The 57,671-nt window shown below is 54.9% G+C and carries 49 protein-coding genes (2 of these 49 running past the window's edge); 28 read left to right on the plus strand and 21 right to left on the minus strand.

Features of this window, described 5'->3' with window-relative positions:
• Positions 1–275 carry the 3' portion of a tetratricopeptide repeat protein gene (locus K239x_RS14470; protein WP_145418852.1) on the plus strand. The gene continues 3,175 nt to the left of window position 1, outside the view, so 275 of the gene's 3,450 nt are visible here — the last part of the coding sequence; its start codon lies beyond the left edge, outside the window; its stop codon occupies positions 273–275.
• Between the two features lie 49 nt (positions 276–324).
• Here the strand turns inward: K239x_RS14470 and K239x_RS14475 are convergent, their stop codons facing one another.
• The 3 genes from K239x_RS14475 to mch are packed head-to-tail and all read right to left on the minus strand — an operon-like array spanning position 325 to position 3,873.
• The gene (locus K239x_RS14475; protein ID WP_145418854.1) at positions 325–1,986 is read right to left on the minus strand and encodes a fatty acid CoA ligase family protein; all 1,662 of its coding nucleotides are present in this window, start codon (positions 1,984–1,986) and stop codon (positions 325–327) included.
• A 25-nt stretch (positions 1,987–2,011) separates the two neighbouring features.
• Complete coding sequence (locus K239x_RS14480; protein WP_145418856.1) at positions 2,012–2,929, minus strand: ATP-grasp domain-containing protein; 918 nt, start codon at positions 2,927–2,929, stop codon at positions 2,012–2,014.
• A complete protein-coding gene (gene mch, locus K239x_RS14485; protein WP_145418858.1) occupies positions 2,926–3,873 on the minus strand; it encodes a methenyltetrahydromethanopterin cyclohydrolase in 948 nt (315 codons plus the stop codon). Before mch ends, K239x_RS14480 begins: the two co-directional genes overlap by 4 nt.
• A 156-nt stretch (positions 3,874–4,029) precedes the next feature.
• On the opposite strand from mch, the gene def reads away from it, so the two are divergent.
• From def to queG, 3 genes are all read left to right on the plus strand, one after another.
• Positions 4,030–4,614 (plus strand): peptide deformylase, encoded by a 585-nt coding sequence (def, locus tag K239x_RS14490; RefSeq protein WP_145418860.1) that lies wholly within the window; start codon positions 4,030–4,032, stop codon positions 4,612–4,614.
• 28 nt (positions 4,615–4,642) lie between these two features.
• Positions 4,643–5,656 carry a methionyl-tRNA formyltransferase gene (fmt, locus tag K239x_RS14495; protein WP_145418862.1) on the plus strand — a complete coding sequence of 338 codons (1,014 nt, stop codon included), beginning with the start codon at positions 4,643–4,645 and terminating at the stop codon, positions 5,654–5,656.
• A gap of 134 nt (positions 5,657–5,790) precedes the next feature.
• Positions 5,791–6,825 (plus strand): tRNA epoxyqueuosine(34) reductase QueG, encoded by a 1,035-nt coding sequence (queG, locus tag K239x_RS14500; RefSeq protein ID WP_145418864.1) that lies wholly within the window; start codon positions 5,791–5,793, stop codon positions 6,823–6,825.
• A 119-nt stretch (positions 6,826–6,944) separates the two neighbouring features.
• Here queG and K239x_RS28670 read toward each other — a convergent pair whose 3' ends face one another.
• Positions 6,945–8,714 carry a di-heme oxidoredictase family protein gene (locus K239x_RS28670; protein ID WP_419188961.1) on the minus strand — a complete coding sequence of 590 codons (1,770 nt, stop codon included), beginning with the start codon at positions 8,712–8,714 and terminating at the stop codon, positions 6,945–6,947.
• A gap of 312 nt (positions 8,715–9,026) precedes the next feature.
• On the opposite strand from K239x_RS28670, the gene K239x_RS14510 reads away from it, so the two are divergent.
• The 7 genes from K239x_RS14510 (at position 9,027) to K239x_RS14540 (ending at position 15,880) form a co-directional block, all read left to right on the plus strand.
• The gene (locus K239x_RS14510; protein WP_145418866.1) at positions 9,027–9,620 is read left to right on the plus strand and encodes a hypothetical protein; all 594 of its coding nucleotides are present in this window, start codon (positions 9,027–9,029) and stop codon (positions 9,618–9,620) included.
• 70 nt (positions 9,621–9,690) lie between these two features.
• A complete protein-coding gene (locus K239x_RS14515; protein ID WP_145418868.1) occupies positions 9,691–10,134 on the plus strand; it encodes a response regulator in 444 nt (147 codons plus the stop codon).
• Between the two features lie 55 nt (positions 10,135–10,189).
• On the plus strand, positions 10,190–11,206 hold the full coding sequence (locus K239x_RS14520; RefSeq protein WP_145418870.1) for a hypothetical protein: 1,017 nt from the start codon (positions 10,190–10,192) through the stop codon (positions 11,204–11,206).
• A gap of 52 nt (positions 11,207–11,258) precedes the next feature.
• Positions 11,259–12,296 (plus strand): hypothetical protein, encoded by a 1,038-nt coding sequence (locus tag K239x_RS14525; protein ID WP_145418872.1) that lies wholly within the window; start codon positions 11,259–11,261, stop codon positions 12,294–12,296.
• A gap of 246 nt (positions 12,297–12,542) precedes the next feature.
• On the plus strand, positions 12,543–14,780 hold the full coding sequence (locus K239x_RS14530) for an NfeD family protein (RefSeq protein WP_145418874.1): 2,238 nt from the start codon (positions 12,543–12,545) through the stop codon (positions 14,778–14,780).
• The gene (locus K239x_RS14535; RefSeq protein ID WP_145418876.1) at positions 14,780–15,361 is read left to right on the plus strand and encodes an NfeD family protein; all 582 of its coding nucleotides are present in this window, start codon (positions 14,780–14,782) and stop codon (positions 15,359–15,361) included. Before K239x_RS14530 ends, K239x_RS14535 begins: the two co-directional genes overlap by 1 nt.
• Before the next feature lie 72 nt (positions 15,362–15,433).
• Positions 15,434–15,880: a nuclear transport factor 2 family protein gene (locus tag K239x_RS14540; protein WP_145418878.1), complete on the plus strand. Its 447-nt coding sequence runs from the start codon at positions 15,434–15,436 to the stop codon at positions 15,878–15,880.
• A gap of 36 nt (positions 15,881–15,916) precedes the next feature.
• On the opposite strand, the gene K239x_RS14545 is transcribed toward K239x_RS14540, so the two are convergent.
• Both K239x_RS14545 and K239x_RS14550 read right to left on the minus strand, forming a co-directional pair.
• The gene (locus K239x_RS14545) at positions 15,917–16,378 is read right to left on the minus strand and encodes a hypothetical protein (RefSeq protein ID WP_145418880.1); all 462 of its coding nucleotides are present in this window, start codon (positions 16,376–16,378) and stop codon (positions 15,917–15,919) included.
• Between the two features lie 176 nt (positions 16,379–16,554).
• Positions 16,555–17,577, minus strand: a complete 1,023-nt coding sequence (locus tag K239x_RS14550) for a Gfo/Idh/MocA family protein (RefSeq protein ID WP_145418882.1) — start codon at positions 17,575–17,577, stop codon at positions 16,555–16,557.
• A gap of 253 nt (positions 17,578–17,830) precedes the next feature.
• On the opposite strand from K239x_RS14550, the gene K239x_RS14555 reads away from it, so the two are divergent.
• The 3 genes from K239x_RS14555 to K239x_RS14565 all read left to right on the plus strand — a co-directional run bounded on the left by K239x_RS14555 (position 17,831) and on the right by K239x_RS14565 (position 23,663).
• The gene (locus tag K239x_RS14555) at positions 17,831–18,961 is read left to right on the plus strand and encodes a type IV pilus twitching motility protein PilT (protein ID WP_145418884.1); all 1,131 of its coding nucleotides are present in this window, start codon (positions 17,831–17,833) and stop codon (positions 18,959–18,961) included.
• A gap of 194 nt (positions 18,962–19,155) precedes the next feature.
• On the plus strand, positions 19,156–22,149 hold the full coding sequence (locus K239x_RS14560; RefSeq protein WP_145418886.1) for an exo-alpha-sialidase: 2,994 nt from the start codon (positions 19,156–19,158) through the stop codon (positions 22,147–22,149).
• A complete protein-coding gene (locus K239x_RS14565; protein ID WP_145418888.1) occupies positions 22,149–23,663 on the plus strand; it encodes a sulfatase in 1,515 nt (504 codons plus the stop codon). The genes K239x_RS14560 and K239x_RS14565 overlap by 1 nt, the downstream gene beginning before the upstream one ends.
• 116 nt (positions 23,664–23,779) lie before the next feature.
• Here K239x_RS14565 and K239x_RS14570 read toward each other — a convergent pair whose 3' ends face one another.
• The 3 genes from K239x_RS14570 to K239x_RS14580 all read right to left on the minus strand — a co-directional run bounded on the left by K239x_RS14570 (position 23,780) and on the right by K239x_RS14580 (position 30,594).
• Positions 23,780–24,781, minus strand: a complete 1,002-nt coding sequence (locus K239x_RS14570) for a protein-tyrosine phosphatase family protein (protein ID WP_145418890.1) — start codon at positions 24,779–24,781, stop codon at positions 23,780–23,782.
• Positions 24,782–25,042: 261 nt separating this feature from the next.
• Entirely contained in the window at positions 25,043–29,404 is a 4,362-nt protein-coding gene (locus tag K239x_RS14575; protein ID WP_419188962.1) for a PVC-type heme-binding CxxCH protein, read from the minus strand.
• Positions 29,405–29,472: 68 nt separating this feature from the next.
• Positions 29,473–30,594, minus strand: coding sequence for a Gfo/Idh/MocA family protein (locus K239x_RS14580; protein WP_145418894.1), 1,122 nt, complete (start codon positions 30,592–30,594; stop codon positions 29,473–29,475).
• Positions 30,595–30,752: 158 nt separating this feature from the next.
• On the opposite strand from K239x_RS14580, the gene K239x_RS14585 reads away from it, so the two are divergent.
• Positions 30,753–31,916, plus strand: a complete 1,164-nt coding sequence (locus K239x_RS14585) for an AraC family transcriptional regulator (protein ID WP_145418896.1) — start codon at positions 30,753–30,755, stop codon at positions 31,914–31,916.
• A gap of 87 nt (positions 31,917–32,003) precedes the next feature.
• Here the strand turns inward: K239x_RS14585 and K239x_RS14590 are convergent, their stop codons facing one another.
• From K239x_RS14590 to K239x_RS14600, 3 genes are all read right to left on the minus strand, one after another.
• Positions 32,004–32,537: a c-type heme family protein gene (locus tag K239x_RS14590; protein ID WP_419188963.1), complete on the minus strand. Its 534-nt coding sequence runs from the start codon at positions 32,535–32,537 to the stop codon at positions 32,004–32,006.
• Between the two features lie 2 nt (positions 32,538–32,539).
• Positions 32,540–33,550: an NAD(P)H-dependent flavin oxidoreductase gene (locus tag K239x_RS14595; RefSeq protein WP_145418898.1), complete on the minus strand. Its 1,011-nt coding sequence runs from the start codon at positions 33,548–33,550 to the stop codon at positions 32,540–32,542.
• Between the two features lie 122 nt (positions 33,551–33,672).
• On the minus strand, positions 33,673–34,578 hold the full coding sequence (locus tag K239x_RS14600) for a DUF6528 family protein (protein ID WP_145418900.1): 906 nt from the start codon (positions 34,576–34,578) through the stop codon (positions 33,673–33,675).
• Positions 34,579–34,880: 302 nt separating this feature from the next.
• On the opposite strand from K239x_RS14600, the gene K239x_RS28675 reads away from it, so the two are divergent.
• From K239x_RS28675 to K239x_RS14620, 3 genes are read left to right on the plus strand one after another with little or no spacing between them, the layout of a single operon-like run.
• Positions 34,881–36,446: a glycerophosphodiester phosphodiesterase gene (locus K239x_RS28675; protein ID WP_419188964.1), complete on the plus strand. Its 1,566-nt coding sequence runs from the start codon at positions 34,881–34,883 to the stop codon at positions 36,444–36,446.
• Positions 36,447–36,503: 57 nt separating this feature from the next.
• Positions 36,504–37,736, plus strand: coding sequence for a dienelactone hydrolase family protein (locus tag K239x_RS14615; protein WP_145418902.1), 1,233 nt, complete (start codon positions 36,504–36,506; stop codon positions 37,734–37,736).
• Positions 37,733–39,178, plus strand: coding sequence for a sulfatase-like hydrolase/transferase (locus tag K239x_RS14620; RefSeq protein ID WP_145418904.1), 1,446 nt, complete (start codon positions 37,733–37,735; stop codon positions 39,176–39,178). The genes K239x_RS14615 and K239x_RS14620 overlap by 4 nt, the downstream gene beginning before the upstream one ends.
• Positions 39,179–39,243: 65 nt before the next feature.
• Here K239x_RS14620 and K239x_RS14625 read toward each other — a convergent pair whose 3' ends face one another.
• The 4 genes from K239x_RS14625 to K239x_RS14640 all read right to left on the minus strand — a co-directional run bounded on the left by K239x_RS14625 (position 39,244) and on the right by K239x_RS14640 (position 44,055).
• The gene (locus K239x_RS14625; protein ID WP_419188965.1) at positions 39,244–39,981 is read right to left on the minus strand and encodes a 3-keto-disaccharide hydrolase; all 738 of its coding nucleotides are present in this window, start codon (positions 39,979–39,981) and stop codon (positions 39,244–39,246) included.
• Between the two features lie 223 nt (positions 39,982–40,204).
• On the minus strand, positions 40,205–41,554 hold the full coding sequence (locus K239x_RS14630; RefSeq protein WP_145418906.1) for a Gfo/Idh/MocA family protein: 1,350 nt from the start codon (positions 41,552–41,554) through the stop codon (positions 40,205–40,207).
• 91 nt (positions 41,555–41,645) lie between these two features.
• Positions 41,646–42,539 (minus strand): sugar phosphate isomerase/epimerase family protein, encoded by an 894-nt coding sequence (locus K239x_RS14635; RefSeq protein WP_419188966.1) that lies wholly within the window; start codon positions 42,537–42,539, stop codon positions 41,646–41,648.
• A 4-nt stretch (positions 42,540–42,543) separates the two neighbouring features.
• A complete protein-coding gene (locus K239x_RS14640; RefSeq protein WP_145418909.1) occupies positions 42,544–44,055 on the minus strand; it encodes a sulfatase family protein in 1,512 nt (503 codons plus the stop codon).
• Positions 44,056–44,723: 668 nt separating this feature from the next.
• Between K239x_RS14640 and K239x_RS14645 the strand changes: the two genes are divergently transcribed.
• On the plus strand, positions 44,724–45,197 hold the full coding sequence (locus tag K239x_RS14645; RefSeq protein WP_145418910.1) for a hypothetical protein: 474 nt from the start codon (positions 44,724–44,726) through the stop codon (positions 45,195–45,197).
• Positions 45,194–46,060, plus strand: a complete 867-nt coding sequence (locus tag K239x_RS14650; protein WP_145418911.1) for a hypothetical protein — start codon at positions 45,194–45,196, stop codon at positions 46,058–46,060. Before K239x_RS14645 ends, K239x_RS14650 begins: the two co-directional genes overlap by 4 nt.
• Before the next feature lie 7 nt (positions 46,061–46,067).
• Here the strand turns inward: K239x_RS14650 and K239x_RS14655 are convergent, their stop codons facing one another.
• From K239x_RS14655 to K239x_RS14670, 4 genes are all read right to left on the minus strand, one after another.
• Positions 46,068–47,447, minus strand: coding sequence for a sigma-54-dependent transcriptional regulator (locus tag K239x_RS14655; protein WP_145418913.1), 1,380 nt, complete (start codon positions 47,445–47,447; stop codon positions 46,068–46,070).
• A gap of 38 nt (positions 47,448–47,485) precedes the next feature.
• Positions 47,486–49,777, minus strand: coding sequence for a SulP family inorganic anion transporter (locus tag K239x_RS14660; RefSeq protein ID WP_145418915.1), 2,292 nt, complete (start codon positions 49,775–49,777; stop codon positions 47,486–47,488).
• A 152-nt stretch (positions 49,778–49,929) separates the two neighbouring features.
• Positions 49,930–50,265, minus strand: coding sequence for a hypothetical protein (locus tag K239x_RS14665; RefSeq protein ID WP_145418917.1), 336 nt, complete (start codon positions 50,263–50,265; stop codon positions 49,930–49,932).
• A gap of 133 nt (positions 50,266–50,398) precedes the next feature.
• Positions 50,399–51,601, minus strand: a complete 1,203-nt coding sequence (locus K239x_RS14670; RefSeq protein ID WP_145418919.1) for a two-component system sensor histidine kinase NtrB — start codon at positions 51,599–51,601, stop codon at positions 50,399–50,401.
• Positions 51,602–51,920: 319 nt separating this feature from the next.
• Between K239x_RS14670 and K239x_RS14675 the strand changes: the two genes are divergently transcribed.
• The 3 genes from K239x_RS14675 to K239x_RS14685 all read left to right on the plus strand — a co-directional run bounded on the left by K239x_RS14675 (position 51,921) and on the right by K239x_RS14685 (position 53,928).
• Positions 51,921–52,160, plus strand: coding sequence for a hypothetical protein (locus K239x_RS14675; protein ID WP_145418921.1), 240 nt, complete (start codon positions 51,921–51,923; stop codon positions 52,158–52,160).
• 29 nt (positions 52,161–52,189) lie between these two features.
• The gene (gene rnk / locus K239x_RS14680) at positions 52,190–52,603 is read left to right on the plus strand and encodes a nucleoside diphosphate kinase regulator (protein ID WP_145418923.1); all 414 of its coding nucleotides are present in this window, start codon (positions 52,190–52,192) and stop codon (positions 52,601–52,603) included.
• A 353-nt stretch (positions 52,604–52,956) separates the two neighbouring features.
• Entirely contained in the window at positions 52,957–53,928 is a 972-nt protein-coding gene (locus K239x_RS14685; protein ID WP_145418925.1) for a calcium/sodium antiporter, read from the plus strand.
• A 42-nt stretch (positions 53,929–53,970) separates the two neighbouring features.
• Here the strand turns inward: K239x_RS14685 and sugE are convergent, their stop codons facing one another.
• Positions 53,971–54,294 carry a quaternary ammonium compound efflux SMR transporter SugE gene (sugE, locus tag K239x_RS14690; protein ID WP_145418927.1) on the minus strand — a complete coding sequence of 108 codons (324 nt, stop codon included), beginning with the start codon at positions 54,292–54,294 and terminating at the stop codon, positions 53,971–53,973.
• Positions 54,295–54,624: 330 nt separating this feature from the next.
• Here sugE and K239x_RS14695 point away from each other — a divergent pair, with 330 nt between their 5' ends.
• The 5 genes from K239x_RS14695 to K239x_RS14715 all read left to right on the plus strand — a co-directional run.
• A complete protein-coding gene (locus tag K239x_RS14695) occupies positions 54,625–54,933 on the plus strand; it encodes an ArsR/SmtB family transcription factor (protein ID WP_145418929.1) in 309 nt (102 codons plus the stop codon).
• Between the two features lie 164 nt (positions 54,934–55,097).
• The gene (locus tag K239x_RS14700; RefSeq protein WP_419188967.1) at positions 55,098–55,916 is read left to right on the plus strand and encodes a phosphate ABC transporter substrate-binding protein; all 819 of its coding nucleotides are present in this window, start codon (positions 55,098–55,100) and stop codon (positions 55,914–55,916) included.
• Positions 55,873–56,745 carry a phosphate ABC transporter permease subunit PstC gene (gene pstC, locus K239x_RS14705; RefSeq protein ID WP_145418930.1) on the plus strand — a complete coding sequence of 291 codons (873 nt, stop codon included), beginning with the start codon at positions 55,873–55,875 and terminating at the stop codon, positions 56,743–56,745. Before K239x_RS14700 ends, pstC begins: the two co-directional genes overlap by 44 nt.
• The gene (pstA, locus tag K239x_RS14710; RefSeq protein WP_145418932.1) at positions 56,738–57,610 is read left to right on the plus strand and encodes a phosphate ABC transporter permease PstA; all 873 of its coding nucleotides are present in this window, start codon (positions 56,738–56,740) and stop codon (positions 57,608–57,610) included. The genes pstC and pstA overlap by 8 nt, the downstream gene beginning before the upstream one ends.
• Positions 57,607–57,671: the 5' portion of a phosphate ABC transporter ATP-binding protein gene (locus tag K239x_RS14715; protein WP_145418934.1), read on the plus strand. It continues 694 nt past the right edge of the window; 65 of the gene's 759 nt are visible here — the first part of the coding sequence; it begins with the start codon at positions 57,607–57,609; its stop codon lies off the right edge, out of view. Before pstA ends, K239x_RS14715 begins: the two co-directional genes overlap by 4 nt.

Genomic DNA, 57,671 nt, shown 5'->3' on the forward strand with positions numbered 1-57,671 from the left:
AGAATGAAGAGAACCAGGAAGAAGAACGTCAGTCTTGGAACATTCAAAAGTGGCATGCCTATCTTCAAGACAATCCCAACCCACCGATCGTGCAGGTCCGGCAGCACGTGGGGCCAGTCAGCGAATTGATCCCAGTTAAGTTGATTTCGGCGGACGTCGATCAACACCGACTAGAGTGCACGGCGCAGTCGGACTCGTTAGTTTCGTCGACGATCCGAACCGGAATGAAGCTCAAATGCGCCTCGTCACAGTTACTGCCTCCGGCCGGCGAATAGACGAAATGCGATTGATGCCACTGGCGCGGGGAGCACGAAATATCAGTTCCTAGGTTCCGGCTATTTCTCGTGCCAGCTGTTCGCGAAAAATCTTACTGTTATGTCGGATGTCGGTCGGCAGCGGCGTATCGCGAATGATAATCTCGCTGATCCGCCGCGTCAGAGGATTGCGTGCGGCGAGATCGATCAATTCAGATTCCAAACCGTCAAGCTCCGCATCGGGGTAGGGTTCAATCAGGATGACGGGCGTCTGCTGCGGAGCCTGTCCGCGTGGCACCAGAGCTGAACGGTAGACCGATGGATGCGCGTTGAAGATCGCTTCGCAGGGGACGGTGAACAAAGTGCGATCGCCCACGGTGACGCGGTGTGCTTTGCGTCCGCAAAACCAAAAACGGTCTCGATCGTCCAAGTAGCCGACGTCGCCCATCCGATGCCACACTTGATCACCATCGACGACTTTGTGCATCGCATTCTGGTCTTCTCGAACGACATACTGCCGCGTCACCATCGGGCCCGTGACCATCAGTTCGCCGATCTTGCCCTGTGGCAGCTCGGTCGTTTCGCCGATATTGGGCAACGCTCCGTCATTGATCTCGATCACACGCCACTGCACATCATCGAACCGGGTACCGACGCAAGTACCTTTGCCCTTGGCCGAAGCCGGTCCGGTTTGCGAAATCACTTCGCGAGATTCGATCGAAGCGATCGGCAACGCTTCGGTCGCACCATAAGGCGTCACGATATCGGCGTCTTCGTGAATTAGCCCACGCAATTGTTTCAGCGTCGCCGCCGGCACAGGAGCTCCCGCCGAAAGGACTCGCTTGAGCGTTGGGAATGGGCGTTGCACGTCGTTTTCCTCGCACCATCGAACCACCGTGTGCCACAGCGCGGGTGAACCAAACGCTTGGTCGACTTCCCATTGCTCGGCCGCTTCGATCAAACGCTGCGGATTGACGTCGGCTGGGCGAGTGGGATCCATATCGGGAATCACCGTCGTCACTCCCATCACGGCATCGAACAACCCAAACAGCGGAAAGCAGGCCAAGTCGCGTGAGCCACGATGAATGTCGTACCGCTCGCGAATTCGATCAATCTGCGCGTGGAAGGTCCCGTGCGTGTATAGCACTCCTTTGGGCGGCCCCGTGCTTCCGGTCGTAAAGATCACCGCAGCCGGATCGACTCGTTCGATGCGAGGCAGTGGCGTATCTGGGCTGCTTTGTCCTAAATCGTGAATCTGCTGCAGAGTCTTTCCGCCCCAAAAATAACGGCGTCCGACGGTAATGTTCCACTTCGCGCTAGGAAACTTGTTTCGCAGAACACTCCGAATCGCTTGCGCCTTCGGGATGCCCATGAAACCATCGGGGTTTGCGCCGCTAAGACATTTGACCAGATGCTGCCGGCCCATTCCGGGATCGACCAATACGACGACCACGCCGGCCTTCAGCAAAGCAAACACCAATTCGATAAACGATGCGCCAAAGGGCACCAACATCGCGATTCGCATGCCGGGTTTGACTCCCCACGCAATCAGACCTCGCGCGATGGATTCGGAGCGGTCGTTCAGCTTTTCAAACGTCGTCAGCGCGTAGCTGCGTTGCCCGCTCTCTTGCGGCGGTCCGTCAGGCTGGGCAATCGCGATCGCACCGGGCGCGAGGGCGGTGACGATTCGCAGACGGGCTGCAACGTTGCCGTCGATTTCTTGCTGGCTCATAAGGCAACCGTACTGGTCCAAAAAGTTAGCGACTCGGGTTCTTCAGAAGCCCGATGATTAGCGAGGCAATGTTTTGGCTGGTCGCTCGTTGTGCGCCTCTCCAGCCCGGCACCGCGTTGACTTCCAACACCCGCGGGCGACCGTCATCCGAATCAATGATGTCGACGGACGCAAACTGTAACTCCATCGATGACGTGATTCGACGCGCCAGCTTGTCCTGCTGTTCATCGTTTTCGATCACTCGGCACTGCGCACCGCCGGAGACATTGGTGCGAAAATCATTTTCGCTTTCACGTCGCAACGTAATCGTGTGTTCGCCGATGACCAGCAATCGCGTGTCGCGCCCGCCGGGCGAAATAAAACGCTGCACGTAGAAAACTGCGCCCAGTTGCTCCAGAGTCGTAAACGTGTACCAAGCCAGTTCCGCATCACGGATCCGCATCACTCCGCGACCTTCCCCACCGAATAGCGGTTTAACAATGCAATCGCCACCCAGTTGGCCGAATGCCTCCATTGCTTCAGCACGGCTTTGCACCACGATTGTTTCGGGGACATCGTATCCCAATCGTGCGATGTGTTCCAAAGCGGCAAATTTGTCGATCGCGATCTCCAAACCGCGCGGACGGTTCACAACGCGATCGCCCCGTGCGACTGCCGCGTGCAAGCAGGCCAAGCGAAACGTGATCTGTTCCAGCGATCCCGGCGGCATGGTCCGCGTCAGCACGGCATCGAAATCCTTCAGATCGACTTTCGCGGCATCGCCTTGATTGTCAGCTGCAGCATCCGCCGTCAGCCGCGACGGCCCGTCGGCGGATTGATTCGACGCAAGTGTTTCGTAGGGAGCAAACGCAATGTGGCAACCGGAGGCGTGTGCGGCAGCGATCAATTGGTTGCTGTGCCAGCCGACGCCGCCACCAAGCACCAGGATACGACTGTCACTCATGACAAAAACGATTCTCGCAACACGTCGGTCAAGATGCTGCCACGCGACCAAGTCCGGCCTGAGCGGAGATTGTGAAACGTCACCACCGCGGGGCTGAACAGCATGGGATCGACTTTGTAAAAATCGTAGTCGTACGATTTGAAAATCTTGGCAAATGGACGTCCGTGATCATCCGATGACGCACTGGGAACTTTGTCCGCGACCGATTCGATTTGCTCGTCATCCACATCGACCCACAAAGTCACATGCGCGCCGTAAAGCATCGCATCATTTGTACGGCCAATGCCACCCACCATGTCACCCGGTTTGGCTGGCGGGGACAGCGGCGCGACGCCTACGGCTGAGACGATGGCCCCAACGTCAAATTTCAGTTCGTGCAATTTGTGCAAAGCCGTTTCGATGCTTCTGGCGACGACTTGCACGCTGCCGGCAATCGATGTGCTGGGAGCAACGGCCAGATGCACGCCGGAGTTTGGCACGCCGCATTCATCCGCAATCAGCTGGATCACCGATTCCGGCGGCAGCTTGTCGGTTTCCAAAATGCCGACGACGTTGTCACCGGAATCGGAAAGCGACAGTTCTTTGAGCACCGGTTCCTTGCCGCGAAACAAACGCATGGGACCGCTTCCCATGGCGAAAAAGTCATCCGTTTTGACCGGCCATCCCGCATACTGGGCTCCCAAGCAAGCGGCCACTGGCGCGTCGGTCTGGACCACCACCGCTTGATCGACGGCGTATCGATTGGCGTCACAGGGCTGCAACGTAATCGAAGCCGAATCGGCCAGGCACAGCTCCGCCAGCAAAATTCCCGCTCGCAGCGATCCCGATGTTTGGATACCGGCATCCAACACGACTGCATTGCCGATTGATGACACAATGGTCCGGTCGGCCGCGCAAGTTGTCAGGGCGGTTTGAAATCTTTGATAGGTTTGTTCGTTTAACATCCCAAAATCGTTGTCAAATGCGGCGTCCGTGTCCACGGGGGCCAGCAACTACAATCGAAACCCCTGCCCAAAAAGCCCCAAATCGTTCATTCTGTAACGATCTTGCTTCGCGAAAAACGCGGGGCGCCCGACAACCGCGCTGCTAATAGATTTGCCATGGACCTGAGTGTTGTTTCTTTTCCCCACCCGACTCTTCGCTACAAAAGTAAGCCGATCATGCGGGTCGACGCGGAACTGCACGCGATTGCCGATCGCATGCTGGAATTGATGTACGAACACAACGGCGTCGGGCTAGCTGCCAATCAAGTCGACTTGCCGATTCGGATGTTCGTGATGAATCCGGCTGGCAAGAAGGACGAGGGCGAAGAATGGGTTGTCATCAATCCCGAAATCAGCAAACCCAAAGGCACCGAATCAGCCGAAGAAGGTTGCCTGAGTCTGCCTGGATTGTACGGCGACGTGAAACGGCCCAAATCGGTCTATCTGAGCGCCTATGACATCAGCGGCAAACCGATCGAAATGGAAGTGGACGGGTTTGCTTCGCGGGTGATCCAGCACGAAAAGGATCACTTGGATGGCGTGATGTTCTTTGACCGCATGCCGGATGAATCGCGTCGGGAACTGGACTATCAGCTCGAAGAAATGGATACGGATTTTCGCTCCAAACAGTCGACCGGTGCAATTCCGCCCGACGACGAATTGGTGGCTCGATTGAAAACCTGGACCGACAAATACGCGTGATCCATTTGCCGCGAAAAGGACTGTCGTGATGACAAACCAAACCATGCGATTGATATTGATGGGCACCGGTCCCTTTGCCGTTCCGTCATTCGAAGCGCTGCGAACAGCTGGACACGACATCGCACTGGTGGTGACGAAACCGTTGCCGGCCGTCAAAAGTCGCAAAGGCCCGCCGCCTTCGCCGGTGCGACAGTGGGCCTTGGATCACGATCTGCCGGTGTACGATCCGCTCAGTATCAATGAAGAAGCTGCGATCGATCGGACGACGAAGATCGAAGCGGATTTGCTGGTCGTCTGCGACTACGGGCAAATCCTGAAACCTGCTGCGCTGGGGGCTGCTCGTCTTGGCGGCATCAATCTGCACGGTTCGCTGCTGCCGCAGTACCGCGGTGCTGCCCCTGTGCAACGATCGTTGCTCAGTGGAGACGCGGTCACGGGCGTCAGTGTGATTCACATGACGCCGCGGTTGGACGGAGGGCCGATTCTTTGCACTCGCAGCACACCGATTTCCGACGACGAAACTGCGGGTGAATTAGAAGATCGGCTGTCAGCGATCGGCGTCGATGCGACGCTAGAAGCGATCGACGCGCTGACCACGTGGGACGGCGCGTCACCGATCGGCGAAAAACAAAACGCGGAATTGATCACCAAAGCACCGCGTCTTTCCAAAGCCGAAGCCGAAATCGATTGGAGTCGTACCAGCCGTCAAGTCGATTGCCATGTTCGCGGCATGCAACCGTGGCCCGTCGCCTTCACGCACATCGCCGTCCACGCTGACAAACCACCGATTCGATTGGCGATCACAAAGATTGCGACCAAGGTCGAACTGGACGCGGTCAGCGAACTGTCGGACGACGTGCTTTCGCCGGATAAGGCAGAGCCGGGCATGATCGTCAGCGCCAAGAAGGGACTGTTTGTGGCGACTGGCGATGGCACCATCGAGATCAAACGCCTGAAACCGGCCGGCAAAAAAGAAATGGACGCCATGGAGTTTGTCCGCGGTCATCACCTCAAAACCGAAATGCGTTTTATCTGTCGCTAGCTTATTCCACGGGCTTACTTCAAGTGCTTTCTTGACTGCGAAAGAACTCCCGCCCGAGCGGAAAACCAAGTCAATGCGTACAGATTAAATGCGTGATCCGGCGAAGCTGACAAAAACAGTGACTGAGAACTTGGATGGCCACGACGAACCTGCTGGACGACATTTCTGCGATGGCCGCCGCCGAAGGATTCATCCTGAGCGGTGTTGCTCCCGCCGTCGATAGCGCGGGATTCACCGAACTGGTTCGCTGGATCGACGACGGGTACTGCGCGGACATGGATTACTTTGCCAACCGCCTGGATGCCTACCAAAATCCGTCAGGAGTACTCCCCGGAGCCAAGTCAGTCGTGGCGCTCGCGTATCCCTATCCTGCGACCAGTCCATCAGCAATCCCGGTCAACTATGGACGCGTGGCGCGTTACACATGGATTGGGCAGGATTATCACGATGTCATTCATCCCAAACTAAAGCGGATTTGCCGACTGGTTCGCCGGCATCAACCGGAATCTAACGCACGGGGGATCGTCGACACGGCGCCCTTGATGGAACGCGAATTTGCGCAGTTGGCAGGGCTTGGTTGGCGAGGAAAGAACACGCTGCTTTTAAACAAACAATTTGGCAGCTATTTCTTTTTGGCGTGCGTCTTAGTGGACATCGAATTGCCAACTAGCGATCCGCAGCAAAATTCGCACTGCGGAACTTGCACGGCGTGTTTGGACGCGTGCCCGACCGATGCGTTTCCAAGTGCCGGCGTGCTGGATGCTTCCCGCTGCATCAGCTACCTGACGATCGAGAACAAGGATTCGATCCCGGCATTGCTACGACCAGGGATCGGCGACTGGGCGTTTGGCTGCGACATCTGTCAAGAAGTCTGCCCCTGGAACACTCGCCCCGCACGCAGTGCAACGCAAACCGATGCACCTGATTCGATCGATTTACTCGATTTGTTCTGGATGGACGAAGCAATCTTTCGAGAGCGGTTTCGTAAATCACCGATGTGGCGGACGCGGCGTCGCGGAATGCTGCGCAACGCCGCAATCGTTCTTGGAAACACCGGCGACGCATTAGCGCTCGACGCACTGCGACAAGGTAGCCGAGACCAAGAACCGATTGTGCAAGAAGCCTGCCGATGGGCGATTGAAAACATTCAATCGCGTTCAAAAGCGTAATTCCGCGACGACAGCAAGCTGTCATTTCAACCGCGTCAGGAACTGCGCGTCACGGGTTGCGCGTCATGGATTGCCTGGTTCGCCAGCACGCCATCAATACGCTTGGCGAAACCAACACGTCAATACGCTTGACGAAACACGTCCAGCAAATCGTCCGAAGCAGGCGTGTCCGATTCGTCGCTGACAAAGCGGTTGGCCAGTTCTTTTTCTTCTGGCTCCTGTGGAAAGATCGAATCGGGAAGCCGCGGGGTGGCGGGAGCACGCAGTGATTTCAAAAACTGAATCACCAACTCGCCGTCTGATTTGCTAAGCGAGCGAAATTTTTCGATCGACTCACTTGCTTCACCACCGTGCCACAAGATCGCTGACCGAAGCGTCGTGGCGCGTCCGTCGTGCAAGTACGGCGCCGAATCGGCAACACCCCACAACGGCGGCGTGCGCCATTCCCGTTGCATGGAGTCCCACATCACATTGCCCCCGTTTCTCACATCGATCGCCTGAACCGGTAACCGGCCGTAAGGAAACTTTGGCTCAACGGGCCTGGCAAACGCAAAGGCACCGATCGAACTTCCGCCGCCATAATAACTTGCCACCGAACGTCCACTGCCAAAGGGACGATTGTCACGTGGGAATCGAGGCACCGCGATCGACGAAACGGTTTGCAAACGGCCACGCGACGATGGTGAGGGCGCTTGCAATAAGTCCCCCATGTCGTGCAACAGCAAGTCGCTGAAAATGCCGCGTGCTGGCGAAACGCTTTCGACATGACAAACGGCACAGCCGGCTTGGGCAAACAATCTCTTTCCTTGGCGAACTCCCGCCCAATGATCCGCTTGGGTGCGTTCTTGAATCGGTGCGGGAAGCGAACCAACATACGCCACCAGCTGCCTGACCCCGTTTTGATCCAGGTCTTGTCCCAAACTGACGTACGATATATCCGCCGTGTCGGGCGGCTGTGGTGTTCCCGGCACTTGCAGTCCCAGTTCCCCCGCGCAGGCTCCCATCACAAAACTACTCAGTGACGTTGTCTGCGCACGCCATCCAAACTTTCCGTCGCCAACACGCCCCGTCACTTTTCCTTTGCTGCGTGCCGCCTGGACTCGCGCGATATTCATCAGACGCGACATGGCAATCCGGTCGATCAAGCCCAACCCGAAAAGCGGCGGAGAGTTGCGTTGGCTCAAGTAAAAATCCAATTCGCCTCGTCGGCCCGCGATCACAGGTCGATCCGCAATCGCTTGGGAAGTTCGCTTGGCGCAATCAAACCACTCCGCGTCGATACCGTCAGTCACTCCCTCAGCTAATTGATCCCGGATGGGTTTGTAAAACGGACGCGACGATGATTCGTGAACCACCACGTCCATCGACAAAACACCATTGGGTGAGATGAAACCGGGAAACAGATCATCAACCACTTTTTCGACTTCTTCCCGTTTTTCGGTTGCCGCACGTCCAAACGCTCGATTCGCAACGCGAACGATCGCCGGTGATCGCGGATCCAACGTGATCAGCGTGACATTGCGATCGACGTCAGCACCCGCCCCGCCAGCATGACAGTCTTCGCAGGACTTGGCGTTAAACATGGGGCCCAAACCGTCGCCCGAAAGCGAAGTCAGTTTGGCTCGATACTGATTGTCGGTCAGTGTTCCTTGCTCAGGAATATCCGGCGGCGTGTGAACCCATTCTTTCTGAAAGAGCGTTCTGCCTGCGTCGACCACTTCTCTGTGAGACTGTGGCAACCGTTCGGGTTTATTTTGCTGAGCCGAACCGACCGTTGCTACGCCGCCAATGAGAGCGGCCAAACTCAGGCGGCAAAAGAAGTGCAATCGACGAACAGTTGCCGAACGACTTTGCGCTTGGGTGAATCGCGGGGGGAGACCAACGTTCATATCAATCACACCTGCATCTAGAGGGACGAGACAGACCGAGAAGAGAAGCGTTTGATAGTGTGGCGTTTTGGATGCACGAATGCAAATTTTGGGTCCCCCGATAGTCGACAACCTCAGCGCCATTGAAGTGTGTTTAGGCAAACTGCGACAGACAGAGCGTTCACGCGTTGCAGTGTTTTGGGCAGTGCCTCCCTTGGGGCGTGGCGAAACGCGTCATGCGAGCGGACTTGCAAAGACAGACGACTGGCAAGAAAATTTGACTCGCATGCCGACAAAACGGTACATTCACGAAAGTGATCGAGCGGTTGTGACTTGGATTTTAAAAGCAACGGCAAGGATCACGTCGCTGCAAGCTCATTCAGTGAGTTGGGGCAGCGAACCATTCCCATTTGCTACTCGCCGATTCAGGAGGCACAGGGTGCGATGAGTATTGTCGAAACGATGAACGAAACCTTGGTGATCAATCCGGCATTTTTGCAGGAGATCAAGGACAGCAATCCCGAGTGTTGGGACACCCAGCATCGACTCCGGCAACTTTGCCACTGCGATTCAGACCCTGCCGATCGCCTGAATCGGTTGGTCAAATTGCTAGGAGCCTTTCGCGATCACCTAGCACTTCAGTTCGCTTTGGAAGAATCGTATGGCTACCAGAAAGTACGTGGCATCAACACGACGGCCAAAGTGCTGTTGAATCCCGGACTGATTGACAAAGCCCACGATCAACATTGCACGTTGTATCTGGAGATCACTGCGTTGTCCGAAGCAGCCAATGAGTTGCAGTACCGCGGTTTGGAAACCGGACAACTAGAAAAACTGATTCAACAGGTTTGCGATTTTGATGCAAAATTGATTCAGCACGAGACTTTGGAGTCTGACCTGATCGAACAGTCGTTTGAACTCTCTTGAATCGCGACTAGAGTTTTAGAGGGGCGTTTCACTTAACCTCATCACTGTCTCGCTGACAAAGTAGGCCACTATGTTTTCTGACATCAAAACAAGACCCATGGAGGTGTTGTTGCTGGAAGATGGCTTGATGGATGCGCGGGTGACCATCCACGCTCTGCGGCGGAGCGGCATTCATCATCGCTTGACGCTGGTACGCCGCGTCGACGAAGCGATTTTGTTTTTGCAGCGAAAAGGTATTTTCGCGCGTGCCCCGCGTCCTGATTTGTTGTTGCTGGATATGAATTTGCCCGACGGCACTGGCTTTGACATCCTGGAATGGCTGGAGGAAAACGAAACGCGAATCACCACTGTTGTTTTGACGGCCACGCACGACGAAGCCACGCGGGCGCGATGCGAGGACATGAAGGTTCACGATTTCATCACCAAACCGGTCAACCAAGACAAGTTCTTACGCGTCGTCCGCGATCACAAACGGTTGATGATCCATAGTACGCCCGTGCTATCACCCGTTTGATTCATCCCGCATGACTTTCAGCTGAGTCAATTCGCCATCGGAAGGTCGCCCCGACATGACTCAGCGCGGTTTCGATGATGTTTCGGTTGACGTTAGCGCTGACGCGACGCGAAATGCTGATCCGGGCCCCGTTCAAACAAAAGCGACACACTCTTACTTAGCCAGACGCGCGGTCCATGAAAGCGGACTCTTTCGCTGGTTGGAGCCGATCGAAACCGATCTCATTCCGGTCTGGAGCGTGGTCAGTGGCTTGATGGGAATCGGCGTCGCCCTGTTCTTTCTGGGTGGCTTGGCGGGTGCCGGCAAGTATTGGCTTGATGAACAAATTCGCGCCATGCCGTTGCCGATGAACCTGCAAATCGTTTATCTGCAAACGATTTACTTGCCGATCGCCGCGATCAGCGCCGTGGCGCTGGTCGTCATCATGTTTTGGTTTCCGTCGATCATCCTGCGATTTGTGACGGCGCTATTCATTTTGGCCCCCGGCACGACCGCATTCTTTTGGGTGTACGAAGTGATCCAAGGTGACGCGATCTCGAGTTTCTTTTACGGCGTCCCTGCCCTGTTGATGTCGTTTTTTGTCGGATCGGCGACGATCGGCCTGGCAATGCAAATGATGACGCCTTGGGAACTCACTCACTGCCAGTGGCAAACGCGAAAACGCCGCTTGACTGGAATCACCTCGTTGATGGAGCTGACCGTCGTTGTTGCGTTGGCCTATGCACTTTTCAAACGACTCGAAGGCGGCGAAATTTCTGTTCAGAATGCCCAACTACTTTCGCTCGGCTTCTTGTTTTCGTTGCCAACACTAGTTGCGTGTATCCTGTTCCTGCGGCTTGAGCAATCGTCTCGCAGTCGAATCCAGTTGGCGTTGGCATTTGTCGCTCTGGCTTGGGCCGGCAGCTTCGCTTTTGTGTGCTTTGAAGTGATACCGTATTTTGGAACATCGATTTTGCCACAAAAGTTTTCGTGGCTTGCGACTCTGTCTCTTTTGGGCACCTTGCTGACGGTGCTTACCACAGCGATCAGTATGGCGTGGCTGCGATTCTGCGGATGGAGCTGTCAAAAGTGACACGACTGGCGTACTCAATCCGCAGCGGCACAGCATCCGCGGAAAAAACAACATGACTTCATCACCGAGCACTTCTGACTGCAACGGATTTCCAAACAGCGCACCTGCGCCAAGCGTCGTGCTGTCAGAAAGACACCGATCGTTTGATGACGTCTCTCCAGCGAGAGTGAATGATCCGCAAGCAGCAGGCGCCGCGTACGACGACCAAGCTTTTCGACAGATTGATTTGGACCTTGGCGACGACATCTATTTCGATGACGTCGATTGGTGGAGCGCGAGCATGGGCCTGCTTCCGCCCGCCTTGCTGCTCGGGCTTGCCGCTGGGTTGACCTTGCCATTGATGGAACTGACTTACTGGTTACTGCTGCCCTTGCCCGGAGCCGCTTGGACCACTGCCGGTATGCAGATGCTGCTGTTTCCGTTCGTCGCGCTGTGGGCCGTAATTGTTACCGTGCCGATGTTTTGGCACGTGTCGATACTGACTCGCTTTGCCGTCGCGGTCGCTCTTTGCATTCCCACGGCGATGGGACTTCGACTGACGTTGGATGCACCGTCCGGCGCGGTGGCCAGCCAGTATTTTGGCATGGTGCTGACGGCTGGTTTTCTACCACCTGCCGTTATCGGAACGACGTTTCAACTCTGGAGCCCCTGGTCGCTGGTGCATCGGCGGCAAATTGAATCTGCACCGCGACCGACCAGCTTAAGAACACTGATCGAGCTGACCACCGTCACCGCCGTGTTTCTTTGGTTCGGAACTTCGTTTGACTACCTGGAGCACGCCACGTCCGCGCTGGTCGTTGCATCGGTCACCGCAATCACATCGTTGATGCTCATTGGTTTCTGCATTGGACGAATGCAATCCCGGGCAAACGTCCGAGCCATCTTCCTGGCCGTGTCCGCAGGTGTCCTTTTGTCGACAATCGTAACTTGGCTATTCCTATCGGCCCAAACGCAATCTGCCAGCTTCCCCAACGACGGTATGCCAGCCTTAATTGTGCTGATCTTTGGTGCCGGCGTGATGTCCGCATGGATCTACGCCGCAACAAAATGGCTGGAACGCTGCGGGTGGCGTTGTGTTGCAAGTAGGTGAAGCTTGCAATTGGACCGGAAATTACTGGCCAAACGGTTACTTTAGAGCGGAAGATCTTTGTCCCAGGCGATAAACGGTCCAATTACCAAATTGACGCGCCGCTTCTTTTGCCGCGAATGAGCCCTATAATTCTCGGCAGCGATATATTCATTCAGCAACTCTCTTGGCGAACCTCTCGTTCTCCCACCGAAGATCGCTTCGTCAGCAGCCAGATTGCCTCGCCAACCCAACTTACTCTTGATAAACGTGACCAATTACTTGATGCATCGCCCCGCTACGCCATCGTTTCGCCGCGGCTCCTTTTGCGCGTTTGCGATGCTCACACTGTTGCTTGGCTGTATCGTGACCAGCTCGGCGCAAGACGGCGGAACCGACCGGGGCACGCCAACCGATGCTACCGATCTTCCAGCCGCAGGCAACGATGTCAAAAACGGCTACTTAATCGATGTGCCAATTCCCTTGGATGCCGATTCGACCGCCCGTCTGCTGACACAGTTAACCCGATTGGCAGAAACCGCGCCGGCTGGCAAACGCGTCACGGTCGTGCTTCGTTACGAAACCGAACAAGACGCGGGAACGGGCACTCAGTTCGAAGACGCGCTGAAGGTGGCCCGCGCGATTACTTCGCCAGAACTTCGCAGTATTCGCGCGGTCTCGCTCGTCAACGGTCCCGTCGTCGGACATTCGACGCTGCCGATTCTCGCATCCGACGCAATCGTGATGGGGCCGCGTGGAGTCATCGGTGACGCATCAGCTGGCGAATCATCCGCCGACGAAACCATCACGATCAGTTACAACGCTGTGGCAGCCAAACGCGGTTTGTTTCCGCTGCCGATCGTCACCGCGATTGTCGATCCCGGCGTCGAACTGGCACAGGTCGCGAAAGTAGGCGGCGGCGAGACGTTTGCCGTGGGAGACGATCTAAAAAAATTTCGCGAGGACGGCAAGGTGCTCAGCGAAGAAGTCTGGGCGGCCGCTGGTGTACCGTTACGATTGGACGCCAAGCAGTTGCGCAAAGCCAGGATCTCAGCTGGCATCGTGGATTCGATGGAGCAGACCGCCGAACTGCTGGACTTGGCAGCGATCAATCCGGTCGAAAAAAATCGATTAGACGGCGAAGCAAACGGTGCACTACTTGAAATCGCCGGATCGATATCTTCGGGCCGTGTCCGTCGATGGCAAAGTAATCTCAGTGCGACGTTGGATAGCGGCTATGTCAACACTTGGGTGATTACGATCGATTCGGGCGGCGGCGACTTGGATCAGAGCGCCACACTAGCCGGTTTGTTTTCTCAGCCGGAACCTCCGCTTCGCGATGCCGCTGGTTTGATCCAAGGCGAAGCTCGAGGCGATGCCGCGCTGATCGCACTGGCTTGTCAGCCGCTGTACATGACGCCCGATTCAACGTTGGGTGGCCCCGGTAGCGACGTGGTCACGCAAGACGACTTAGATCGATACGAAGAATTGATCGAACAGATTGCACGCAACACCAAACGTTCCCCCGCATTGATTCGCGGTTTGCTGCATCGAGATCTGGTCGTCTACCGATACACGAACAAGAAAACCGGGCGAGTTCGTTTTGCGACCGAGGAAGATCTGGTCCGCGACGCGGAAGATCAGGACGCGGAACGTGAACGATGGCAACGAGGCGATCAAGTTGAATTGGCCGCAGGCCTGGACGCTCGCAAAGCACTCGAGCTTGGACTGATCGACGGCGAATCACCATCGCTGGAAGACACGTCCCGACGACTTGGGTTAAAGGAACCGCCCAAACCCGTTTCGGACCGCGGATTTGTTCGGTTTGTGGAACAGTTGGGGAGATCGCAGGCCCTGGCATTCTTGTTGCTTTTCGTCGGCTTTGTCACGTTGTCGGCCGAAGCCAACGCACCGGGGCTGAGCGTGCCCGGTTTCATTTCGATGGTCTGCTTTGCCCTGTACTTTTGGATCAAATTCTTGGCTGGCACCGCCGAGTGGCTGGAATTGGTGCTGTTTGCGATCGGATTGATTTGCATCGGCATCGAGATTTTTGTGCTGCCAGGGTTTGGGGTGTTCGGCGTCGGTGGCTTGGCAATGACGATCTTGGGATTGGTTTTGATGAGCCAGACGTTCGTGATTCCCAAGAATACGTATCAGATCGAAGTGCTCACCCGAGGTCTATGGATTGCACTCGGCGGGGCGTTTGGATTGATCGGCGGATTCATTCTGATGCGGATGTTGTTTCCGCACGTACCGCTTTTCAAAGGCTTGGTGATGGACACCGGAGACGTCGCGATGGTTGAACAAGCCGAACGATTGGCGGATTTTTCGCACCTACAGGGTCAAACGGGCACGGCCACGACGCCACTATTGCCGTCAGGTAAGGCTCGTTTTGGCGACGAAATCGTTGCCGTTGTTAGCGACGGATCGGCGATTAGCAAAGGTGATTCGATTCGAGTCACTCAGATACACGGCAATCGCGTCGTCGTGGAAGCGGTTGGCAGCTGATGGCTCTTTATTACAGCATCGGCTTCTTAGCCCTGTTTTTTGTCTGTCTGGTCGCCGAATTTTTCGTGCCCAGCGCCGGCTTGATCGGCGCCGCAGCATTTGTCGCTGCGATCGTCGCAATCTTGAGCGCGTTCGGGCACAGCTTGATGGCCGGAGTCGTTGTGTCAGGAGTCGTTGTCGTATCAACGCCGCTGATTCTGTATTTCATGATCCGCATGTGGCCGCATACGCCAATCGGTCGGCGCATTTTGAATCGCAAACCCGGCCAACGCTTCAGTCGTCAGTTCCCCACGCTTGATGATGGTACGCCGCTCAGCGAACTGGTGGGCCGCGTCGGAGTTGCCATGTCCGATTTACTCCCTAGTGGTCGAGTATTGATTGACGGACAAAAACTGGATGCCGTCAGTATCGGAATGCCAATTGATTCCGGGGCAAACGTGATCGTGACCAACATTGTGTCACGAAAAATTCAAGTACGAATCGCCAATCCTTCGGAGCAGCAGCAACCACCAGAAGCGGTGGGTGGCGAAACAGGTTCGCCCGAAGTGCTCGAATCTTTCGACCTTGAGTCCCTCGATTGATCTGTCACACTGCACTATTCTTGAAGTCTAGCGTTTAGCCTTCAATGCCAAACTTTGTTTCGCAGCTTTCCCATGCCGTTTGACGATCCGCCTCTGTCGGCCACCGAGCAGATTCACTACGCGATCCTGAAGCGTTGGGTGAAAGACGCGTGGGAATCCAACGCCAGTTTCGACGTCGATGACCATTTTCATCCTGAGTGCCTCGTGACTGGCATGACGCCCGGTGTACTGGAAGGCGTCGCTCAAGTCCGCGTTGCACACAGCACCATTTGCGCACGCATGCAACACGTCAGTGCGAAAGTCGCGTCGCTCATCGTGCGCGGTGACCGGTTTGCTGGGTTCATCGACATCGAAGCTCATCACTTGGACAGCGATGTTGACGTCGCGTTTGAAGTTAGCAGTTTTGGTCGCATGAGAGACGGATTGATTTATCGTTGCCACAACGTCATCGACTACACCGGTTTGTACGCAAAGCTAGGCGTCTTGGATGTCGAATTGCTCCGGGAACGTTTCGGGTAGACAGGTTCACGCCCCCCTTGGCAAACCAACACACGGCTAGCGGTCGCCGGACAATCGCTTGAAATATTCGGTGTAACTGCTTAGTTCGGTATCCACATAGTAGACATCGGGGCCCTCGAAGTAGATCTTGGTGAACGACGACATATTCAGCATCTCCATCTCAGGGATGGGAGGACTGTGGTCCTGGATCACCAACGAATAGTCGTCAGATCCGATGACGGAATAGGGCACGGAACTGGATTCGCCATCCATTTCGTAAACATATTCGTGCGCGTTATACGTGATCTTTAGTTTTCCAAAGACGTCATTCAGCACTTCTCGCTGCTCGTCTGTCACCTGCGGGCCCAGACCCTCCATCGTACGCTCTTTGTCCGACACCCAAGTTCCGATCAGACGCGCGTCGGTTGCACGGGGGACAGCATAAATCCGCGCTGCCAGCACCAAAGTACTCACGGCGAACAGAACAGTCAGGACTTTCCAAATCACACGTGCACCCACATATATTGCGTAACAGAAACCGACTCGGTGAAGCGGCGGCCCAGCAGAGCAGAGCGTCGTTCAGCTATCTGACCTTCTGATCGACTAGCCATTTGTGATCCACTCGGACATCTGCGTCAACGTCTTGCCCCGAGCGCGGCGTTAGGAACGAACCAGGTAAAACGCCAACGAATCGTTTACTTGGCAATTGCGGACAACAATCCGTCAGCTTCTTGCTCAGCGGCTTTCATCACGTCCGCGATTTGGACGACCTCGCCTCCGTTCTGTGCGCTCAATTCCGCCGCGGCCATGAACGCGTACAAGTTCAACGTCTCCTTCGGATCGATTGGCGCTTTGCCCGTACGAAAGAACTTTGCGATTTCAACCACGAGCGGTTTGTATCCATCGTACTTGCCCAAATCAGCAATGCCCTTGGATCCATACGCGATCCCACCGTAGCTGGCTTTGCCAATTCGGATCCCACGAAAGGTACCGATACGCCCACCGCTCCAGTGACCGACTGCTAAATCCGTCCCTTCCGACGTTGTCATCGAAACCGATTCGCACCCCGATCCCAAACTCGTAAACAACAGTTCGACGCCATGGATCCCATACCAGTACAGCCGACTGTGCGACGGTTCCAGTGAACAAGGACTGTGCGTGCTCGCTCCTAGGACGTCGCCAATTTGGCCGTTGCGAATCGACCCAACTGCGGTTCCGTATCGCAGCGACGACGAGCTAAACATCGGGACTTTGTAATTGTCTGCTGCCCGAAAAATCGCGACCACTTCGCTTAGTTTGGCTCCCGCTGGCTTATCAATAAACACAGGCTTACCGGCCTTGAAAACCAGCATCGCCTGGTCCAAGTGCATTTTTCCGTCGTTGGTTTCCAACAACACACAATCGACTTTGCCGAGCAACGCATCGATGGAATCGCATATCTCGACTCCCAGCGTTTTCATTGCTTCGGTGTACCTGGGGATCCGACTCGAGCTGGATTCAATATCCCGGCTGCCGTACGGATACGCTGCCACAACGCGGCAGTTCTGCATTTCGGGTGCAGTCGGTTTTGTGTTAAACGCCTTGGTGAACGCCGTTACATGCGATGTATCCAAACCGATCACCCCGATTCGCAGTGTATCGGAATCCCCCGGATTCACATCATCGGCCGCCCAACAAGGCGACGTGCAAAGGACGATAAGCAAAAGTGTGAATCGCATCGAAGGGTCTCCGCTAACTAATGTCATTTGGTTACGGTTTGGCCTATCAATCTAACAGAAGGGCCGGCGTGTTGTTCATTTACAATACGCTGACGTCAGCAAGCAGCACTTCGGCATACCGAAAGAGAAAAGTTCTTCGTATACCCGAACTCCGCGTCCGACACAGAAATCGGCCTGCCCACCTCGCGATAAAATTGAACCGTCATTCAGATCCATCCATCAGTTGCACCTCCAAGTCATTGCGAATCAAACCATGAACAAAATGTCAGCCGACAAGCGAATCGTTGACTGGCTATTGCGGGCAACCGATTTGGGCGCGTCCGATCTACACGTCGTCGCTGGTTTTCCTCCGACGGTGCGTGTTCACGGCAAACTTCAGCCTCTTTCGGACGAAATGCTTGATGGCCCCACCGCTCAGACGCTGCTCGAATCACTGTGTGACGAGGAGCAAACCCAACAGTTCCGAACCGCCAAAAACTTGGATTTCGCACCGGTGATCGATCGCACGACCGCGGAGGTCCAAAGCTCGATTGATCGCTGCATTGACAGCGATGGTTCTTGCAAAGCGCAGCGTTTTCGTGCCAACTATTTTTTAGCCGGCAGTCAGATCGGCGGATGTTTTCGCGTCATTCCCAATGAAATTCCCGATGTCTACTGGGCAGGTTTTCCGCCTGAACTAGCGGATACTTTGACCAGATTCCGTAACGGACTGATTCTTTTTACGGGGATCACCGGATCCGGCAAATCAACTTCGCTCGCAATGATGATCCGCCGATTGGTCGAAGCAGGAGGTCGACGAATCATCACGATCGAAGAACCGATCGAATACGTGTTTGATCACACGCATGGATCCTTGGTGACGCAGCGTGAAGTCGGTCATGATGTCGATTCGTTTGCCGATGGACTGAAATTCGGATTGCGGCAAGACCCTGACATCATTTTGGTGGGTGAAATTCGCGATCGCGAAACAGCACAAATTGCTCTCAGTGCCTCGGAAACCGGGCATCTTATTTTTGCAACGCTGCATACACGAGACGCGAAAGGAGCGATCAGTCGGTTTTCGGATTTGTTCTCACAAAGCAGTCAGTCCGAAGTTCGGTCCCAGCTCGCGCTCAGTTTGCGAGCGGTGATCAGCCAGCACTTATTGCCTAGTAGTCTGCCAGACCAAAAACGCGAATTGGCCCTGGAAGTCCTGTTCAATACGACCGCGATCGCCGCTGCCATTCGACAAGGTAAGGTCGAATCAATTGACAATTGTATTCAGACCAGCAAAGCGGATGGCATGTATTTGTTGGACGATTCGATCCGATCGCTGCTGCAGGAGAACCGCATCAGTCGCGAAACCGCGGAACAGTTCGTATCGGACCGGCGAAGTCTAAATTAGGGATTCAGTTGCATGCCGCTGCGACCAAATGTTCAGGCAACACTTCGGTCGCGCGGGCAAGCTATAATCTCAGGCTCGATTCGCCGCTGCAGGTTCGCACTTGCCCAGCACCAACTTGCTACGCCCCACTTGCCGCGAATCGGGCAGCCATCCCTCCCCCCCCCACCTTCCCACCTCGTTCCTTTCTGGTCGCCATGCCTTCCAAGATCCTTATTGGTCTGATTCTGATCAACCTTTCTGCGCTCCCTTTGTCAGCCGACGACTGGAAACTGCAACCTCTCCAATACAATTCGCCTGACTTAACCGTCGACCTCGGCGTGGGGCTCTGGGCTTGGCCGATGCCGATGGACTACGACAACGACGGTGACGTCGATTTATTAGTCGCTTGCCCTGACAAACCGTCCAATGGCGTTTACTTCTTTGAAAATCCGTCACAAGATCCCAGCTTGAAACAACCTGTGTTTAAACCGGGCGTTCGGCTAGGCAAAACGACGCACAATTTCCAAGTCAGCTACGTCGACGGCCAGCCTCGTATTTTGAAACCCGGCTACGAATTCCCTCGTGACGGATCGGGCGTGTTCAATTTTGATAAACCCAAAAAGATCTATCCCAAGACCAACGTTCACCAGAATGCGACGCGTGGAAACATGTGGCGTTACGTCGATTTTGATGGTGACGGTGACCAAGACCTGATCGTCGGTGCTGGCGACTGGACGGACTACGGGTGGGACCACGCCTATGACAACCATGGCAATTGGCGAAACGGTCCGCTGCACGGCTATGTCTATTTGATCACGAACACCAACAACGACGCATCGCCTAAGTATTCAGCGCAGCCAAAACGATTGCAGGCCGCCGGCGGCGACATCGATGTTTACGGTTGGCCGTCGCCGAATTTCGCGGACTTCGATGGTGATGGGGATTTGGATTTGCTGTGTGGCGAATTCATGGACGGTTTCACGTATTTTGCCAACACAGGAACACGTAAAGAGCCGGTCTATGCAGCCGGACGAAAACTGACGACTGCGGACGGAGATCCGCTCGTCATGCACCTACAAATGATCACGCCGACGGCCTTTGACTGGGACGGAGATGGCGACCAAGATTTGATCGTCGGCGACGAAGACGGTCGCGTGGCCTTGGTGGAACACACTGGTAAACAGAACGATTTTGGGCCCGTGTTTGCTGCCCCGGTGTATTTTCAACAACAAGCCGACACGCTGAAATTCGGTGCTTTGGCGACGCCCACAACCTGCGACTGGGACGGCGATGGTGACGAAGACATCGTCTGCGGCAACACGGCCGGTTCGATTGGATGGTTCCAAAACTTGGGCGACCACGAAGGCGGATTGCCAAAATGGGACGCACCTAAGTTGCTCGAAGCCCCATCCGGTAAACCCTTCCGCGTCTTGGCGGGTCCAGACGGTTCGATCCAAGGTCCCTGCGAAGCGAAGTGGGGCTACACGACGCTTAGCACTGCCGACTGGGACAATGATGGCGACCAAGACATCCTGTACAACTCCATCTGGTCACGTGTTGAACTTCTGCACAACGTAGACGGACACGTCGTAGAAGCGACGTTGTCCGGTTCTGAGCCTGACGCTGCGGCCGCCGAGTCGCCGCCAAAATGGTGCTGGTGGCAAACCAAATCCGGCGAATCCATTACCCAGTGGCGAACCACCCCAGTGGCCGTAGATTTTGACACCGACGGTGAACTGGACTTGGTCATGCTGGATCAGGAAGGTTTCTTGACGCTACGTCGCAAAGGAATGGCGGCAGAGCGGATTTTCGTCGACGAACATGGCGATGCGATCCAGCTGAATCGCCGATCATGCGGTGGATCCGGTCGAATGAAAATCGAGGTCGTCGATTGGGATGGCGACGGTCGGTTGGATGTTTTGGTCAACTCCGAAAACGCAACTTGGTATCGCAACTGCCACGACATCGACGGAAAACACTTATTGAAACGCGTCGGCAATCTGGCTCGCCGTAACGTGGCCGGACACACGTCCAGCCCAGCGGTCTGCGATTTCGACCGCGACGGAAAACCGGACTTGTTGGTGGGCAGCGAGAATGGCCGTCTGTACCACATCAAACACGACGACTGCATTGCTTATGCGGACGATCAGATCGAGCCGCAAATCCCTGGCGAAGCTTCACAGACCAAGTTTCCCGGATGGGTGAGCGATGACTTTGTGTTTACAAAAGCAAAGTTCCCGCAGTGTCACGCTTCGTCGATCTGCGAGACTTCACGTGGTCTGGTCGCGACTTGGTTTGGCGGAACAAAAGAAAAAGCCAAGGACGTTGGCATTTGGGTCAGCTACCACGACGGCACAAAGTGGAGCAATCCCAAGGAGTGGGCAAATGGTGTTCAGCACGATGGCCTACGACATCCATGCTGGAACCCCGTTTTGTACCAGCCGCCGGGAGATGCTCCGACGATTTTGTTTTTTAAAGTCGGACCGTCACCGAGCGAATGGTGGGGCGAGATGATGGTAAGCTACGATCGTGGTCGTACTTTCCGCGATCGACAACGGTTGCCCGAAACGATCGATGGACCAGTCCGCTGCAAACCGATCTTGCTTGCCGATGGAAAAACATTGCTTTGCGGATCGTCGACGGAGTATGACGGTTGGCGAGTCCACTTTGAACACGTCGGACTACAAAACGGAATCGTGGACGGCAAATGGAAACGCACCAAAGCCATCAATGACGGCAAGACTTTCAACGCGATACAGCCGACGATCTTGACTCACGACGACGGACGGCTTCAAGCACTGTGCCGGACCAAAGAAGGCGTGATCGCCAGCACGTCATCGATCGACGAAGGCAAGACGTGGTCCGAACTGACCACGACCAATCTTCCCAATCCGAATTCGGGTATCGACGTCGCTACGTTGTCGGACGGTCGGCACCTGATGATCTACAACCACTTGGGAAGCGGGAAATCGGGCTGGGGGCGCCGAGGAATGTTGAATTTGGCAATTTCCACTGACGGCATTGATTGGCAAAAGGTCGCCGTTTTGGAACAGGAAGAGAAGAGCGAATTTAGCTATCCAGCGATCGTCCAGTCCGCCGACGGACTCGTGCACCTGTCGTACACTTGGAAACGACAACGGATTAAGCACGTCATCGTCGATCCCGCAAAAATCGAAGCGGGTGACACTCTGTCGCTGGAGAGCTGGTGATGTCCGCTTGGAACTGCTTTCGATCACGCAGTGCAACCAAAGTCTGGCCTGCACTGGTCGCTTGCTTTGGTGCGTGCATCAGCGTTGGCGTTTGCCCGACCGCAGGCGCGGCCGCCGAGGGAAAGCCGCCCAACGTGCTGCTGATCGTTGCCGATGATCTAAATTGTGCCATCAGTCCGTACGGTGATCCGGTTGCTGTCACGCCGAATTTGCAGCAGTTAGCAGAACAGGGTGTGACGTTTCGCCGAGCGTATTGCCAACAAGCGGTTTGCAATCCATCGCGATCTTCGTTTCTAACCGGCTTGCGTCCAGACACGGTTGGCGTCGACGATCTGCGGAAAGGTTTTCGATCAACTGCACCCAATGGTGAGAACCTGATCACGCTTCCGCAGCACTTCAAGAACGCCGGCTATTTTTGTCAAAACATCGGCAAGATTTTTCACAACATGGGCGACACGACTCACGATCCTATTTCGTGGTCCGTCCCCGAAATTCTGCACAAAGGCACTCATGCCACTGACACTCACTTTGCGTTGTCGGCGGTTCCCGGGCAAAAACGCCCGTACAAGGCTCCGGTGACGGAACAACTGCCGATTCGGGACAACTTGTACCGAGACGGTCAAATTGCCGAAGCCGCTGTGCAGATGATCAACGACTATGATGCCAACGCACCGTTCTTTTTGGCGGTGGGTTTTTGGCGTCCTCATTTGCCGTTCGTGGCGCCAAAAAAGTACTGGGACCTGTATGATCCCGATCAGATTTCTCTACCTTACCCAAGTGCAGTGCCAGCCAACGCACCCGCAATTGCGTTGCACTCATCGCGAGAGATCAAGGGCTACGGGCTGGTGCCAAAGGACAGACCATTTACTCAGTCAGAGATCCGACATTACCGTCACGGCTACTACGCTTCGATCAGTTTTCTGGACTCACAGCTAGGCAAGATTCTGACAGCCTTGCGATCATCTGGTCACGATCAAAACACAATCATCGTCTTCCTTTCGGACCACGGTTTTCACGTCGGACAAAAATCACTGTGGGGCAAAACGTCGAACTTCGAACTCGATGCCCGAGTTCCGCTCATCATGGTGGATCCCACTAAGGAACAAACTGCCGGACAAAGCAGCGATTCGTTAGCTGAATTGATCGACATCTATCCCACGCTCGCAGAACTGACAAACACGCAATCCTCACTCGCGGCGAATTTGGAAGGCGAAAGCCTGGCGTCCGTTTTGATCGATCCGGGCAAATCCGTGAAGTCCGCTGCGTACACCCAGCACCAACAGCCGTTTTACGGAAAGCCAGAAAACTGGAAAGCTTGGGGGCGATCGGTGCGGACCGCGCGTTGGCGATTTACTCAGTGGACTTCCATCGATAACGGCAAGATGATCGCTCGCGAGCTCTATGACCACCAAACCGATCCGCACGAAGAAGCCAATCTGGCATCACTCTCCGAACACGCCGACACCGTGAACCGACTGCAAAGGCTTCTGACTTCTCAAGCAAGCGGCGATTAGCAAATGCGTCTTGCAATCGGGACCGTGGCCGCAAACTGTCCGGCGAATGCACGGAGCCAAAAGCAATACGGTTAGACGAACCAAGCCGACTGCCTTATCAAACACAAACGCAGTGTCTACTTCTCTGACAAAGGTGTGTCTCGAAATCGCTGATGGCAGTTTTGGCAATTCGCTTCGATGCGTTTTGCGATCTGGCTCAGCACGGACGGCGGTGACTCGGATCGGTCCTTGGGATGCCACTCGCGTAGCCTTGTCTCCAGCCTCCGAGCGTCTGCCGCGGATTCAGTCAGCATTTGCATTACCGCTTCGGGCCATTTCTGCACCACGTTATCCCGCAAAAGTTCGCGGAAGTGTTCTTGCAACAGCAGAGCTTGATGAGCGGGATCCAAATCCGGATGCGACTCTGGCGATCGCCAGTCTGCCGCGGCGATCGTCTGGAGATGATCGTAGGAGCGTTGAACTTCCACCATCGCTTCAGCCAACGCGTCGACTGTCGCAACCGAGACGAACTCAACTTCCAAGTTTTCCAGTACCTCACTTGCCAACGGAACTGCCGTCGCGGCCGACTGATGAAGCCCCCGATAGTTTTGGCTGGTGCCGGCCAGTGCCAACACCGACGCAGCATTCGAGGGCGGCATCAGACCAGCACCAACACATGCCACACTCGCTGCGGCCGGACTGCGGTGTTTGCCGTGGTGGCAATGAAAGTAAAACGGACCGTCGAGGTCTCGCACTGCTTTGGCAAGCTGCGTACGCCTTGCTTCCGAAATCCCATCGTAACCGTGGGGAAGGTGAACGTACCGAAGCCCATGCCGCAGAGCAGTCTCCGTATCAGGTTTTGCTCCGTCGACGGTAATGATTGTCTTGACGCCCAGCTTGGCCAGCTCCCTGAACGCCGCGTCGCCTTCGGGAACGCCGCCCGAAATGACACGAGCGTGAAGCTGAATGGGATTGGTTAGGTGAGGCGAGCTCAGTTTCCGAGGATAGCTGGCCGGCTGTGCTGTGCTGACGCTGGCATCGGGTTTTCGCTTCCCTGTTGGCGGAGCTGCGGAAGTATCGCCGACCGTCACCAGAAAGGCGAAACAAAGCAGGCAGCTCACAGCGTTGACAGTTGGCATCACGGTACCGGCGCAAAACAGGTCGATTCAAGAACCGACATTTTCCGCTAGGAGTGAAACGATTGCCAACGGTGAGAAGACAACTGCGAACGAAAAAAAACAAAAAGGAGTACGCCGCCGAGAGTTACGGCCAGTTCCAGTTCTCAAATGCGAACACCACTTTCCATCTGCGTACTTTCGTACGCAAGCATGACTTCACCACGCCAACACCCCATTGGCCGAATATCACTCGGCGTAAAAGCGTTCGCGACGGCAACGATGTCAGTGAGCCGCTGTTTGTTCAGGTTCAATCGTGACCGCCATGACCATAGGAGCTGAATTGTCGCTCCCTTTCACGAAATCGATTGACTTGATCGCCGTCTTTCGCTCAGGCTTTACCGTCAGGTAGCGAACTTGCTGTCCGCCTAAAGCAAACGCAAACTCACTCTCGGGCACGTCGACTCGGCGAATGTAGTCTGCGAAGTGGATCGCGTTCTTCAATTCGTGATCTTCGGTTTTCCCGTCGGCATAGTTTAGCCGAACAATCATCGAAACCGATTTGTCACGGCTAGATGGAAAGCTCCAACCGCCAACTCCACTGAGCAAGTGGATCGCTTTCGCCGGCGAATTGCAAGGCAGCGAAACGCTCCGAGGCATCTTTTGCGACTGCGAGCTACGGGGGCCATGTAGCAGGATGATGTTCGCCTTTGTTTTGCCAACAGGATCGGTTAGCTGAAACGGAATGCCCTTGAACATTTTCGGCTTCCAATCGGCAAACACCATGCGGTCGGGGCCATTGTCCGAATCGCTGAATAGGCCCTTGGTACTGATGGCCGTGGCGATCCGATCGATCGAAAGCGGAACGTACTGGCCCTTGGTCGTCAGGAATTCCAGCAAGTCCGTCATCGCATCCACTTTGATCGCACTCTCGAAACCTTCGGGCATGATTGACTTCGTCGACATGTTCAATTGTTCGATGTCATCGCGCAGGACACTCTTCCGTTTTCCTTCGGCGTCAAAAAGTTCGATCGCGGTCTTTGATTCGGACGCCAACATTCCGGTCAGAACGACACCGTCGACCGTGAGCACACTGTAGACGCGAAAATTTCCTTCAACATTTCGGCTCGGATCCAGAATATGAGTCAGCAGCTCCTTCTTGGGGTGGACCGCCATGCCAGTGAGGTTCGGACCGACATTGACGCCGATTTCGCCGTGCACGTGACACTTCGAACAATGCTCTTTGAAGAGTGCTTGACCTTTGGTTGCATCCCCGTCCCGCTGAGTGCTGACAAGGTACTTCTGAAGGACTTTTTCGCGATCGGCACTTGGTAGCGAACCGCCTTGCTGGAGCAACTTCTTTGCTTTCGATCTCACCTTGGCATTGGGGTGCGACGCAAGCGCCTGTTTCTGATCCAGTGCCAATTCATCGAGCGAAAAATCGCCCTTAGCCGCTGCATTCAGTAACGCCAATGTCGATGAGGGACGCTTAAGCAACTGCGAAAACGCGGTCTTCTTAAGCGCCGGCGTCATCGAACTCAAACGATCCACGATCTCGGATCCGATGTCATCCCACGTACTCGACTCCAGAGTCTGTAACAGTCCAACAGCCAAGTCAGGCGATGTCCGCGCAGTGATTTCGTCCAGGACATCTAACGCGATGGCTTCACCATTCGGCAGGAATTCGATCAGCTGTTTCGCCGCTGCAATCCGCGTCTTGACCGACGCGTCTTCGTCACTGACCACGTCGAGCAGACCTTCGGAAATTTTTTCCGCGTGCTTCTCCAATCGTTCGCTTCCCCATCCAATTGCTAGACGCACCAGCAACGATTTTGATTCGGGGCTTTGGTCGTCATCAATCCCGTCGACCAGTTTGACAAGTCGGCCTTCGATCTCCGAGGTCATCATGACTTTGCTATCTGGCTTCCAGCCTCGCTGCACGCCTTGCAACACTGCTGTCAGAACGGCGGGATCAGCATTCTGAAAACCGGCAACCATTTCGGCCAACCCGTCAGTGTTGTCGGCGCGAGCATGATGCTCGGCAACCCGGCTGATGATTGGCAAGGCTTGTTTGAGTCCCGTCTTCACACTGGCGACCGACTGCAGAAATCCACTGCTGTTGTGTGCTGCCGCGCTGGTGATTGCATCAGGCATCCAGCGGTCTGCCATGTCATCGGCACTGGCGATCAACTCCAGCAGTGCCGCAGCACTCTTAGCGTGCGAAGGCAAATCGGCCAGAGCAAGCACGGCGGCTAGACGCACATGAGCGTTTTCGTCTCGGTGCAGCTTCGACGTCAGCAGAGCTTGGACGGATGCGTTGGTCGGCGGCAAGACCTGAACGGCATTGCGGCGAACACCGGCCGATGGATGACTCAGTGCATCGAAAACCGCCTTGCTTGCTGCTTCGTGATTTCCATCCAACAGCCCCAAACCCTGTAACGTCCACAGTGCGTGAATCGCACCGACATTGAGCCCGATTTGATCGGTTGATTGGTCGCTGATCAACGCAAAAAGCAAGTCAGCAACCGCCGCATCCCCGCGTTCGACCAACAATCGCTGGGCGTGCTTGCGGACCAACATGGTTGGATCGGAAAGTGCCGCTACCAATTCACTTGCGTTTTGGTTTGCGTGAAGCCGAGTTGTTTTGGAAGTGGAGCCGTCTGCGACGACGCGATAGATTCGGCCGTGTTTCTTGTCGCGCAGGTCGGTCTCATAAGCGCGGCCCTTGCCGGTTTTAAACCCTTCGGGTGTCGGATTGTGTTGAACGATGTAGTTGTACCAGTCGAGTACCCAGACGTGCCCGTCCGGACCGACTTCGGCCATGATCGGCGCACTCCACTCGTCGTCGCTGGCTAACAAGTTGAAAGGGCTGGTTGAACTGAAATCACTTCCGGTTTCGTTCAAGACAAACGCTCCCACTAAGTGCCCGGTCGGACCATTGACGAAAGCGATCCGGTTCCAGAATTCTTGCGGGTACTCTCGCCCGGTGTACAGAGCGTGGCCGGCTGCGGCCGTGTAACCCCCGTGATGATCGACTTGACGAACCTTGTCGGTGATCGGTGCGAACGCATTGGTATCAGCAATCGACGACAGCGTCAGCGAACTCGCCCAGCCGCGAACACTTTCGTAATACCGATTAGCAATCGGCATGTAGATGCTGGGATTTCCGTTCGCGGTTGAACCAAAGATCAACCCTTCTTCGCTGATGCCAAGTCCCCAGGTGTTATTGTTGGTAGACCGAATGAATTCAATCTCGCTACCATCGGGCCGCATGCGAAAGAAACCCATGCGAAAACTCGCTTGAACCTCTCCGTCGACCGTCGGCTGGGAGTTGTTGTAGCCTTGCATGGCCCAAACCCAGTTATCCAATCCGTACTGAAAATTGCTGACGCCGCCATGCGTATCCCCCAGTTCCCAATTGCTAAACAACACCGTCCGCTCGTCCGCTTTGTCATCACCGTCGGTGTCTTTCAAATACAACGTCTCGGTGGCGTGCTGAACGATCGCGCCACCACGATGAAACGCGATACTGGTCGGGATGCTCAGCTGATCCGCAAACACCGTGAACTTGTCGGCCCGGCCATCGCCATCGGTGTCTTCGCAGATGCGAATTCGATCACGCCCTTTACCCGAAGGCTGTAGTTCGTTGGGATAATCGTAGGTCTCGGCGATCCACAGTCGGCCTTGTTCATCCCAAGCCATGCAGATTGGCTTGCCGACGATGTCCGGCTCCGATGCAAACAGCTCCACATGAAAGCCTTCGGGAACGACAAAGTGCTTCATCGATTCGGTGGGCTCGACCGGCAATTGCATCCGACTGGCAGGTTTGCCTTGGACACCCCATTTTTTAGACGGCGTGTAGTTGGGAATCTTATTGCCGACTTCCGCGTATTGGAACGGCTTCAAATCCGTCACCATTTCGTTCATCTTGGGAACCGGAAACGGCTTTTCGGCCAGGTAGTCGCCGGCGCTGGCAGGGTCATCTCCACTGGCCCAGCGGATGCCTCGTTCGACCAAGTTCTGAAATCCAGGACTCGTCCAAGTTCGCGAGTCGTGGCCCCACGCCGTGTAAAACACGCGACCGCTGCCGTGTGTTCGCACCCAAGTCCAAGGTTCGCGTCCTTCGCTATCGACGCGGTATTCCAGCACCGTACGGTTGTTTTCGTTGTGCAAGTGATGCACGTACGTTTCATCCCAGCTTTTGAATCCGCCGTAGCCGCGAATCAATTCATGATCGACGTCGGCCACCTCGGCTTGGAAAACTCCGGTTCCGTGGCGTTTGAATTGCGCCCCCATCAGAGCGACCAAATCTGGCTGATTGCGAAAACAGTACGTCGCACAGTGCAGCGGCACGAAACCACCTCCACCGGCAACGTATTTCAACAACGCGTCAGCCTGCTCTGATTCGATGGAGTCGATGTTGGCGTACAGAATCAGTGCGTCGTAACGATTCAGATTCGCAACCGTCAGATCGCTCAGTTGATCGGTGTACGTCAGCGCGATGCCGCGTTTGGCTAGCACCGGCTGCAGTTCATCAAAACGAGGTTTGGGTTGATGGTGCCCTTGATCTCCCAGATACAGAACTTGCAAATCAGACCCGTGGCAGGCGGATGCGAACAGGAGGACGAAAGCGACGAAACGAATCATGGAGGATGCCATCTTCTTGTGAATAGCCTTGGCTGCGAATACTCTGACAACGACTCTACCGGGACATTTTAACCGAGCGTGAAGTCCGGCAAGCGAACGACTTCGCCTCCTTTGACCGCAGATTCATGAGCACAGATGCCAACACAAGTCCAGTTGGCCGATGTCACTGCATTGGGTCGCGGATCACGGTCGTCGCGTATCGCACTGACAAATTCGTGAACCAAATGCGGGTGCGAACCGCCGTGACCACCGCCCTGGACGAACGACAAATGTTCGCTGTCGTGGATTTCTTTGGGGAGTGTGAACCGCTGAATCGGCTCTGGCAACAAGTTGGAAAAATCCGGCACGTCGACCTTTTCCGCAATCTCGTTTTCCGGTTTCTTGGCGGTGTGCATGACGTGCGGTTCGTTTTCGATCAGCGTCCACTCGAAACTCTTTTTGGTGCCGTACACATCAAAGCTCTCACGATACTGTCGCGCGACATCAAACAGTGCTCGCCAGATATGCGCCGTTAGATCAGTGTCTTTGATCTTGATGTGACAAGTCTCCACTGCAAACGGGCTGCCTGACTTTTCGGCGATGTCCTCTCGGACGGTTCCTGACCCGAAGCAACTGACGTATTCGGCCAACCCATCGACCAGGCCCAAGCATGGACTGACCACGTGAGTTGCGTAATGCATCGGCACCATTTTTTCCCAGTAAGCCGGCCAGCCATCCATGTCTTGCGGGTGCGACGCCGCAATGTGTTGGACTTTGCCAAGTTCGCCGCTGGCATACATTTGCTTGATGAACAAGTACTCGCGGCTGTACACGACCGTTTCCGCCATCATGTATCGAAGCCCGGTCTCCTGAACCTTTTCGACGATCTGGCGACATTCGTCCAACGTCGTCGCCATCGGCACCGTGCACATCACGTGCTTTCCCGCATCCAATGCTTGCAGCGACATCCAGGCATGGTCGCCGATCGGGCTGTTGATGTGAACACAGTCCACATCAGGATCGGCAAGCACTTGATCAAAATCAGTGTACCGTTTGGCGATTCCGAACTGGTCCGCCATCTTGTTCATCTCGGCTTCGTTTCGCCGACACACCGCGACAACTTCCGCGTCCGGATGGGCTTGATAAATTGGAATGAACTCAGCACCGAAACCGAGTCCAACCATTGCCATTCTGACTTTTTGCTCGCTCATTGTCTTTGTCTCGGTAGATCGTGTCGGGTTCGGATGGTCGTGCCGCAGAGGCAGACGGTTCAGTTTGCAATCGTATCGTTGGCCCAGCGAGGTACAATGAGTTAATGCACATTTGTTATGAGCTATTTTACGTGCCACAATCTCGCTCGGTTTGACTCATGCCTTCAAAAACGCTCCGCCGCGTCGCGCTGCTGATCGAAACATCCAACGCTTACGCCAGAGGCGTGTTGGAGGGCATCGTTTCATATACCCGCGAACAAGATCCGTGGTCCATCTACCTGCCCGAACAAGAACGTGGCGCGAAACCTCCGTCCTGGCTAAAAAACTGGAAAGGCGACGGCCTGATCGTCCGCATTGAAACCGACGAGATCGCCAGAATGGTCCGTCGGCTGAACAAGCCCGTGATCGACGTTAGTGCGGCCCGACGAGTTGAAGGAATCCCCTGGGTCGAAACCAACGATGAAGTAATCGCGCAACTGGCAATCGATCACTTCGTTTCGCGTGGATTCAAGCACTTGGCCTTTTGCGGTGACCCCGACTTTAACTGGTCACATTGGCGGCAGAACGCGTTTGTGCGTCAGATCCAGTCGCAGCCGAATTTGCACTCCGACATCTTTGAGGCAACGTCGCGTCGTCACCCGCAGTACTCTTGGAACCGCGAAAAAAAGCGACTACTGAAATGGATTCACTCGTTGCCCAAACCGGTTGGCGTGTTCGCTTGCTACGACATCCGGGCTCAACAAGTGCTTGATGTTTGCCGCGAAGCCAATATTAAAGTCCCCGATGAAGTGGCGGTGTTGGGCGTGGACAACGACCGCTTGCTCTGCAATCTTTGTTTTCCACCGCTATCGAGCGTCATTCCTGATGCGATTCGGACCGGACGTGAAGCGGCGCGACTGCTGGATTTACAGATGAACGGGGGCAACGTCAAACAGGAACGCCACTTGATTGATCCCAAAGGCGTCGCGACTCGGCAATCCACCGATGTGTTGGCAATCGAAGACACGGATGTGGCGACGGCGATCCGATTCATTCGCGAACATGCTTGCGACGGAATCAACGTGACGGATGTATTGAAACAAGTTCCCCTGACGCGCCGCGCGCTTGAACTTCGTTTCCAGACGCACCTAGGCAGAACTCCCCATCAAGAGATCATTCGCCAAAGGGTCGAACGAGTCCGAACGCTGCTGGTTGACACCGATTTGCCGCTCAAGACGATCGCTCGAATGACGCAGTTCGAACACGAAGAGTACATGAGCGTTGTGTTCCGGCGCGCCATGGGATCTCCACCGGGAAAATACCGCCGCGAACGCAAGCAATAAGCGGTTCCGTTCCGACTCGGGTTTCCACCGGCGACGTCAAGAGTTTCAAAGCAGCATTCACCGCAGCGTCGTTGCGAATGAATTCGATTATTGCTTGACGTTCAACGGCATCGAAATCAGCAACCCTGCCGTTCGCGGCTCAGTACTTTTGCGATGTTTGACGTGACACTTCAAGCACTGTGCTCCCAGGCGGATCGGGCCGGCAAATCGATAGCGACCTTTCTCCCACGCTTCGTATCTCTTATCGCCCTTTTTGAGAGCAATCACAGCTGATTTCTCAAACTCGCCTTCGGCCTGATGATCGACATTGATCAAGTCGGTTTCGACAATCAACCATTTCAGATCAACGTCGTACATTTTTGCCAATTCATCAAACACCTCCTCCAGCGATGCGGACGGGATTTCATGAGCGTCGTCTTCGTCAAAGAAATCACGATGAACCACCTGCAACGTCCCGCGCATCGATTCGTGAAGCAACATCGCACGGGCGCGTGCCTGGGCAACACTGTTCGCAGGGGCGATGGTTTTGGTATCCCTTTCAACGCGGCGTTCATCAGCACCAAGCGTCAACATGGTTGCCAGCAGGACGCCGAACAGAATGATCAGAGGATTGGATCTCAATTTTAACTTTCTAGTTTACGGAGGGTCACGATGGCTTCCTGCACGATTCGGTCGACAACTTCTTGCGCGTCGTCCACGCGAACCACTTGACCTGCAGATTGCCCTGCATACATCGCCAGTTTTTCCAAATCGCCCGTCATCGATCGCAGCGGAGAATCGGTACTCATCAAATAGATCGGCCTGCCTTCTTCTTCGGCAACTTGCCGACGTTCGATCAGATCGGGGAGATGCCCAAAGGGGTGCGGTTCGATCGCCGCCGTCGCTTCACTCTTCAACACGCGAACCGGTGAATGCGGAGGCCAGTTGAGCGCGAACGCATCGGTGTGAATGGTATCACCTGCCTGCGATTCGACAATCTTTTGCTTATGAATCGCGTGGGCGAACGATTCGGTGGTAGCAACAAAAACCGTTCCGCAGTGAATGCCTTGAGCCCCCAACGCCAATGCAGCAACAAGACTACGCCCGCTGGCGAATCCACCTGACCCAATGACGGGAATCGAAACCGCATCGACGACTTGCGGCAAGAGGACCAGCGAAGTCACTGTGTCGTGCAGGTGCCCTCCCGCCTCGACACCTTGTGCCACGATCACATCCGCGCCAGACGCTTCGGCCAGCACCGCTTGTTCCACCGTCCCGACTTGATGAACAACGACACACCCAGCGTCCTTTGCACGGCGAATCGCGTCTGGAACAACATGCCAAAAGAAAATCATTGCCGGGACATTCATTCGAATGCACTCGGCCAATTCAGCCTCAAAGAGACCAGCGTCTGTCGCGGAAGGAATTAGGTTGACCGCAAAGGGGCGATCGGTCAGCGAACGCACTTCGCCTATTTGTTGACGAATCAGTTCGGGTGATTCACGTACCATTCCAAGACAACCAAATGCTCCGGCATTGGATACCGCAGCGGCAAGTTCCGCGCGAGCGACGCCGCCCATGCCAGCTTGCAAAATGGGATACTGACATCCCAGCAGATCACAGACCGCTGTTTTCAAGGGCGTCGGGTTAGTCATCCACAAAACTCCTTCAGGTGTTCACGTTGCATTTCTGCGGCGCGGACGTTGATTGACACAAACCAAAACTGGTGGTTCACATCGAATGTGATGACCAACTGCAATTACGCAATTTTTTGCGATCACGGCTTTTTCGCAGGCACGTCCCATCGAATTTTGTAAAGTCGCTCGTCGGCCAACGTGATCGGCGGGGCGTCTTTGAAACGGATCGAGTGACTCCACCATTCGTCCGCCAGTGCTTGATGAAACACGATGCGTTTGCTGATGGGGTGCACATCAACAGACTTAATCTTTTTGCCCGATCCGAATCCGGCGACGACGGTGAATGTTTTGTCCGTGGTGTCAAATTGCAGCACCTGAGTATTGGTGGTCACGAAAAGGTTCTTGCCATCGTGAGCTGGTGACAAATCATGTCCGCCGGACGAAGGCAATGGGTGACGCTCCGCGACAACCCAAACCGGTGAAGCGGCTTTTCCTTGCGGTTTGATCTCAAGCAGTTCATCGGTCCCCAAAGCCCACAGTCGTGTTCCCGCAGCGTCCCAAACGGTCCCGTGAGCGCCGCGAAGCGGAATCTTGAAAACCGCGACCGCAGGACGAGCGCTGTCGTTTTGAGAAAAGAACTCAACGGCATCACCCGATGTGCTGGCTGCGACTGCGATCTGATGATCAGGAAGCAAGCATGCACTGTGCGCGTTAGCCACTTCCGCCAAAAACACGCACCGCTTCGTCGTGCGTTCGATCAGTGCTACTCCGCGCGATGACGATGTGATCAACATCAAGTCGTTTTCGTAAGGTTTGCAATCGTCGGTTGATCGGAACCGGGACCGGAAGGCTTCGGGAATCGACGGAGAGTCGCTGGCCGTCCAACTCCAAAGATCCTGCGAAGGCTTCGCCGGGTCGACGACAAACACTTTCTCTGCCCCACAACAAATAATCTTTGCGGCGTCGGGCGAAACGGCATACAAATCGTGACAGATTAGCGCGAACACAAATGCCGCGGAAATGAAAATACGAATCGAAGTCATCATAAATTGCGGCTGTCTGTAGGTGATGGGCAAACGCTATTGAGAGAAAACAGGGAACGCGGCGGATTCGTTGACTCTCAGGAATGACTCGGCGGAATTACGTTGAACCGAAAACCTTTTCGCTCCTCGTCGACGACTTCATCAGGGTCTCCGCCGTCACTGGGCTGTCAAAAACTCTCGACTGCAATCTTAATCATTCCTGAACCCGAACGACGAGCGATCTTAACCACAAGAATTGAACGCTGATACAATACGATCCCCAAGATTTGAAACCCACCAACTTCCCTCCTGCGAGAGTTCTACTTGTGCGCTGCTTTCCAATCGTGATTTGCATTCTGTTTTCGACGCTGCCACTGCACACCTGTACGGCCCAATTCATTGTGGCTCATCGCGGCGCGTCACATGACGCACCGGAAAATACGCTCGCCGCGTTTGAACTGGCTTGGCAACGCGGAGCCGACGCGATCGAAGGCGACTTTTATCTGACGTCAGACGGGAAAATCGTCTGCATCCACGACAAAACGACCAAGCGAGTTGCCCCGAAACATCCTGAGTTGACCGTTACAAAATCAACCTTCGATCAGCTTCGCAAATTGGAGGTCGGTAGCTGGAAAGACGCGAAATTTTCTGGCCAACAAATCCCGACGCTGAAGGAAGTCTTGGCCATCGTCCCCCCAGGAAAGCGAATCTTTGTCGAAATCAAAAGTGGTCCAGAGATCGTCCCCACCCTTACCACGGAGCTAAACGAATGCGGGCTCCAGCCAAACCAGATCGTGATCATCGCCTTTAATGAAGACGTGGTCCGCGCCTGTCGCAAATCGATGCCACAGTTCAAGTGCAGTTGGTTGACCAGTTTTAGACAGAAAGACAAAAAGGGACCGTGGAAGCCAGGTACGGACGAAGTGGTCAGCCGACTGCAGCAAAGCGGAGCGACTGGACTGGGGGCAAACGGAAACGAAGCAGTCATCAACGGCAACTTTGCTGATCGCGTTCGGCAAACTGGAAGCGAGCTTCATGTTTGGACGATCAACGACTTGGACGCAGCCAAGCGTTTCGTCAAACTTGGCGTGGATTCCATTACGACAGACCGTCCCGCCCTGATTCGTCAGGCTCTCCCGCAACCTGCCGACGCGGTTTCAAAGGGCGACTCACTGCAGAATATCAACGTCGCTTGCGAAGGCACTTATCCGCATCACCTGCAAGGAATTGCCGCTGACGACTCCTCTCTTTACTGGAGTTTCACCACAACTTTGGTCAAGACGAACAAGAAGGGCGAGCTCGCAACGAAAGTGCCCGTTGCCAATCATCATGGCGATCTCTGCTACCGGGACGGGAAACTCTATGTCGCGGTTAACCTGGGCAAGTTCAACGATCCTGCAGGAAACGCTGATTCCTGGATCTATGTTTACGACGCGCAAACTCTTCAGGAAATCGCTCGCCACGAGACGCAGGAAGTCGAGTTTGGCGCAGGTGGAATTGGATTTCGCAAGGGGAACTTCTTTGTCATCGGCGGGCTCCCGGCAGATGTTCACGAAAACTATGTTTATGAATACGACGAAGAGTTCAATTTCATCAAACGGCACGTCATCAAAAGTGGCCATACGCTGATGGGAATCCAAACTGCGACGTTCGCAAATGACCGTTGGTGGTTTGGCTGCTACGGCGCGAAGAGTGAATTGGTCGTGACGGACTCCGAGTTTCAATTCTTGGGACGTCACCCATTTAATTGTTCGCTGGGCATCCAAGGCTATTCGAAAGATCGACTGCTATCAGCAAGTGGCAACTGCGTGAAAAATCAGGGGTGTCGAGGTAGCGTGCGTGTTGCTGTGCCCGATCAAAACGGCGGATTGATGTACGCAAAGTCCAAGTAGGCTCGGGGTGGGCACACGAATTCGACAACCGATCAACGCGTTTTCTTAGGACGAACAATGGACCGACCATGTCAGATCATTTTGCCAACCAAGTGTTTTTTGCTGGCGGTCAGTTTGATCTGGTGCACCGATGCCCGATCGCAACAGCGTTCCTCTTCGCAGGACCAAGCGGGTGCCCAACGGGAGCAGAGCGTCCAACGGGAACAAGATGCACACACGCAAACAGATAACCGGACGTCGACAGACCGCCCGGACCTAGATGCATGTTTTGTATTGCCTGAAAAATGGAAGGGCCGAACGAGTCGCTATCGTTCGCCGCTTCGGTTTGCTGATGGCGACACGGTCAATTCGCCGGCAGATTGGAAACGACGCCGCGCCGAGATCTCTCAGCAATGGGAAAGCTTGTTAGGGCAGTGGCCTCCACTGATTACCGATCCGACCATTGAGATTTTGGCGACGGCGAACCGCGATCATTTCGCCCAGCATCAAATTCGATTTCGCTGGACACCGCACGAAACGACGACGGGCTATCTCTTAATACCCGACGGCCCCGCACCGCACCCAGCGGTTGTGGTCGTGTACTACGAGCCGGAAACGGCAATCGGTTTAGGGAAACCCAATCGCGACTTTGCCGTTCAGTTGGCAAAACGCGGGTTCGTGACTTTGTCGATCGGCACGACCGAAGCGACCAAGGCCAAAACGTATTCGCTGTACCATCCCAGCATCGACGATGCGACGGTTCAACCGCTGTCGATGCTCGCTTACGCAGCCGCCAATGCATGGCATGTACTGGCCAGTCGTGATGAAGTGGATGCAGATCGGATCGGCATTGTCGGCCATTCTTTCGGCGGCAAGTGGGCGATGTTTGCGTCGTGCCTGTTCGACAAATTCGCCTGCGCGGCTTGGTCAGACCCGGGCATCGTGTTTGACGAATCCCGCACAAGCGTCAACTACTGGGAACCGTGGTACTTGGGTTATCACCCCAAACCCTGGCGAAAACGTGGCCTGATTACCAGCGACAATCCAGCACGAGGACTCTATCCGAACCTGGTCGACAAAAAACATGATCTACACGAACTACATGCCTTGATGTCGCCGCGTCCATTCTTGGTTTCCGGCGGTAGCGAAGATCCACCGCAGCGATGGGAAGCACTTCAGCACTCGATTAAGGTCAACGAAATCCTTGGCTACAAAAATCGAATTGCCATGCACAATCGCCCGACACATGCTCCCAACGATGAGTCCAACGAGATCGTCTACCAGTTTTTTGAAAAATTCTTGAAACCATGAACCCCTCCCCGGACACCGAACAGTCGATGACGCACTCATCATGTTGCTTTCTGGTCGCCGCCGCTTGCCTGCTGCCGTTAGTGGTAGCGTCAACTCCAACGCCGGCGGCGGATCGCCCCAACATTCTATTGATCGTTTCGGATGACCAACGCCCCGACACGATCGCAAGCTTTGGAAACAACGTGATTCGCACGCCCAATTTGGACGCTTTGGCGGCGCGGGGATCGGTGTTTTCGAGAGCGATATGCGCGAACCCCATTTGCACGCCTAGTCGCGGCGAGATCCTTACCGGGTGCAATGGATTCAACAACGGAGTATCAGATTTTCGCGGCAAGTTTCGCGAGGGCCTTTCACCGATCGCACAAACACTTGGCGACGCTGGTTACCAAACTTGCTATGTCGGTAAATGGCACAACGCGGGAAGACCCAGCCATCATGGATATCAAAAATCCAAAGGACTGTTTAGCGGCGGTGGCGGAAAGCTCTGGAAAGATCAAGTCGACGCGCATGGCCGACCCGTGACGGGATATCGAGGATGGATTTTTCAGTCCGACAGCAAAGAGTTGCAGCCAGAGTTGGGAGTTGGATTGACGCCCGACATTAGTGAACGATTTGCAGACGCCGCGATCGACGCCATCGCGACGTCACAGAAGTCGCCTTTCTTTGTGCACGTCAATTTCACGGCCCCTCATGATCCGTTACTGATCCCGACGGGTTACGACGACGCCTACGATCCGGACAAGATGCCGTTTCCGCCCAACTTCATTGCCCAGCATCCATTCGACACGGGCAACATCGGTGGACGCGATGAAGTGCTGCTACCAACACCTCGCACGGAGCAGGATGTTCGTGACGACCTAGCGGTCTACTACGCCGTGATCACTCACCTGGACGAGCAAGTCGGACGCATTCTGAAATCCCTTGATTCCAGCGGCAAGCGGGATAATACCGTTGTGATTTTTACAAGCGATCACGGATTAGCGATGGGAAGTCACGGTTTGCGTGGCAAGCAGAACATGTACGAACACACGATGAACGTCCCCATGCTGATGAGTGGCCCTTCGATTCCAACGGGCGAAACCTTCGACGCTCAGATGTATCTACGAGACTTGTATCCCACGATCTGCGAACTCGCCGATGTCAGTCTCCCCAACCCAATCGATGGCCGGAGCGTGGTCCCCGTGCTACGACACGACACTACCAGAATCCATGAGTATGTTTTCGGTTACTTTCGCGATGTTCAGCGAATGATTCGCGGTGACCGCTGGAAACTCATTCACTATCCGCAAATCGACCACTGGCAATTGTTTGACCTCGCCAACGATCCCAACGAACAAAACAACTTGGCCGACGTTCAGCGTCATGCGGACATCAAGCGTGAACTACAGGGAAGACTTCGCCGGTGGCAACTCCAGGTCGGCGATCCGCTGGCGAACCAGTAGGTCGGTTGCCAATCGCGAGTGCCATCTAATGTCCTTTCATTTCTGAAGGAACTTGACGGGCAGAATTAGAATTTGTCGTCGGCCGACAATTGTTTGATCGGCGTCAGATCCAGCTTGCGAAATTCGACTTCCGCCCCTTCGGCTTGAACCGCAATCTGGCCCTTCGAAGCGGTGCAATGCGTGCCGTGATTGACGAAATCTCCGTTGACCCAAACCTTAACCTCGTCTCCCACACATTCGATCACCATTTCGTTCCACTCACCTACAGGTTTCTCGCTGCCCTCGGTAAGGTTCATGATCCGGCGTCCCTTTCCTTCAACGATGCCCCAGTTTTTCTTGGGACCACGCCGCTGGACCATGTTGGGCACCGTGATGTCCTGCACGATGCACCAAAAATCGCCAGCATGCTGATGGTTCATCTGCACTTCGATCGACTTGGGAAACATCTTGTACAGCGATCGTGGCGTCGAGGCATGAACCAAAACGCCACAGTTCCCTGGTTCGCCTGCAAAACGATACTGAACCACCAGCCGAAAATCCTGATGCACAGCGTCGGTAATCAGATGCCCTTGCGGCGTGCCCAAACTGACCAACATTCCATCGCGTACGATAAACGACGCTCTGACGTCAGGATTGTCTTCTTTGGCCGGAATGTCCGCGTGCCACCCCGTCAAATCTTTGCCATTAAACAACTCGGTCGCTTGCACCGATGGCGATGGCAAAAGCACTGCGCTTAAGCCGATTACGAGACAGCCAATCGCGAATTGATAGGTGGAATATGCTCGTTCGGTGGAGTGCATCATCGTGTCCAAGATTCAAGAGTTGCCGGGTGCAAACGGGTTGTGATTATCATCGATAGTTTAGACGACACGCATTGAGAACGAGCAAGCCCCTTGGTGGTTAGGTTCTAAGGTGCGTTTGTGTGTGCAAAAGGTCTAGCCGCCGCGGCTGTCTACGAGGCCCGGCCATAAATGAAATAAGTGGCGAAGCGCAAGCGTCAACGAAGCTTTCTGCCAATGCACGGCATTAACTGAATGCCGTCTTGCCGGGGACAGCGACTTTCCAAGTTGGAACGGGGGTGTCCCATGCGATTTCGTCCGGCATCAAATCCTGTTTTGCATCCATGGCTTGTTGCCAAGTGATTTCGTGTCCGGTGTAAGCCGACTCGCGAGCCATGATGGCCATTAGCGTCGATCTGGCGAAGTAGTCTCCGTTATTCAGATAGCCACCTGAACGCAGTGACCGATAGAACGTGTCATGTTCGGTCTGGTGCCCCTGCTGTTTTCGTCCATTGCCTTGGCCGAACTGCCAAGCCGATGCACCCGAAATATCGTACTTTGTCTTTCCTGCACCGATGCAAATCCCCTTGGTGCCGGCCAGCCGCATTTCAAATACGCTGTCGCATCCCGTTTGCTGTCTACTGGTCGCAAAGAGCTCCGCGCCACTCGCAAACTTGTAGAGGATCGCAAAGTGGTCAAAGATGTGTCCGTACATTTCTTCGGTCCTCGACTGACGTCCCCCCGTTCCTGTACAAGACACTGGATAGTCGCCCATCACCCACGCCATTCGGTCGATCTCGTGCACGAACTGTTCGATCAAAAAATCGCCAGACAGCCAAGTGTGATAGTGCCAGTTCGATAGCTGGTATTCGACATCCGTCTGGCCAGGCTGACGCGGTTTGACCCACAGCCCGCCGGTGTACCGAGTCATCCGAGCGTTCAGTATTTCACCGATCGCTCCGTCATGGATCCTCTGGTTCATCTCGATCGAAGCCGGTTCGTATCTCGCTTGCAATCCAGCAACAATGAACAGCCCCTTCTCTCTGGCTTTGGCGGTCGATTGCAGCACACTGCGAACCCCCGCTGGGTCGACGGCGGCGGGTTTTTCGGCAAAGACGTGTTTGCCCGCATCGATGGCAGCCTGCAGATGCAATGGGCGAAAACCAGGCGGCGTCGCTAATAGCACCACGTCAACGTCGGTCGCCAGCAATTGTTTGTAAGCATCCAGCCCAGTGAATCGCATGTCATCGGCGACGTCGACGCGATCTGCAAAATCGCCCTTCCGCCTTAACGTCTGCAGACAACCACTCAAGCGTCCTTCGACTGCGTCCGCCATCGCGACCAAGCGAATACCAGGATCCGCTTGCAACGCATTCAACGTTGCTCCCGTTCCGCGGCCTCCACAGCCGATCAAGCCGATCCGTATATCATCATCGACACTCACGTGCGGCGTCTGCGCATTCGCGACTGCCGGCGCGAATGACGCAGCGGTTAGAGAACCTCCGGAGGCCTTCAAGAAAGAGCGTCGCGGTGAAGCGACGTTGTTGTCGTCAGGTTGCTTGGCGGCAAGGTCCGCGCGGCGGCGTTCATGGTTCATAAATTTGCCTGGAGATTACTGAGATGAATGGGAAAGAAAACAAACGGTCAAACAGCAGACAAACGAGATCATTAAGAAGACCAATACAGCGTCACAGATGCAGCACCTGATCCATCCAGTCCGCGATCCCAGTGAGCCGCTGCTCATCGCCCCCTTTAACTTCCGCTGAGGCCCAACCACAGAAACTAACAGCGGCAAGTTCCTTGCGTACGTTCTGCCAATGCACTTCGCCACCGTCAGTGCCCACCGCCATCTGGGACTTCAATTTGGGATCACCAAATACAGCGTGTCCGCGATCCTTGATGTCCAACTTAACGGTTCTTGGACCCAGCACGTGTGCCCAGTGCTCGGCGGATTGCTTGGTCCAAGTGATCGTGTTGCCAGTGTCGAAATACGCCCCGACGACTGGGGACTTTAGCTCGTCGATAAAGCGAGCCATTTCTTCGGCGGTTTTCAAAAACGAAGCGCGAACGTTTTCGACCAACAGTCGGACATCATGTTTCTCGGCAAGCGGGATGGCTTTGCGAACGACGTCCAGCGCTCGCGCGAAGTTATCGTCGTAGCGAAGCGTTTTGATTTCGCGGGCGATGATCAAGACCGTGTTGCCTCCCACCTGCTGGCAAAGCTCGATCGATCCTGAGCAGTCGTCATTGGCTCCGTTGATCACGCCATGCACTTGGATTTCGGTCGCCTCCACCGCAGCGAGAACGTCCTTGGGCACGAGCCCGTCTCGCAAGCTGATTTCGACACCGTCAAAACCAGATCGTCGCAGCATCTTGAACTGCTGCAGCAAAGGAATACGTTCGCCGATCATCGAGTACTTCAGCGACTTGCGGATCTTCCCCGTCAACTGTCCGCCAACAGCGATCGACGCGCCCGTTCCAAGAGCTCCCAACGCTAAACCGCATCGCAGCGCACTGCGTCGATCGATGGACTGCGAGGACAAATTTCGCGACTCACTGGCAGGAACTCGGAAGCGACTCAAGGCACTATTCCTTGCTGAGGGTGGCATCAATTTTGCGGTACCACTTCGGCGTCCCGAACCAGTCATGCATTTCTTTTTCAAACGGAGCAACGACGTCTTCTGGCTCTGGAAAGACGCCTTGGTCCTGCGTTTCCACCATCCAAACCGACAAAGCGGCACGCATTTGGATCAGTGCTTCTTGGTGCTCCGGATCATCTGAATCAGCCAGATTGTTGATTTCATGCGGATCGTTTTCGGTGTCAAACAACTGTTCCGCGGGTACGGTCGGTGACATTAGCGCCGCCGCCGCGCCCGACAACTTGCCTTCGCTCATCAGCTGACGCATCAATGGCTTGATCGGAAAACACTTTTCTTTGTACCGATTCAACGACGTGAAGTGACGATCGGGAAAGTAGTTACGCAGGTAATGATATTTCTTGCCTCGCACACTTCGGATTCGGTTGACCGTTTCGTCAATTCGATCGCGAGCCGAAAAAGCAAACTTGCGTGGCGGACCCAAGCGATCGCCCATGAAGGTTCTGCCCTGCATGCCCAGCGGACGACGGATCCCAGCAAATCCCAGCGTCGTCGGGTGAATGTCAATCAAGCTGACGACTTCGTCACTGACCGATCCTGCCTTGTAATTTGCGGGAGCGGGAAAATTCGTCGGCCAGTGGATAATCATCGGCACGTGCAACCCAGTGTCATAGCACCAGTGAATCCCGCGCGGTTCGATCCGGCCGTTGTCACCAAAGAACATGACCACGGTATCGTCAGCCAAACCATCTTTCTGCAGCTGAGCCAAAACGCGCCCGATTGTTTTGTCCATTCCTGAAATGGAATTCAGGTAGCGTGCCCATTCTTTTCTGACCAGCGGATGATCCGGGTAATAAGGCGGCGGAGTGACATTGTCGACGGTGGCAATCTGCTCGTGCGTCTGTTCACCTTTCCATTCCACTCGTGGTTGCTGCCAAGTTTGTCGATCGTAGATATCGTACTCCGCTTCCAGCGTGTTGATCTGAGCAAAGAAAGGTTGATTTCCCTGCAGATCTTCCCACTTGCTGGTGTCGTAGAGTTTTCCTTCTTCGACAAAATTTAAATCCAACTTTCCCGAACCGATTTGATCGTCGCCCAGTGTGGCAATGTTCCCCGAAAAATACCCGACGTCTTTCAATCGGTGCGTAATCGGACGCACGCCTTCGGGGAGCCGATAGCCATCGCTGCGGTGCGATCGCATGTTGTGAGTATCAGTGGTCGTTTGATACATGCCTACAAAAAAGGCACTGCGACTGGGAGCACAAACCGGCGACGTCGAAAAAACGTGCGTGTACCGAACTCCCTTTGCTGCGAGACCGTCCAAGGCGGGCGTCTTCACGTTCTTGGCACCGTAACAACCCAAGTCCAGTTTGAGATTCTCGCCAACGATCCAGAGAATATTCGGACGCTTCGTTGTTTCGGGTTCTTGGGCAGTGCAAGTCGAAGCAAGAACTAATCCGCTCGCAATGAGCAAGAGGCGGGAAACGATGTTGTGTTGCATGGTGGGTGCGATGCGTGGCAGTTGCTGATAGGTACGATGCGTTAATGTTACAACGATTCAGACGCGACGGTCGCTCACGACGGAAAGTTTTCTTAACGCATTTCTGCTAAATGTCCGGAAGTCGAGTGACGCCCACAAGCGTGTTCGACAGTTCGATGCGATTTGCAACTTGATGCGATCGATATCGGACTGGTTGAACTGGTGCGTCGCAGTCCAACATCGGCTTACCACGGAAGATTCTTGCCCACAGCATTCAAAGCGAACGATTCGGTCCAAATCATTTCCGCGTCGCGTGGGCTAGATGACCAGAACGATTTCACAGGGCAGCCAATCACGCCACTTGAGTGACGCGGCTTGATGACCTTCTGATACGAACGGGCCAACGAGAAGCGTGGTGCACGAATTCGGCTTCGGATTCATCGTCGTCAAAATTGGGTCCGCAGCGCCAACCCGAACCCCATCGTGCCAGGATGTCACAGAAAGCATGTAGCCGACGAATGACGGGTTGGCGATTTGTCGCAGTCGCGATTTCGCCGTCTTTTGTGTCGTAAAGTTCTGTAGCAAGGTCGCGTCGTCCGCTTCCAATCGTGGGCCGTTTGGCAGGCAGTCATTTGCAAATGCCCAATCGATGTCGACTTTTGCGAATCCGAAATTCCAATCCGAAAAACATGAATAGCCAGCCAACCACTGACCGCGAAGACCTCTCACCCGACGTTGGCTTTGTCGCGATCGTCTTCCTCGTGATCGCGATTTCGACGTGGTTGCTTTTAATGCCTGCCGTCCCAGCGATCGCCCAAACAACGATCAATCGATTTCATTTTCGCACCGCTTCCTTTTCGCAGTGGGCAATTCAGCAGCCGATTCCGGCGATGTACAACCTTGCCAATCGCTTCCAAGTCACCCAGCGGTCGGCCGACGGAAGCGATCAAGTCTTGGCCTCGGGAATGGTCAACCATTTTCCCGCCAGGAAAATCACATTTGCGAATGGACGCTACCGCAATCTAAAAACTCGCTGTGCTTGCGACCTTCAGGTAACGTCAAGCTATCGCGGTCTTCAGCAACGAACCCAGTTTCATATCGAACCACAAAGCGATGGTGGATTTGTCATGTCGCGATCACCAGTCGATGAGGTCCAAGAGTGAACACCGCAACCACCGAACGATCAATCGTCTCTGCTCCGACCTACAAAGTCGCGACTCAGTTGGATCCTCCGCATCGGGTACTGATTGCCTACCGCTTGGTGGCATGCGCGACGCTAGCGGCTCTGTTCTGGAAGTGGTCGTTCTTTCAAGGCTGCGACGCGATTTACGTTAGCTTCCCGGTCACTGACTCATTCTTTCCCCTTTGGCTTCAATCCGTTTGGACGCTAAGAGTCGCCTTTGTCACGACCGCTGCGTCGATCACGATGGGGGCAGTCACTTGCAACGATATCACACGAAAACGCGGCGCCGTACTGGCACTGTTGGGAGCGACCGTACTGGTGATCCATCAAGGCAGTCACAACGACATGACGTTTGCGACCGCGTGGTGGACCTCGCTGTGGTCGGTTTGGCTGGCGTTTCGCTTACACCGCGTCAACGTTCTGCCTGTCGCGTCACGCCAAGCGGCACAAGACGCGTTGCTTCGCCGCGCTGCGTTTGTCAGTCGCCTGATCCTGTCGATGATTTTGCTAGGCGGTGCCGTTGGCAAATGGACCAGCGAGTATTGGTCGGGAGCTGTGTTCTACGACATCTATTTTGCGGAGCGAGATTTCTGGGTTTTCAACTGGTTGCGCGGCAGCTTTGACGAAGCCGCGCTGCGCGAGATCGCGATGTGGTACAGCCGCAAAGTCGTCGTGCTAGAGAGCGTCGCAGGTTTTGGCTTGTGGCTCCTTCCTGCCAAATACGCTGCGATCGCCGGCGTGTTGATTTTTACCTCGATCGCACTGCTGTCCAATTTCCTGCTGTTCTCTGTACTGCTCAGCTTGATCGGATTGGCCGCGGTTGGATTTTTGGTGAAACGCTGACGACCAGCTAGCGGCGGAAATTGTCCGCACTGATTTCGTGACGCTTCAGCAATTTGTTCATCCCTTGGCGAGAAAGTCCGGCCTGTCGCGCCGCGCTGGCAATCACACCGTCGTGCTTTTCCATCAAAGCGTGCAAATAGGCTCGGTCGGCACGATCGAGTGCTTCATCGCGAGAGACTTCCGCCATCTCACTGGTCGACCCGTCTGCTGGATTGCGAATCGAATCCGGCAAATCGCTCGGTGTGATCGTATCGCCATGCGTCATTGCAATCGCCCGTTCGACAACGTTGCGTAGCTCGCGAATATTTCCGGGCCAACGATAGCGACGAAAGCAGTCAATGGTTTCAGGAGAATACGCGTTGATCGTCGAACCGGCAGGACGAAGCTTTTTCAGGAATGCTTCGGCGAGCAAGACGACATCGTCGCCTCGTTGTCGCAGCGGCGGCAATTCAATGTGAATGACCGCAAGCCGGTAGAAAAGGTCTTGGCGGAACAGACCCGCGTCAACTTCAGCAGACAGATCTCGATTGGTTGCACTGATAAATCGAGTATCCACTTTGATCGGCTGGCTGTCGCCGACCGGCGTAAATGTCTGCTCCTGGACGACACGCAGAAGCTTCGCCTGAGACGCTGCCGGCAGCTCACCCAATTCGTCAAAGAATGCCGTGCCGCCGTCGCATGCTCGCAGCAATCCCGTCTGATCCTTGACCGCCCCCGTGAACGATCCTTTGACGTGACCAAACAGCACCGATTCAAACAACGATTCAGGAATCGCCGTGCAGTCGATCACCTGCAGGGTGTGATCACGACGTGGGCTATTGCGGTGAATCGCGAACGCAACGACTTCCTTGCCGGTCCCGCTCTCGCCCGTTATCAAGACATTGGTGTTGCTAGGCGAAACGCGATCGACAATCTCCAGCAACTCCCGCATCTTGGGGCTCTTACCTATGATCTCGGGATACTTGGAATTGAAACCCGCTTCGCGTTCATCGCCGGTGTCAACACGAACCACCGCTGCCGGGCGATGCAGAAGAGCTTTTTGAACCGAGGCCAATAACTCTTCAAACTTAACCGGTTTCGATAAGTAGTCCGCAATGCCTAACCGCACACTTTGGATCGCCGAGGGAATCGACGGCACACCAGTGACGACGATCATCGGCACGTGCGCAAACTTGGTGCGTCCCTCTTGAAGCAATTCCAGTTGCAAGTTCCCCGGCATGTTCAGATCGGACAGAATGAGGTCAAACGACTGCTCGTTGAGTACGTTGATTGCGTCGCTGGCGTCTTCCACGCAGACGCATTCGTAGCCTTCGTCGCGCAAAAGTTCCGCAGTGGTGTCGCGGAACAATGGCTCGTCGTCGGCGATCAGGATGCGCTGCGTGTTCATCGAGAAAATTCTCTTGCTTTGCAAAGGCAGTCGAAACACTACGCGCTGTTTTCGGTTTCCTGAAACAGCGGCATTCCGTTCGCGTCAAGAATCTGGACGATCCCGGATCGCACGTCATACATCGCGCCGACCACTTTCGCCTGCCCGCGATCGACGGCCTCACGTATCACGGTACTCCGTGCCAGAATCTCATTGACCGTGCGTGCGACATTCATACTGGCGATGTCATCGATGACACCTTCCGCCTCGGCATCGGAAAGATCAGCAAGTCCACGCGATCCCATCTCGAAATCCTGCAATCGCGAAGTGACACTCGGTGCAATCTCGTCGACAATGGATTGCAAGTGTTCGCATCCGGTCGCTGCCTGAGCCCCTTGGCCGACGTCGATCAGATTTGCGGACGACGTGACCGCACCGCAACGAGTGTGCCCCAGCACCATCACCAATTTGACGTTCGCGACACCGACAGCGTATTCAATACTGCCCAGTGATTTGGTACCGACGATGTTGCCTGCTACGCGGACACTGAAAATGTCCCCCACTCCCAGGTCAAAAACCAGTTCGGTCGGGACTCGCGAATCGATGCAGCTCAGAATCGCAGCGAGCGGGTTTTGGCCGCTGGCCGTCGCCATCACTTGGCGCCCCAAATCTCGGTTCAGACGTGTTCCATCGACGAAGCGTTCATTTCCTTCGCGAAGGATATTAATGACCTGATCCGGAGTAATCGCTTCCTGCAACTCGCGCGTCGTGTAATCGGCAAACTGAATCACGTCGTTGAACTGGTACTTGCTTTTAAATCCGACCAAGTTGACAAGCACTTTTCGAGTCGGCGCGACGTTGTCCTTGAAGTCACGAATCAGACTTAAAACGTCTGGATCAATGTAGTCTGACCCCTGAGCGTCAATAATGAACCGCGATCCCGGTTTAGCTTGATTGAGCAATCGTTCGATCGAAGCCCGGTTCAGAAAACTGACTTGATTGGCAAGTTCGACGTGCGTGATATCTCCGTCCGTATGATGCTCTACAACGCGTCGAATCGGCCGACGCAGATTGCTATTGAGAATAAACAGAACCGCAATTCCCAGTCCAACCAAAATACCAACCAGCAGGTCGGTCATCACGATCGCGACCACCGTGACGATAAACGGAATGAACTGATAGCGGCCTTCCTTCCACATCTGTTTAAACGTGCTCGGGCTGGCCAATTTGAAACCCGTCACCAACAGAATCGCAGCCAACGCCGACAGCGGGATCATGTTCATGTACTTTGGCAAAACCGCCACGCTGACCAGCAACAACACCCCGTGAAAGATCGCCGACAGCTTTGACTTGGCACCCGATCCCACATTGACGCTACCGCGAACGATCACCGACGTTACCGGCAATCCGCCGATCATACCGCAGACCAAATTGCCACAGCCCTGTGCGACCAACTCACGACTGGACGGAGAATTGCGTTTCCGCGGATCAAGTTTGTCGACGGCCTCCAAGTTCAGCAGCGTTTCCAGTGATGCGACGACCGCAATGGTGATCGCTGCGATGTAGATCGCGGGATTTCCAATTTGGTCGAAGTCAGGCATTCGCAGAAATCCAATGAATTCTGACGCGCTGGCGGCCATTGGAATTTGCACTAAGTGCGTTGGCCCAATCGACCATGGTTTTCCCCAACCGCTGAACCAAATGCTCAAACCGGTGCCCAGCAAAACGACCAACAACGGCGCCGGAATGAGCGACTTTTTGAGCTTGGGAACACGATCCCAGCCCATCAACAACGCCACCGAGAGCAAGCCGATCACCAAAGCTCCGAGGTGAACGTCGCCGGCAAGCGTGATCAACAATTCCGTAAACGTATTTTCGTTGTCAGGTTGCTGAAACGACATGTCGCCTTCGGGGTCGGCGTCGTGCCCGACGACGTGCGGAATCTGTTTCAAAATCAGAATCACGCCGATTGCGACCAGCAGGCCTTTGATCACGCTGGATGGAAAGAACGCCGACAACGCTCCGCCTTTCGCGAGGCCAAATCCGATTTGGATGATGCCGGCAATCGCGACCGCCAACAGAAACGCTTCAAACGATCCGAGGATTGCGATCTGAGCAGCCACAATCGCTGTCAGCCCTGCGGCTGGCCCACTAACACTGGTGTGCGAACCACTGAAAACCGCGACGACTAACCCACCGACAATGCCCGAAAGCAATCCGGAAAACAGGTCGGCTCCAGAGGCCAAAGCGATACCCAGACATAGGGGCAGTGCGACAAGAAAGACGACCAGTCCGGCGACGAGGTCACGGGCGATCGAGCTGGGCGAAAACATGGACGTAGTGGTTGGCATGGGTGCAGATTGGTTGCATGTTGAGACTGATAAAGCGGAACAGTCGCGTCTGGGGTGCAGCGGATAAGCAACTTGCCAATGAATCCATCATGAATTCTAGGGGACAATCGCAAACTACATTGAGACAGCGAATCGACGAATCACGTCGACCGCTAACACCGAATCGGCGCCAGAAGGCCATTTGCATGACGATGCCCAACGATCGCACGTTGAGCTTGTGAGTTGCGAACAAAATCGCGTCGCTGAACGAAGCGAGCAATCGGAATGGCGACTCGCCCGAGCAACCGCACCGATTCGCGACGTCGCGGTGAAGTCACCCCGACCGATTCTTCGATCTCTTCGGCTTCGGACTGAGTCACTTTGCCAAGCGACACTCGAGCGGCAGTCGTCGTGATCCCGAAACTAAACAACGCCAGCACAAGCAGCATCAGATACGAAAGAACGTATCGTGATCCGGTCGTGCGAGTCGTTACAGTTTGAGTAAGCATGCGGCAATTCATAGACGAAGCGGCATCTTGATGGCAATCGCAAAAAGACCCCTCGAATTATAATGGACCGCAGGTTGCCGACAAGTGCTTTCGTCATGCAACCGACTTAGCAATGTGGTTTTTTGCACACTGCTTATTCGGCCAACTTTCGCGGCAGGCGCACGACAAAACAGGTGCTTTCCCCGGGCACACTGCTGACATCGATGGTCCCTTTCATCGCTTCGATAATCCCGTGCGACACGGACAATCCAAGCCCCATGCCCTGACCGATCGCTTCCGCCTTGGTGCTAAAAAATGGATCGAAAATCTTTGTGATCACCGCTGGATCAATGCCGTGACCTTCATCGGACACATAAATCGTCGCTGTCAAAGCAACGGTCTGGACCGTCACCACCACCTTTTGCCCAGGCTGTGATGCTTGAATTGCGTTTCGCACCAAGTTCAGCAGCACCTGTTTCAGTTCTCCTTTGCGCAAAAACACTTCGGTTGCCGACAGTCGCTCCGTCGCTTGTAGTTCACCGCAAGTTGTCACTACATCCACTTGCGATTTCTGGATGATCGGCATCGATAACGTGATGACTTCGTCGATCAACTCGCCAATCGAAAATCGACTCGCTTGCTGCTGACTCGGTCGATACAGCTGATACATCTGATGCGTGATTCCGCTGATGCGTTCGATCTCCGCATCAATCATTTCCAATTTGTCGTAGTGTTTGTCGCTGTCAGAGAGGCTTCGCTTAAACAAAGCAAAGGCGTTGCGGATCCCAGCCAACGGATTATTGATCTCGTGCGCCACGCCCGCAGCCAGTTCACCCAATGCGGCAAGTTTCTCCATCTTTAAGCGGTGCTGTTCCAGTCGCGCGATCTTGGCCGTGCGTTCTTGGACCAGTTGCTCAAGATGTTCGTTCTGCAATCGCAACTGTTCGCGCAAGCGTCGTTTTTCCGTGACATCACGAACGCTCGCTCGGAACCCAAGCGATCTGCCTTTACCATCCGCAATCGGTTGCCATGACACTGCCATCCAGGGTGTCGATCCATCACGGTGGAGCACTCGGAATTCGATGTTGTTTTCGGTACTTCCGCTCACGGCATCACGCAGATGATCAGCCATGCACTGGCGATCTTCCGGAACCAACAAAGGCAACGGGTAGTCCGCCATCTTCAAACATTCCGCAGGCGTGTAGCCAGTGAACCGATGCACCGCTTCGTTGACCCACAAAACATCTCCGGTCACCGAAATCCAACTCTCCCAATCCACGGTGCCTTCTGCGATCGCACGAAAGTACTCCGGAGGAATCGGGTCTCCACGACAGGGAAGCGGGGCGGGTGAGTTCATCGTTTAAACGTAACGCATGGTGTTGTGTTTTTCGATCCGAAAAGGACAAGCAACTCCGCGCGTCAACCTGGGTTTACGCCTCGGGAACCACAGATGACGCGTTGCGACAGTCGAACGCCCAAAACTTCGTTGTGAATCGCTTTGGCCCACTACGTGCATTATCTACCCGCCGAGTAATCACCGCGTGCATCACTTGCCGCGTGAAGTACCTGCTTTGCTTCGAACCCGAGTTCGGCGAACTGGCAATCACGCTGGAGATTTACGGAAAAATAGAAATCAGCTGCTGTCGCCGGAGTCTTTCCGACTGGAGGTCCCGTCGATGAAGTCCGCACTTAACTTCGAGCCCCCGAACAATTCGTCAGCCGCTACTCATTATCCACGTTCCAGTTTTGAACGACTACGCGAATCTCGATCCGCGTGGCGTTTGCAACGCCCCCAAACCGACGACGAAGAAGAACGCTTCATCACGCGAATCATTCTAGCGATGCTGTTCTTGCTAGTCGTGCCTGCTTTGCTGATGTTGACCTACCTCATCCTCCGTCCAGACTTTCTCGCCTAGCGAATCTGGTTTCGAAAGGAACCCTCCCCATGGCCTCTAGAAAAATCCATGTGACTCGTGAAGACTTTAGTCGATTGACCGATCTGATGAACGATGAATGGCTGGCTGCGATCGTTGACCGCCGGGTCTTTCGCGAACTGATTGCCGAATTGGAGCAAGCCGTGATCGTGGATTCCGCTGCGATCCCGCCCGACGTCGTCACAATGAACTCCATCGTCAAGATGACCGATTTAAAAACTGGCGACGTCGACACCTACACGCTGGTTTATCCCAAAGAAGCCAACATCGCCGAGAGCCGTCTGTCGATTCTTGCTCCGATCGGAACCGCGATTCTGGGATACGCCGTCGGCGATCGAGTTCGCTGGAACATTCCCTCCGGCAGGAGCAACATGCGAATCGACGAAGTGGTCTATCAGCCCGAGCGAGACGCCGCAGTCGTTTGAGAAATCAGCCGTCTGACGAAGACCATTTTCTCTTCGGCGTAGCGTGACGCTCTGGCACACCGACCCAAGCGATTAATTCCGAGCAATTCAGCCCGAGCGATTACGCTTGGGCGTTCCGTTCAAATGTGAGCGACGCTGCTGTGGTCCGCCATTGCACGCTCCCTGACGGAATTTCACGCTCCGTGCTATTCTCTGCCACTCACCGAGGACGCCGCCTCTGGGAAGGCTGGTTTGTTAGACCGGCTTTCTGGATTCCACGACGCCGATTCATTCAGCAGACAGAGTGATCGTCGGCTTGATTTTGGAAAGGGCAGGCGATTTTGAAGGATGTCGCTAGAAAAATAGTTAGAGCAATGAGTGAGCAGCTTCAATCCTGGCTATTGATTCTTGGGGGCCTAATCGCATTGGTCGGCGGTGGCGAATTGTTGGTACGGGGCGCCGCTGCGATCGCCGAAGCGTTTCGGATTCCATCGCTGGTGATCGGACTGACCGTGGTCGCGTTCGGCACCAGTGCCCCCGAACTTGGCGTCAGTTTGCAAGCGGCGTTTACCGGCGCGGCGGATGTGGCCGTGGGAAATGTCGTCGGCAGCAATATCTTGAATGTTCTTTTTGTGCTCGGCGTTTCAACCTTGATCGCTCCGCTGGTGGTATCGCGGCGACTGATTCGGTTTGACCTGCTCGTGATGATTGCGGTCTCGCTACTGACATGGGGTTTGGCAAGCGATGGTTTGGTAAGCCGAGTGGATGGAACGATTTTGTTCTTCATTTTGATCCTGTACATCGGCACGACCCTGGCGATGGCTCGCAGAGAATCCGTGGCCTTGCGCAACGCATCATCCACCGAGGAACTGCCGGAACAAAATTCTCGTTTCCATTTAGCTGCTCAAATCGGTTACGTCTTGGCGGGACTAGCGTTGCTGGGAGTCGGTTCAAAATGGCTTGTCAGCGGGGCCGTTTTTGTCGCCACCTGGTTGGGCGTCAGCGAGTTGCTGATTGGATTGACCGTGGTCGCCGCCGGAACGTCGATGCCAGAATTGGTCACTTCTCTGATGGCCAGCGTTCGCGGTCAACGTGACATCGCCGTGGGCAATGTTGTCGGCAGCAATCTTTTTAACCTGGCCTTTGTGCTGGGATTGTCCAGCGCGATCGCGCCAAGCGGCATGGCGGTCAGTGCCCAAGCACTTCGATATGACCTGCCAATCATGTGCTTGATTGCCGTGATTTGCTTGCCCGTTTTTGCAACCGGCAAACAAATTAGTCGCTGGGAAGGAGCCTTGTTTGCCACCGGCTTTGTCGTCTACACGTGCTTCCGAATCTATTCGTAGCAGAGCGGATGACGAAGGCGATCAGCCCGGCGAACTAGTGCGCTAAATTGCGGGCGTAAACATTTTGAGCCCGACGATGCCTCCGACAATCAGTCCGATGCAAATCAGTCGGCCAATCGCACGCGATTCGTCAAACAAGATCATGCCTGCGATCGCCGCTCCCACTGCCCCGATGCCGGTCCACACCGCGTACCCCGTGCCAACGGGAATCGTGCGCAAGGACATTGCCAACAATGTCATGCTGGCGGCCATCGCGAGCAACGTCGCCACGGTGGGCAGCGGCTTCGAAAAACCGTCAGTGTATTTCAGGCCGATCGCCCAGCCGATCTCCAACACACCAGCGACGACCAAATAGATCCAAGGCATCTTTCTTTTCCTGAGTTGCTGTTGCCAAAATTCACAAGCAAACGAATCAATATTTCGCGAGCGTTGTGAAGGCAAATTCGGCCGTATTAATGCGCACGATTCAGACGGACGCCAAAATTCTGCTGGCAATATCGTCGGTATGTTCTGCCGTGTCGACATTACATGATTTCGCGTTCCGTGGTCGTACGAAACCGCGGCACGGCACGATTGCCAGCGAAACGATTTGCCTCCTAAGGATGCGTTCCCTGATTGACACTCAACCTCGTACACTTCAACGTCCGTTCATGTGAACGTGCATTCAAGTGAGAGAATTATGCAAGTGAGAGAATTATGAAATCGGCTTCTATTCGCGTTGCTGCGGACGACTGCGCAGGAATCTTGAAGGTTCTGGCTGACGAAACGCGACTCGCGGTGGTCGAGCGTCTTATGCAAGGTCCCCAGCATGTTGGAGAGATCAGCGCGATTTTAGAAGTGGAACCGACGTTGCTGTCACATCATTTGCGAGTGCTTCGTGAAGCCGGCTTGGTCGTATCACAGCGCGAGGGCAAACAAGTTTTGTATTCGCTGGCCAGCGATGTGCAAGGCAGTCGACGGGGCCGAGCGATCAATTTGGGTTGCTGCAGAATTTCGTTTAAATAGGTCCAACGAACGTGCTTGCACGTGCTCTCTATCCACCGAAAAACCACTTGATTCATCATCCGACAACACCAGTTGGTATTGAAACGCCAGTTGGCATCGAATCGATAGGCGCGTCCTGTCGTTTAATACTCAACGCCTCTTTCTGGGTAAGGCTGTGCGCTGGCGTGATTGCAGTGACACTGATGCCTGGCTGCCACACTCGTAGCGACGGGGCGGCTGAAATCACTTCAAGCGGCCTTTCCGGCAGGCTAACCGTAACTGGTTCCAGCACCTTGGCTCCTTTGGTGGTTGAGATCGCTAAACGATTCGAGCAACTAAACCCCGGTGTTCGCATCGATGTGCAAACAGGGGGTACCGGCAAAGGCATTGCGGATGTTCGCAGCGGCGTCGCCGACATTGGCATGGCCAGTCGCCCGCTGAAAGGCAACGAAACGGACTTGAACGCGTATAAGATCGCTGCGGATGGTGTTTCTCTGATCGTGCACGAATCCAACCCGGTTCAGGAACTTACGCAGCGGCAGGTCGTTGGAATCTATACCGGCAAGATCGACAACTGGCTCCAGTGTGGTGGCCGCGATCAGTCGATCCAGGTGGTGCACAAAGCCGAAGGCCGAGCGACTCTGGAAGTGTTCTTAAAGCACTTTCAAATCGACAATCCGGACGTCAAAGCGGATGTGATTGTGGGAGACAACCAGCACGGCATCAAAACCGTTGCGGGTGCCGTGGGCGCGCTGGGCTATGTTTCGATCGGGACGGCGGAAGTTGAAGCGGCAACGGGCACGCCGATTCGGTTGCTGCCAGTCGGGGGCATCGCTGCCACCACCGCAAAGGTGGCTTCGGGCGAATTCCCGATGAGCCGGCCATTGAATCTGGTCACCATCGATTTAGCAAACCCGCTTGTGAGGACGTTTGTCGAATTTTGCCAATCGGAGGAAGTACATGACCAAGTGGTCGCTCAGTACTTTGTCCCGATTAAAAAGTGACTGGCTGTTCACGGTCGTCACACGCAGCAGTGCGTGTGTCGCCGCCGCGATCGTGTTTCTGGTGGTTGCGTTTTTGATCAGCGAATCAATCCCAGCGATTCGCCAAATTGGTGTCGGACGCTTCATCACCGATGCAAGCTGGCATCCATTGTCGGACCAATTCAATTTAACGCCGATGATTGTCGCGTCGCTGACGATCACGCTGGGCGCCATCCTGATCGCTGCCCCCCTTGGAATCAGCGCTGCTATCTATTGTCAATTCTACGCGCCGACGGCGATCGCAGTTTGGTACCGACGGTTGATCGAATTGCTCTCTGGAATTCCGTCGGTTGTATTCGGTCTCTGGGGACTGGTAGTCCTCGCACCCATCGTGGCTCGATTGGGTGGAAGCGGTCAGAGCATTTTGACAGCCAGCTTGGTATTGGGGCTGATGATCCTGCCCACCGTGGCACTGACGACTCAAGCAGCTTTGCGATCCGTCCCCGGCGAGTGGCTCGCTGGCGGCGCGGCACTCGGGTTTTGCCGGTCCAGCACCATTCGCAGGATCGCCTTGCCAGCAGCCCGACGCGGAATCTTGGGCGGGTTGCTGTTAGCGCTAGCACGAGCGATGGGCGAAACCATGGCCGTGTTGATGCTGGCCGGAAACGTCGTCGAAATGCCCGATTCGATTGTCGCGCCCGCAAGAACCTTGACCGCCAACATCGCGTTGGAAATGGGCTATGCGACCGCCGGTCATCGCTCGGTGCTCTTCGTCAGCGGGCTGTTTCTGATTGCCATCGTGGCTGTCTCTGTCAGCTTGGCTGGTTTCGGCGGAGCTGTCGATGAATAGCCTGACCGACCGCTTGGTATCGCTGATGATTGGATCCGCTGCAGCGTTGGTCGCGGCCGTGCTGGGCTGGGTCTTGCTAGACATTCTATATCGCGGAATCGGAGACCTGTCATGGGAATTCCTAGCGCAGCCGCCTGAGGACGCTGGCCGAAGTGGTGGGATCGCACCGATCATCGTTTCGACGATGTTGATTCTGATGGTGGCGTTGATCGCGGCGGTTCCACTGTCGTTGTCTGCAGCCGCAGCCCTGGCTCAACAACGACACAGACGTTTTGGCTGGGCCTGGATTGCCAGCCGTTGCCTGGATGTGTTGGCCGCCGTGCCCTCGGTTGTTTTTGGGTTGTTTGGAAACGCATTTTTCTGCGTCGCTTTGGGCATGGGATATTCGATCTTGGCAGGCGGTCTCACCCTGGCATGCATGATCTTGCCTATTTTGATTCACACCACCGAGCACGGCCTACGGGCGGTGCCAGCGGACTACCACTACGCGGCCGCGTCGCTAGGTCTCTCTCGCACGACCACGTTCTTTCGCATTACGCTCCCAGCGGCACTCCCTGCCATCGCAGCAGGCTTGGTGCTGGGCATTGGACGCGCGTTAGCAGAAACAGCCGCGTTGATTTTTACAGCCGGCTATGTGACACGTCAGCCGGAATCCCTGATGGGTTCGGGGCGTTCGATGAGCGTTCATATTTTTGACATGGCGATGAATGTGCCCGCCGGTGACGGCCGCGCCAATGCGACGGCGGCTTTATTGGTTGCGATGTTGTTGATCATTAACGCGGCTGCCATGTCACTGGCGTCGAAGGCATCGGCGAAGCTTTCGGGACAAACGGCCGAAGACATGAATTCAAGGCAATACGTATGATTCAAACGCAGTCTCTAAGCGTCTATTACGGCGACAAACAGGCGGTGCGTGACGTCACGTT

Origin of the sequence: Stieleria marina (assembly GCA_007741555.1) — a bacterium.
Lineage (GTDB): Bacteria > Planctomycetota > Planctomycetia > Pirellulales > Pirellulaceae > K23-9.

What these genes read in the sequence shown, in the direction of transcription:
- K239x_RS14475 (WP_145418854.1), bottom strand. Translation starts at nt 1,986, where the DNA reads ATGAGCCAGCAAGAAATCGACGGCAACGTTGCAGCCCGTCTGCGAATC.
- K239x_RS14480 (WP_145418856.1), bottom strand. Translation starts at nt 2,929, where the DNA reads ATGAGTGACAGTCGTATCCTGGTGCTTGGTGGCGGCGTCGGCTGGCAC.
- mch (WP_145418858.1), bottom strand. Translation starts at nt 3,873, where the DNA reads ATGTTAAACGAACAAACCTATCAAAGATTTCAAACCGCCCTGACAACT.
- def (WP_145418860.1), top strand. Translation starts at nt 4,030, where the DNA reads ATGGACCTGAGTGTTGTTTCTTTTCCCCACCCGACTCTTCGCTACAAA.
- fmt (WP_145418862.1), top strand. Translation starts at nt 4,643, where the DNA reads ATGACAAACCAAACCATGCGATTGATATTGATGGGCACCGGTCCCTTT.
- queG (WP_145418864.1), top strand. Translation starts at nt 5,791, where the DNA reads ATGGCCACGACGAACCTGCTGGACGACATTTCTGCGATGGCCGCCGCC.
- K239x_RS28670 (WP_419188961.1), bottom strand. Translation starts at nt 8,714, where the DNA reads ATGAACGTTGGTCTCCCCCCGCGATTCACCCAAGCGCAAAGTCGTTCG.
- K239x_RS14515 (WP_145418868.1), top strand. Translation starts at nt 9,691, where the DNA reads ATGTTTTCTGACATCAAAACAAGACCCATGGAGGTGTTGTTGCTGGAA.
- K239x_RS14520 (WP_145418870.1), top strand. Translation starts at nt 10,190, where the DNA reads ATGACTCAGCGCGGTTTCGATGATGTTTCGGTTGACGTTAGCGCTGAC.
- K239x_RS14525 (WP_145418872.1), top strand. Translation starts at nt 11,259, where the DNA reads ATGACTTCATCACCGAGCACTTCTGACTGCAACGGATTTCCAAACAGC.
- K239x_RS14535 (WP_145418876.1), top strand. Translation starts at nt 14,780, where the DNA reads ATGGCTCTTTATTACAGCATCGGCTTCTTAGCCCTGTTTTTTGTCTGT.
- K239x_RS14540 (WP_145418878.1), top strand. Translation starts at nt 15,434, where the DNA reads ATGCCGTTTGACGATCCGCCTCTGTCGGCCACCGAGCAGATTCACTAC.
- K239x_RS14550 (WP_145418882.1), bottom strand. Translation starts at nt 17,577, where the DNA reads ATGCGATTCACACTTTTGCTTATCGTCCTTTGCACGTCGCCTTGTTGG.
- K239x_RS14555 (WP_145418884.1), top strand. Translation starts at nt 17,831, where the DNA reads ATGAACAAAATGTCAGCCGACAAGCGAATCGTTGACTGGCTATTGCGG.
- K239x_RS14560 (WP_145418886.1), top strand. Translation starts at nt 19,156, where the DNA reads ATGCCTTCCAAGATCCTTATTGGTCTGATTCTGATCAACCTTTCTGCG.
- K239x_RS14565 (WP_145418888.1), top strand. Translation starts at nt 22,149, where the DNA reads ATGTCCGCTTGGAACTGCTTTCGATCACGCAGTGCAACCAAAGTCTGG.
- K239x_RS14570 (WP_145418890.1), bottom strand. Translation starts at nt 24,781, where the DNA reads ATGCCAACTGTCAACGCTGTGAGCTGCCTGCTTTGTTTCGCCTTTCTG.
- K239x_RS14575 (WP_419188962.1), bottom strand. Translation starts at nt 29,404, where the DNA reads ATGATTCGTTTCGTCGCTTTCGTCCTCCTGTTCGCATCCGCCTGCCAC.
- K239x_RS14580 (WP_145418894.1), bottom strand. Translation starts at nt 30,594, where the DNA reads ATGAGCGAGCAAAAAGTCAGAATGGCAATGGTTGGACTCGGTTTCGGT.
- K239x_RS14585 (WP_145418896.1), top strand. Translation starts at nt 30,753, where the DNA reads ATGCCTTCAAAAACGCTCCGCCGCGTCGCGCTGCTGATCGAAACATCC.
- K239x_RS14595 (WP_145418898.1), bottom strand. Translation starts at nt 33,550, where the DNA reads ATGACTAACCCGACGCCCTTGAAAACAGCGGTCTGTGATCTGCTGGGA.
- K239x_RS14600 (WP_145418900.1), bottom strand. Translation starts at nt 34,578, where the DNA reads ATGATGACTTCGATTCGTATTTTCATTTCCGCGGCATTTGTGTTCGCG.
- K239x_RS14615 (WP_145418902.1), top strand. Translation starts at nt 36,504, where the DNA reads ATGGACCGACCATGTCAGATCATTTTGCCAACCAAGTGTTTTTTGCTG.
- K239x_RS14620 (WP_145418904.1), top strand. Translation starts at nt 37,733, where the DNA reads ATGAACCCCTCCCCGGACACCGAACAGTCGATGACGCACTCATCATGT.
- K239x_RS14625 (WP_419188965.1), bottom strand. Translation starts at nt 39,981, where the DNA reads ATGATGCACTCCACCGAACGAGCATATTCCACCTATCAATTCGCGATT.
- K239x_RS14630 (WP_145418906.1), bottom strand. Translation starts at nt 41,554, where the DNA reads ATGAACCATGAACGCCGCCGCGCGGACCTTGCCGCCAAGCAACCTGAC.
- K239x_RS14640 (WP_145418909.1), bottom strand. Translation starts at nt 44,055, where the DNA reads ATGCAACACAACATCGTTTCCCGCCTCTTGCTCATTGCGAGCGGATTA.
- K239x_RS14645 (WP_145418910.1), top strand. Translation starts at nt 44,724, where the DNA reads ATGAATAGCCAGCCAACCACTGACCGCGAAGACCTCTCACCCGACGTT.
- K239x_RS14655 (WP_145418913.1), bottom strand. Translation starts at nt 47,447, where the DNA reads ATGAACACGCAGCGCATCCTGATCGCCGACGACGAGCCATTGTTCCGC.
- K239x_RS14660 (WP_145418915.1), bottom strand. Translation starts at nt 49,777, where the DNA reads ATGCCAACCACTACGTCCATGTTTTCGCCCAGCTCGATCGCCCGTGAC.
- K239x_RS14665 (WP_145418917.1), bottom strand. Translation starts at nt 50,265, where the DNA reads ATGCTTACTCAAACTGTAACGACTCGCACGACCGGATCACGATACGTT.
- K239x_RS14670 (WP_145418919.1), bottom strand. Translation starts at nt 51,601, where the DNA reads ATGAACTCACCCGCCCCGCTTCCCTGTCGTGGAGACCCGATTCCTCCG.
- K239x_RS14675 (WP_145418921.1), top strand. Translation starts at nt 51,921, where the DNA reads ATGAAGTCCGCACTTAACTTCGAGCCCCCGAACAATTCGTCAGCCGCT.
- rnk (WP_145418923.1), top strand. Translation starts at nt 52,190, where the DNA reads ATGGCCTCTAGAAAAATCCATGTGACTCGTGAAGACTTTAGTCGATTG.
- K239x_RS14685 (WP_145418925.1), top strand. Translation starts at nt 52,957, where the DNA reads ATGAGTGAGCAGCTTCAATCCTGGCTATTGATTCTTGGGGGCCTAATC.
- sugE (WP_145418927.1), bottom strand. Translation starts at nt 54,294, where the DNA reads ATGCCTTGGATCTATTTGGTCGTCGCTGGTGTGTTGGAGATCGGCTGG.
- K239x_RS14695 (WP_145418929.1), top strand. Translation starts at nt 54,625, where the DNA reads ATGAAATCGGCTTCTATTCGCGTTGCTGCGGACGACTGCGCAGGAATC.
- pstC (WP_145418930.1), top strand. Translation starts at nt 55,873, where the DNA reads ATGACCAAGTGGTCGCTCAGTACTTTGTCCCGATTAAAAAGTGACTGG.
- pstA (WP_145418932.1), top strand. Translation starts at nt 56,738, where the DNA reads ATGAATAGCCTGACCGACCGCTTGGTATCGCTGATGATTGGATCCGCT.